This window comes from Anoxybacillus tepidamans PS2 (assembly GCF_000620165.1).
GTDB lineage: Bacteria > Bacillota > Bacilli > Bacillales > Anoxybacillaceae > Anoxybacteroides > Anoxybacteroides tepidamans_A.
Genome location: NZ_JHVN01000016.1, coordinates 1 through 57,671, shown reverse-complemented (window position 1 = coordinate 57,671; position 57,671 = coordinate 1). Strand labels below are relative to the sequence as shown.

Sequence of the window (57,671 nt, the reverse complement as noted above, 5' to 3'; positions counted from 1 at the left end):
GGGTAAGGGTAAAAAAACTAGGGGGATAAAGCCCTAGTCCATAACTCTACGCTATGTTGAATCATTTGATCTAATGAGACGTTCAGCACTGTCGTATCCGTCGCATCTATATAATTCATAAACGCGCCGAAATGCATAAGCATAAAAGAAACAGCTGTCTGTTCGTAGTCGGTATGAATCACCTTGCCCTGCTTTTCCATCTCCGTAAAGTAATCGGTCAATAGTTTCTTTAATTGCTGCGGATGCTGGTGAATTCTTTCCCGAAAGCCCGGCAAATTATGGCCTTCCATAATGGAAATCTTAACCATTTTTCGGTTTCGAAACATAATCTCGTGATAGGTGCGGCTAATAAGAAGCAAATCTTCGTATAAGTCCCAACTCAGGTTGTTTTGAAACAAATCATGCATTTCAGCTGCGTAATGATAATAGTCAAATGCGGATTCTAACAAGTTTTGCTTGCTTCCAAAATGACGAAACAAAGTCTTTTCACTCAAACCAGCAGCCGCCGCAATCTCTTGTGTAGTCACCCCATAGTACCCTCTTTCAGCGATCAAATCGATTGCCGCCTGCATTAATTTTTCCTTGTTATTCACCACATCGCGATTCTCCATCCATTCTCACCTTCTAGATGACTGTCAGTACTTACTGTCATTAAAGTAATTTCATTTTACTCCTTCGCTTTGTTTTTCGTCAAGGGATTAGAGTCGAGAGACAACGCTCTCTTCTCACCGCAATAAACAGCCGTCTTCTTCAGCTATGCTTCTTGATAGGCTTTCATCTATCAATAGGACTTTACTCGTATCTCTAAGCGGACTCTGTTTTAACTCAGCACCGCTAATGATAAAAACAACCTTATTGAGTGACCGGGTTCATTAAAGGGACAAATCTCAATTCCTAGTCATACTTTAGAGAGGTATTATTAGCCTCTTTCAAACCGATTAAGGCGATGACGTTGCCATCCATTCGGCTTTGTTTGCTTATATGTTTATATTTAAAACGGTCATAAAGTCTTTAATAACTGTTTCAACTTCCTGTTTTATTTCGAAAGGCGATAAGTTGATTATATATCCCTTTTTCTTTGAAAATAACGATTTACTGACATGCCAAATATGAATGTTCTCTATTAAATAACCGTCATCTTCATTACCAACTAATTTTCCACTTGAATCTTTAACGGCTAAGGAAATAAAGGAATAATAATAGGGTTCAAAGCATTGATCTTTTCGCATCCTGTGTTCTTTGCTACCTTTCAAGGCGGCCGCTTCATTAATTCTCTCTAATTCCATATCTAAAATATAGCCGTTTTGCATAAAAAACTTTTGATAATGGTCAAGCATATCGGCAATGATTGTTTCAATTCGTTCTTCCAGTTCGAAAATTTGTTTTTTTGATAACTCATTCAGCTTGATGAATTTGAATTTTCGTGTCTTCATCAGTTATTAATTCTCTTTCATTGTTCAAGTGGGAATAAGCCTCTCAATTTTTATCAAGTGTTTAGTTTGTCGATTGCGTAGTACGTCCTTTAGAGACTATTTTCCCTCTCTTTTCACCGTCTCCAAATATTTTTCTAAATGCTTTTTTCCTAAGTTACTTTTGGGTATGATACCAAGATACTTATATTTCCAAATAGTCTTTCTTTCATGTGGGTCTGCATCTGAGAGATCATCATAATTAAAATCAATTTTAAATTTTCCTGTACTTTCTAAAGTTAAAGTGAAATTTGTCCAAGCTTCTTGGTCGTTATCTTTAAACTCTGTCCAGAGCTTCATAATAAGATCGACCAATTGATGCCATTTCTCTGAGTATTTACACTCACTTATTGTAAAAAGCTTAGGAACATCATGACTGTAAATTGGTCTATCACCACCTTCAGGGTAGTAATAAAAATAAGTAGTCTGCGATCCTTCAATAATCTCACCATATAGATAAACCTTAGACCATTCCTCGGGAATAGTATCTACAATAACTTCTGCTATCTCATGGTATAGGATTCCTAATTTTTCTTCATTCATCTAACTCCCCCCTAGTACATTATCAAATCTCCTAATTTCCCAATCATCATCGCCAATTTTGTACTTAATATCAAAACTTATTGGACGGTGAGAATCTCCCTTATAATTTGGCTTTATCTTTACTTTCACTTCATCACCTTGTTTAATTGCATCTGCCCAAGTATTCTTAAGCTTCTTCCATTCCCCCTTGAATATTTCCATTAATCGGTACAAAGTTATCGACATCACTCAAATCTTTAAAAATACTTGCGATTAAATGGCCGCCTTGATCATCCGGTAATCTGTCTTCTCGACCTACAACTTTTTGAGCATAATTATTTTATCATGTTGGGGGACGCATCTTTCACCTCACTCATCCACATCCGAGACGCCGGCCCCATTCCCGCATACGCCGGCTGCCATGAAACGGAGGCGACGCTTTTGACTAATTCGTCTCATTGCTTCTTGAACAGGCGGGCGGTTTCCGCGAATGGCGCTTTGATGTGATTTGCCCGTGACCAGCATCTCTTATCTAGAAATTCCAGCCATGTTCCTTGTTCCATGTACAAACACAGTGGCAAATTACCATAAAAAAACGAAAACAACAAAACAGGTCACTATAGCCATATTCTGACCATAATTGACCTGTTCAACATAACGCTACTTCGCGTTAAATATTAAATAGATATACTTTTTTCAGCCATTCTGTACGTACATCACATCAAAATCCAAAAAACTCCTAAAATGTAGAACATAAATAATATTGGTAATAACGAAGTAGTTAATTCGGCACTAGATAACTCTGCTCAAAATCTTCTATTTATTCTTTATATCTACAAGTTATTGATTCCTTCTTGAAATATATCTAGCATATAATCATCAAATGTATCATAGCGAACGGAGAGTTCTTTCCCCCCTAATCCAACTATACACTCTTTCGTCATTAACATCCGCCGAATACATACATCGAACAAATTCTCCTGAATCTTCGATAACAATTAGTTTCTTATCTAGCCCTAACTTTCTCCATCTTTCAGTTGCCTTTACTACAGAGGCTCCAAGATTTCCTTCAATGCCTAAGATTTCAACCCCACATATACCGCCTGAGCCATACTCTTTTAGAAAAGCGCGATAGCTTTGAGGGAACTTTAAACCAAGTATTTCTTCAGCATTTCGGATATCCTCCTCTGATGCCCCTCCGAAAAAATCCCTTTCCTCGCCATACTCTTCGATCATTTTTATTATTTTCTCATTCATCGCATTTCTGCTCCTCTAGGCTCTTTTCAAATCAAATGGTGACGAACTTTCAAAAAATCCTGAAGCATTTATACTAGCCTTCAGGGTTCTAAATAAGTTATTTTATACTAGATAAAAACTCTAGTGCCGAGGCTTCAAATCGGCCAGGGTTTTTCTCCTTGATCTCATTTATAATTTGAACAACAAGATTCTTAACGTTAACATCAACTTTCGAAACGACTTTAGCATATGCTTTGCGTGAAGGAGCATCGTTGAGTATTCTTTTATGCAAGATTTTTACCCATCCCTTTGCATGAGGCAACATAGAAGGCAGCGATTCCGCAAAGTTTTTCAAGGATTCTTCTGCACCAAACACCTTATCATATGATTCAATCGCATGTATTAATCCAAACATAACCTCATCGCACTCTGTTGAGTCGTCAAACCCTAAACACAAATGTTTGATATGTTCAGCCTTTTTCATGCCCACAATATTAACAATTGCTTGTTCAAATTGCTGTATTTCTTGCTCTGTTCTGAGTAGACGACTATCTATTAGTTTTTGTGTTTCATGAGCAAGATCCATTGTTTCGCTCCTCCTTTATTTATTAAATAAATCTGGATACATATCCTTATTCATTCGAATAACATCTTTTAAACTTTGTCTAATTTCTCGGGTATATAATCCATCGTTCTTGTATATTCTCCTTGCATCCCAAATGTCATGCGCTAGGGCAGCCCTTGGAGATAGGTTTAAATATTCCTGAAGCCTCTGACCAATCATTCCGTAAGTAGCCGTTTTTCGATGTCTTCCACCGACTCCAGGATGTGGATGCTCCATATTCATACTTACACCATCATTTTTATGAATACCTGCTTTAGTTTTGATATATTTTGCGGATGGCATATGATGAGGTGTAATATTATCCCCACGACGTCCGGCATCTATTAACTCTTCATAAGTGCCGACCTTCCCTTCTTCTGGAAGAAGAGTTTTCCCCTCTCTCTTTCCAACTATCTCCTTCTCAACTTTCTTGATCATGTTGAGGGACGCATCTTTCGCCTCACTCATCCACACCCGAGGCGCCGGCCCCACTCCCGCATATGCCGGCTGCCATGAAACGGAGGCGACGCTTTTGACTAATTCGTCCCATTGCTTTTTGAACAGGCGGGCCGTTTCGGCAAGAGGGGAGCGGACGGTTTGGCGAAAGGCGATGTCGCCGATCGCTTTCATTTTATCATAGCGCACGACATGTTTCACTTTCGCAAGGGCGGAGGCGGCATCGATCGCCTTGGCCCCCTTGATCGCCGCTTTTCCGGCGACGCCGGCACTTTTAGCCGGAGGAACAATCGATAACAGCAACATCCCGCCCGCCAGCAGCCGGTCCCCGATCGACAGGCGCTCGCCGGTGATCGGGTCGTACTCGCCGAACACGCGCTGCACGTCATACCATCCGAGAAGCTCTAAACCGAATTCCCTCATGTTGTCGGCGAGCGTCTGGTCCGCTTGGCGCATCGCGGCGGCGGTGCGATACAGAAGTTCTTCAGCTTCGTTCAGTTTGTCTTCATAACGCTTCAGCCAATGAACGAGTTCGTCCCGCAGCGCTTCGATTGCGGGCGTGCTGACGCCGGGGAGGTCCATCGCAAGGGAAGAGGGCTCCCATGACAGCGTCGTCCGCGCCCGCTCGCAAGCGTCTTCGGCATCGGGAATGTGCTTCGCGACCGTTTCCAACTCATCAGGTTTCAACCGAATCATTTGATCACAACTCCTCTATCATTCGACGAAGACGGGCGATTTCCCTGCTGATTTCATCGACCAATTCATCCGCCGTCGCCTCAATCCGCGTCTCGATTTGTCTTAAATCGGCATAGACCCACTCATACGCTTCCCGCGCCTCCCCTTGCCAGTACGGAATATATTCATCGTTGGCGCGATAAAAGCCGCGAATGCCACCTTGAAATTCTTCCATCGCTTCATGCACTTGCCCTTGGTAAGATTGCAAAATGGCAATCGCTGCTTCGTAAGCCCTCCGCTTCATTTCCTTTTCAATCGAATCTACCATCGATGACACTTGTATTCCCTCCCCCGTTAAAATGGCGAAATAATGGCCAATATCAAGCTATTCCCGCTGTTTCAAATAAAAACTTTACATCGTCCCTCCATTGAATACTTAAGAGTTAGCGGACAAATTGTTTTATCCGTGGAACGATAATCACAAAAATCGCCGTAATCAGCCCGAAAACGAGAACTCCAAACAGCCAAAGCAAGCTGGATGAATCAGTCTCTTCCTCCTCATCCAATGGCAGGCGAGACGAAGCGGCCATCTCCTTCGCTGACGAAAACAGCTTTAGCTTTTCTGCTTTCGTCGCGATCGTATTCGTTTCCCGTTCCGGCGATAAAAACAACTGCGCTTTTGTCCGCTCCAAAGCGGAAGACGCCGGTCGCTGAAATGTCAATGGCAGCTGTTCTTTTGGCAGCTCTTTTTTCTCGTTTAAAAGCGACTGCTCGCGAATATAGTCCGTACGCAATTCGGTTTGTTGCTTCTCATATCGGTTCGGTTCCACCGCCGGCCATTCCTCTGCTTGTGCATCGTTTGCCGCTGCCGTCAAAAACAATAGGGCAAGAAGGAAAGGGAACCAAAAACGCCCCTTACCCTTCATACGTCCCCGCCTCCTCTTGCTGGATAGTGAGGCGATGTTTCAAAAACGGAACGACTGCCATAAGCAATGAGACGATTCCTATCGGTATCACGGTCGAATAAAAACTTTGCTGGTCGCCGTATTGAATCGACACATAGGCTTTCGAAATCGGATGTTCCAAATTAAAGTTTGGCAGCACTAAATCTAGCAGTGGAGTGATGAAGAAAAGCACAAGCCCGCTTCCGAGAATCCAACCGGTAAACGGTCCGATAAAAAACGCCAATCGAACCATCGAAGAGCATAAGAATAACAAAACGATCGTAAACACACTCCATTTGATGGCGCGCACGTCTTGCATCGGATAAATTTTCAAACCATATATATCGATAATTAAACCGACAATTAAATTCAGCATTATGAGTAATGCAAGCTGCATCATGAACGGAACATTTGAATAATAGTGAAGGAAAAAGCCAATGAGCATGCCGCATAGTAAAATGATGATAAACATCACAACCGGCGGCGTATATGTCGTTTTTTCCTCCGGCATGTCACCGCTCATTTGCACAGGATTTGTTAAATAATCGTAGACGTAGCCATTCGCCTGCTGATCCACCATCGTGTTGTTTAAAAGACGATATGCATCGTTTCTCATTTGCTTCGACGCATTAACATTCGCGGCCCATTTTCCGTTTAATTCGTCCGCCTTCGCTTGAACCGCCCCCACTTTTTCTTGCAATTCATTTGTATAGTCAGTAATGCGGTCTTGGCCTTCAGAAATCGAGGTCACAAGATCCGAGATTTGCTTTACATCCTGCATCGTGTTTTGCTGCATCGCAACGACAAATTCTCCATCGTTGTCTCCTAATATGGATTCAGCCTGCTCTCCTTCGTTCACTGCCTCTTGCAGCTGCATTGTCACCGCGTTGGCCGCATCGTTTAGCGCCTGCAGCTGGTTTGTAATCCCCTCCTGCACTTTTTGCACATTTTCATCGTATTCTTGTATATACCCAAGCGTCGCTTCAACAAACGATTGGGCATTCGCTTCTGCCGCTTCCGCATCTTTTAGCGAAGACGTTAAGTTTTTTTGCAACTGATAAAAATAAGGGGCTTCGCTATGCACATCCGATAACATGCGGAAGATCGCATCTTTTTCACTCCAATTCGCAAGAAGCTGGTCCACCACTCCTTCATCGAAGCTGCCCGCCTGCTGTACCGCGTCTTCAAAAACCGACAGCCAAGCAAAATAAGCAAGCAGATCCGTTGCATTTCGATTTTGAATCGTTCCTTGAAAATTGGACGATAAGGTTTGTTTTCGGCTTTCCGGTAATGACGGCAGGGCAAGAATCGCTTGTTCTTTCGCATTGATTTGCTGCACGATGGCCTCTATCGCTTTTCCAGCTTCTTCGTTTGGCTGCTCATTCAGCTGCTTTGTTAACTCTGTGTATTTTTGCTTCCATTGTTGTTGGAGCGCCAACTGCTGCTGCCACTCTTCTTTTGCCTTTTGCATTTCCGCTTCAAGCTGGCTGATTGAACCTTCAACATTGTTCCAATTTTCTTGCGGACTTTGCGGTTTGACTGTTTGCAGCTCTGTTTTTAAGTTGGCCACTTGCTTTTCGAGGGCGTCCAATAGTTTCGTATCCGCCGGCGGCGGCGCTTCGATCGATGCTGTGTTCGCGCTTGCTTGCTCTGAAGACGGCGATTGCAGCTTTTGCCGCAGCGGAATGAGCTGCTGCTGCAATTGATCGAGCGTTTTCGTGTCGATTTCCTTTTTATATTGATAAACTAAGTCTTTCTGCATGGCCAACAGCTGTTGAAATTGTTCATAAGCTGTCGATTTTTCCAGTTGTTCATTGAAGCTCGCTAGCGATGTGCGGCTCTGCGCTACTGTGCTGCGCAATGTCGAGACGGATTCGAGCAGATTTTGCCCTTGAAGCTGAAACTCCGGCTTCACATTCCACGGTTGTTCGAGCATGGAGCTCATTCCCTCGCCTAGCGCAGCCTCGTATTGATAAATTCCTTCTTGAACGACCTCATTTTGCCGCTGTTGATATTCTTTATATTGTCGAATGCTTTCAATAAAAGAATCGATTTCCTTTTCTGCCTGCTCTAATCCTTGCAATGTGCCTGTAGATGAATCTTCGGCATTTTTTGAAGCCGCCAGCAGCTGCTTCAGCATGTTTTTCTGGTTTTCAATCTCTTTTGTTAGTTTCGAAGAGCTAGGAGTATAGAAAGAATACATCGCATTTTGAAAGGCAATTTCCTTTTCCACGATATTGTTAAACTTCTTGCGAATCGCTTCTACCTCTTGCGCCACGTAGCTCCAATACAGAGTGGACATTTTTTGGTTGATCGTATTTTTAGATGCTTCTAGCTCTTTTTGCACCCGTTCTCTATTTTTCGCATCCAAATTCGGCTGGATTTTATATTGCACCATCGCTTTCAGCGGCTTTTTTTCATTAAATGATAAGATGTTCCTCGAAAAATCTGATGGCAAATAAATCACCGCATCGTACTCGTTGTTTTTTAGTCCATTTTCCGCCTGGCCGCGATTCACCACGAACCAATGATAATCGGAGTGGTCATCAAGCGCTGGGACGATCTCTTTGCCAAATAAATATGTTTTTTTGTTGTATTCCGCTCCCGTATCTTCGTTAACGACTGCGATATTGTTAGTGGCTTTTTCTGTGGCTTTCATCGGATTATGCCCGATGAAAGCAAAGAACAGCACGGGAAGGATAACAATAAATACGATTAATCCGATTAATTTTGCGATTTTCCACTTTCCGCTCATGTCCATTCACCTGATCCCTTTATTCGACTTTTGGAATTTGGATTTTGCATTCTTTTCCACTTACGACAAAATAGCCAAATCCCGGTTCAATTTCTTGTTCGTTTCTTGTAAAAGGCAGCACAAATAAGCTTTGCTCTGATTTTTTTGTTACTAAAATCGCTTGGCGAATTTGTTTCAGTTCGGCCGTTAATGCGTCAAAACCTTTCACAAATTCGTTTGCATTTCCTGCGATGATGACATGGAATCCAAGATGGCTATATCGTTTCATCATTTTGGCGATTCGATCTTGGATGAGGCTGTCGGTCGCCTGCTGAAGACGAGAGAGACTGTCGGCCATAAATACAATCGGCGGCCACGTTTGCTCTGCAATCTTTCCTTCGTTCACCGCTTTTAAATACACAGCCTCCCGGTTTTGCAACAGACCATCTGCTTCATTAAGCCATTGCAGCATTCCCTCTTTCGCTTCTATATAAGTGATGCCATCTCGACTAGCGTATGAAACAAGTCCGCGATCAATCCCATCAAACAGTCCAATGCTTTCAGGTTTTTGCACAAGCAACGCTTCTAAAATGACTTTTAACACATTCGTTTTCCCTTTTCTCGATTGTCCGACGATCAAGCAATGCGGGTCAGTCCGCATATTGACGGCAACCGGACGAACGGATTGTTCATCGAGCCCGATATGGATGAATCCAGATGCCCGATTTTTAACATACATGTTCGCAAAGACCGCAAACGGAAGGCGCGATGGAAGCATCGGAATCGGTTCTGGTTTCGGCACGTCTGTATATTTTTCTCTCAACCTTTCAATTTCTTTTTTTACATTTTCAAGCACCGCCATATCATCTTCTCCTTCGGCCGGAAGATACATTTGCGTTAATACTGCTTGATCCTTTTTCACAAGCGCCCTCCCTGGAATCGGCTCGACATCATACGGCGTTCGCCCGATTAACGAAAATTTTTCCGAACTGTCAATGAAGTAATGAACAATTTTTGTTTTTAAATTGTTCATAAGCGGCGGGCGAATTCCGTTAACCCTCGTCGCTGTCAGCATTAAAAAGATTCCAAGTGACTGTCCGTCTCGGGCATATTGAATCAACTGCGTTTCAAAGTCAGGCATTTCCTCTTTCACAAGGTCAAAATTGTCTAGCGCCACAATAATAATAGGAAGCTTTTCCTCAGACAGCGCATTATACAACTTAATCGTACTTACTTCCTTTTCCATAAACCGTTGCTTTCGCCGCTCCATTTCTTCTTTCATAAATTTAATAAACTTTTCGATTTTCTTTTCATCATCAAATCGGAAATAATCGGCCGTATGCGGCAATTGGCGCAGCGGCAATAAAGCATTGTTTCCGAAGTCGAAAATGTAATAATGAAGCTGCGTTGGGCTGTATGCGGCCGCAAAACTTAACAGCAACGTCATCATCGTCGTCGATTTTCCGTATCCTGCCGAACCGAAAATGCCGATATTTCCGTCTTCCATCCATTGATAGAAATAATCGGATTGGCTTTGCAGTTCCGGCTCGTCTTTTAAGCCGATCGGAAAATTCACCGTATCGGCTGCAAGCGAGGTTACGCGCGGCAATCGCGAGGCAAGCGGCGGCAGCCATGGACTTGGCAATTTTTCGATGTTTAATTGCTTTTGTGTTTCAATAATTTGCTCTACAACCATTTCAATTTCCGTTTTTGGCTTTTTGCGGCTCTGTTTCCTATCCGCGGTGACATTGGAGACAGGAACGAGCCCTAAATCAGTCACGATATAAATATCGTCTTCTGCCTCCACTCCCTCTTCCATATACGGCGCACCGCTCCATGCTGATTGAAACAGTTCGTATACTTCGTTATTCCCCACTTGAAGGTAGGCGCGCCCCGTCACTGTAATCGCCGCAGCATCGCCATTTTTTAATATTTCTTTACTATCGCTTGCATCTTGCACTTTTAAACTAATGCGGAAGCGGGCATTGCTCCAAATTTGCTCGTCGATTACGCCCCGCGGCTTTTGTGTTGCCAAAATAAGATGGACGCCCAAACTCCGGCCAATGCGGGCGGCGCTCACTAATTCGCGGATAAAATCTGGTTCTTCGCTCTTCAGCTCGGCAAACTCATCCGCAATTAAAAATAAATGCGGCAAAGGCTGTTCTGCCTTTCCTTGCTTGTATAATTCCATATAGTCATTAATGTGGTTGACTTCATAACGGTCAAACAGGCGCTGCCGTTTTTTCAATTCGCTGTTGATAGACGCGAGTGCCCGGGCGCTAAAGTTTTTGCTGCCGTGGATATTCGTAATCGTACCGAGCAAATGCGGCACATTTTTAAACGGTTGCGCCATTCCGCCTCCTTTGTAGTCGATAATTAAAAAGGCGACTTCGTGCGGGTGGAAGTGCACAGCCAGCGACAAAATGTACGTTTGCAGCAGCTCACTTTTCCCCGATCCCGTCGTTCCGGCGATCAAACCGTGCGGACCGTGCGCTTTTTCATGCAAGTTCAACTCGACGACATCTTTTCTTCCTTTTAATCCGATCGGCACGGCAAGAGATCGGGACGTTTGCTGTGCAAACCAATTTTTCTCGATATTCAATTCTTTGACATTGCTCGTTTGCAGCATTTCTAAAAATGTTACTTTTTCCGGTATCGAGTTGTTCATGCCTTTTTGATGGTCCAACGAACGGAGCATTCGCGCAAATGGCTCGTTTCCTTCAAATGAGTGCTCATCAAGCATAAATGGGATATGTGCCGCTTTTCGGTGCTGAATTAAAATCTCTCCCTCGCGCTCGTTGATATATCGAACAAGCGTATGGATATTTTCCGTTAAACTTTCCTTCGTCTCCGAAGCAAAAATAACGGAGATGCCGACTTGCTCATTCTTTTCCTCTAAATACTCCAAAATGACATGTTCCGCGATTAACGAACGGTCGGCCACGATAAATACAAAATGCGGAGAAAACCGCTTTTTCTCTTTTTCCTCGTCCAAATCGCGCTCCCGAAGCATTTCATAAATAGATGACAACAGCTGATCGCGTGTTTGTTCATTGTATATAAACCCTTTGGCGAACGAGTTAGGCAATTGGAAGTGCGGAAGCCATTTCATCCATTCCCACTGCTTATAATCTTTCTCTGCAAAAATTGCCACAAACCGCACATCATGATAACTATGGAAAAAGGCTATTTGCCCTACAAGCTGCTGAATTTCGTGATTGACAATCGAAGTTTTCCCCACCATTCCGATGGCCCCGCTTGATAAATCAATCGGAAGCGGTACATTTTTTACCGTCCGATAAACACGGGCCATTTGTTGCGCTTGCTCTAATAAATCATCGATTTCTCGGTTGGCCAAATCTCCCATACTTACCGATACTTCGTATGTAGACGGTACATCCGCGGCTCCAATTCGCAGATGAAGAAAGTCTGCGCTCTCTATCGTTCGCTCCCAAATGCGGTCGCTAATTTGTGCGACAAGTGATTTCATGCTTTCAAAGGATGGAAAGTGATAATATAGTACGTTTTTTTGTTGTTCGGACAAAGCTTGAAGCTCTTCGCGTTTTTGCTCCAAGTAGGTCGTATAAATGCGCCGCCTCTTCTCTTTCCTTGTTCTGCGCATTCTTTTTTCCCGAATATATTGCGCGGTCGATGTCACAATCGTCGTTACGAACATCACAAGCGAAATGAGAATAAAGATGCCTCGCGGCTGGATTAAAGCGATGACTCCCATGACAAGCAGCATCATAAATGGAGGTAAAATCATTAGCCATAAGCCGCGTTGGTCGCTATCTCCTTCTTGGCTTGGGAATGAAATGTTCACTTTATCAGTCGGCAGTTCGTAAATCATGCGCGGTGTGCGATGATACACCGGATATTTTTTTTTCATTTCAGAAATGGGCGGCAATGTTTCGGTCAATGAGGTGATCATTTCTTGACTGCTTGTAATCTCCAGTAAGTCATTTTCTAAAAAAACAAATTGTACATATGGACATAAGAGAAGATCACCGTTTTGTAACGGAGCAGCATCCGATATTTTCGTTCCATTAAGAAACAATGACGATCCATTTTTCGGGATGGCAAACCACTGTCCCTGCTGCCTCACAAACGACACGGTTGCTGTTGCCGTCTGGATATCAGCTTGCGGATCGTCTGAAACAAGCAGTTCCGTTTTATGTCCAACATAATAAATGTGCTTCTTCGCTTCTTCATGAACCCACACAATGGTCATCTTTTGTCCATGATCGTCTACGGTAACGGGATGCTCTGGCTCCAACTTTCCGATTGGTTGCCCCCCTTGAAACACGGCCATAACGGAAGCATCTGTTTGTTTTTGTATGCTGATATATCCATTACGAAATAAAAAAGATGGAATGGTAATATGATGTTCAAGCTGATTTCCAATAGAAATATAGTCTTCTTGTCCTGTCAGCGGAAACAATTGGCAATTACTCTCATAAAAAATCCACAATTGACTCATATAATCCTCTCCTATGATGCTTGCGGCTACGTTTTTCTACTATTTTTTCGTTTCCTTGTTGTTTGATTGCTTGCTATTAGAAGCAGGTGATGTACCATTAGACGCTGGTTGATTAGATTGTTGTTGTGGCGTTGTCAAATCCGGAGATGAAGTTGTCGGCTGCTCGGCTGGAGACGGCTGCTCGCCCGTTTTTCCTTGTCCTTCTTCCCCTAGCTGCTGTTCTTTCTCTTTCATTTCTCTTTCATATTCCTCGATTTCTTTGTCAATGGCGTCTATTTTTTGCTGTTTTTCGTCTCCTGATAATTCTTCGTCCCCCTTAATTTGCTCGCGATATTTTAATAGACCGTATACAACTAAATCCCTATCTTCCATAGTTCTCGCCAACTGAAGTGCATCTTCGCTTCTTCCTCGCCCTATATAAATCCAATACAACAAATACTGCGGATCTGTTTTTAGTGTAATGTTGTTTAATACCATTTTCCTCTGTTCTTCAGTCAGCGACTCCGTCATCACATAGGAAGAGGCCAGCTCATACTGTACAACATACGGCATTTTTTCTGGAGGATAATCTTCTAATACAGTAATGACATCGCTGTACTTGTTCCCCAAAAAGAGTTCTGCGCTCTCGATATAGGCTTCTTGCTTAGGCTGCAAAAAAAAGAATGAATAAAACGTATAAATAATAGCAGGAACTAATACACCAACTGTCGAAAAGAAAATATACCTTTGCATCTTCCATTTTCGTTTTGGAATATGCATTGATGCTCGTTCTTTTGCTTCTTCTTCGTCCATCTGGCGCTCTAAAATCGATAAAAGCGCATCTAGGTGTTCCGCCTGTAATATTTCCTTAGCGGCACTAGAACATTTTAATGTTTCGTGAAATTTCATATATTCTTCAAAACGATACTGTCCATCCACAAGCGTTAACACGGTTGCTTTTACTTCTTTGAGAATCCGCATTTCATCGGGTTCATACGGCGGCAGACTCTCCTTTATTCCAACATGCAGAAAGAAAGGTTCCAATGCATGATTAAATACAAGGTTCTCCGGACATATAATCAAGATAAAGCGGCGAAGAGAGTGATTTTTCACTTTCGTAACAAGCTGATAGGCCGCTCTTAGCCGGGAAAGCAGCGATTTTTTCCGTACAGCTGAGAACGGAGAGAACGATTCGGGCGGATTAATAGTAATCTTTACTTCGTCCTCCGACACATCAATATCACGCAGTAAATAAGAATCTGCCTCTCTTATAATCTGTAATTCTAGCGGATGCTGCATTTTTAATTTCGCACGCTGAAAGACAATCGTGTAATGCTGATCTTTCGTCATTACAGCGTCAATTTGTGCTTCCAAATAAGTCTTTTTCTCTTCCATAACAAAATAATGCTCCTTTTCCCTTTCTCGATGGCTACAAAATTACAATGCGGTCTCCATCTGTAATCCCACTGTCTTTAAGCGTAAAATAGCCTGGACGGACCATTTTTTTATTTTCGATCCGCACCCAGTATCCCTCTCGCGGCGGCGTTGATATGTTTTTTAACTGCCAAACAATATCAATCATTTTTTTGATCGAATAAAAATTGGATAAGCGAAGGTCAAATGCATCTTCTGTATAATGCCTGAGATCGATAGTAACCTGAATGTACATAACATATGCCTCCCATATAGAAAAAAGCGCCATAATCTTTCGTAAGATTTGTAGCGCTTTTTTCTCAGTGTGCCGCTTTTCATCCACGGATTTGGCTGGCGATTTGTTGATCTGTTTCTTCCAAAATAGTCGCAGAGTTGTGTAATTGCTGTGCGACATCGTTTAATAGTACAGCCATTTTTTCAAATGATGGGCGTAATTCTTGATATTGTTGAATAAATGCTTCACTAGAAGCACCTTCCCAAATTCCTTGCAGCATATGGCTCATTTGGTCTAATCTTGAAATCAATTCTGTGACATTAGAACTCTCTGCATTATATTGTCTTGCGACACCGCGCAATTCTTCCGGTGTTAAACGAATAACGCCTGACATGAGTTTCCCCCCTTTAACCATATTTTCCCTCAATATTTTAACTAAGGTAATAATTGTAAGTCAACGATATATAGGAATTTATGAAAAAATAAGTATATAATACCATTTATTTATAAATATTATTATTTAATTACCCCTTCTTTCTCATTACCACCAGTAAAGGCTAAAAAGGTAATAGGTAAAAAGAATTATGACTATCTATCCTCTTTTACAGCAGTGGCAGCATATCGTAACGGCCAGGTCACTACTTGAACATTTCATGCCAAAATACTTTTTTATGAATAATTTCAATTTATTGGTTATTGAACATCAAAAAATTACTTCCCCTGCCCTCTCAGTAAGAACTTGTTGTTAAATTAGTCAACATAAACATCTTTAGTCTTTATTCTTGTTACGAACAATTACATCGTAATATAAAGTGATATACTGTCCCCTCATATCATTAATCATATTCGTATAACGCAACGCTGCCGTATTCATAAAATTTTTATGCAATTCATGATGGGACTGATTCATTTTTTGATACTGCTCGATCGCTTCATTCGTTCGATCGACAATTTGCCCTCTGCCGTATTGCATTTCGTGATGAACTAACTGAACTAATTCTCCGTCCCATTCGCTCATTCGATTTAACAATTGAACAAACCCTGTCGCTTTGTACATCAAATCCTGCTCTATGTCAAAATGGTAAAACATATTCAGTTGTCCCATGCTTAACATCCCTCTTTACTCATATCGCAAGTCAAAGATTTTGGCTAACTGCTCATCTTTCTCAAAAAATTGCTCAAACGACTGTTTCACACTGGCGATGAGTTCCTTCCCTTTCGCAATCTCCCATTCGTAGTACGCAAACATCCCTTCAAACAGATCAGGAATGAGCGGATCCATCGGTGGAATCGACTCGTGCACCTCGATGCAGCGCAGCACGTACACTTGTTGCGCATCATATGTAAAAGAGCCCAACAAATGCTGGTAGGCGCCCGGATTTTGTTCCATGTTCTCGATGTTCCTCATAAGGTTGCGCTTTCGCATCTCAAAATCTTCAACATACTCCTGCACATAGCGCTGTTTCATATCGCGCAGCACGGCTTCCTTTTCTTCCAACATACGCAAGCCCTTCTGATAGATACGCACCGCCGAGGACAGATTCAGGCGAATTTCTTCTGTCCCAACCCGTTTGATCAGAATCATATTCCCGTACTCATCATACGCTCTCCCTTTCGAACGGGCGAGGGCGTTGATGACCTCATACAGCATATGGGCATGGACGCTTGTGACCGCCGCTTGCTGCGCCGAGGCAGCGTGCCGGTCGATCGCTTGAAGCCGCGCGATGATATCCATAATATAGCGTTGGATGTTTTTGAATGTCGTTAATAGTTTCGTCCAAACGAACGGATCGCTCCATGCTAAAGGACCCCTGAGCACCAACCAAACACCGTCGTCCCGCAGGTCGTGCAGAAGCTGCTCGAGCGCATCGACATCTTGCTGAATGTGTTTCACTTCCTGCAAAATCGCCTCTTTTTGCTCCATCGTCATAAAGCCGGAATCGACGAATGCTTGAAGAATCGCATTTAAATTCCGATACAAAATCGTTACATGCTTCAAAAGCTCGGGAATTTTCACTTTCATCTCATCCAACATATGGTCTGCTTTCTCCACCATATCCGCCGCGTTCCATACATAATCGCCCACACCATATTGTTCAAGTGACTCCAGCCACTCGAGATCGACCCCGGTCATCGCCTGCACGACCCCGTCGAATCCCTTTTCGTTGTACACATCGGTGTATTGCGACAAATACAATTGAATCGCCTGCACATCTCCGTCCGGTATTTTCCCTACTAAACTTTTGATGCTCGTAAACTGGCTGTTCGTATCAATGATTTCACGGCTGCCAATATTGATAAACCCCCGAACCCCGCTCACCGCATACAGCATATCCTCCTGAGCGGTCAAATGGTGGATCGAATGTTCATCCACACGTTTTTTATAATATTCCTCCGCAAACGCCTTCAACTCCGCAGGGGGGATGGAGTAGATGTCTTGATCATTATTAAGATCTATATTAAACCTTAACGATAATTCCTCAGAAAAATTTTTATCAATAGTGATTAGCTGGTAAATATTAGATGGAGCATCATTAATAACATATACCTTTTCATACCTTTTATCAGTGATTTGTATCGTAGCATTTAAGTTTCCACCTAGTGAATGACCAAGCCCAATTTTCTTTAGCGGAATTTTATTATTCCATTTTTTTAGATTCGCATTGATCTTTTTGGTAACTAATCTATCAAATCTAGATGCATCTCTGTATTGGCTAACATTTTTCCCTGTGAAAATTCCAAACACATTATAGAGCCAATCAAACGGTTTCCACGTATCTTTTTCTCGAGCCTCGCTTCCCCGCGTAATTGTATACTGTTGATTGATCCCTTGTTTTGCGTCATAAAAATGAATAATTGTTCCATCAAACCCAGAATCTAATTGCCCTGAATCTTTAAAATCATCAGAGGAATAAATAGCAATATGAGCAGGTGGTTCTTTTCCAGTCTCTTCAATATAAATTCGTTTAATTTCATGAATGCTAACATTTTGATATTCTAAACTCATAATTCTTGCACGTAATATATTTGTATTTAATACTTCTTCATTATTTAACACAAATTTCCCCCTCTCTAATTTCTTAATTTAAAAATCGAACCGATTGCATTAACATTTTGGCCTTTTTCTCCTCTTTTTCTAAATCGATTCTACATACCTCTTTCTTATCTAGACATGATACTGCATAATAAAACTCGACAGCTTGATGGCTATGATTGGATTTTAGGTAACCAATAAAACGATGAACTTTACTTTTTTTATCAGAGAGTAAATACTCTTGTTTTGCAAAATAAACTGTCATATCCTTACCATATAACTTCTTAAATTCCCCTTTATAATTAGTAGATTCAGATAGTAACTCGAGGTTCACACCAATAGAATCTGTTATCTTCTTGTTTTCATATACTATTTGGGTGGAATAAGCTATATTATTTACTTTATCACTCTCTCCAAAACGTAATGACTCAAAGTATTTCTCATGCTTTTCGTAAAACAGCTTTGACATGGTAGCATTCTTCGGAAACCACATCGTATAGCCGCCTGTTTTCGATTTGAACAAATAGTACCCGTCCTTTACTTCCTTCGTCGATGCCATAAACTTACGAGTATACTCGTCTTGAAACGCCGCCGTATTTGGCCATTTCTTTGGCTGTTCTTTATTTGCATCCATGCTGCATCCTCCCATCAGTACCATTGCCGATAATAATAACGCTTGCCAACGCCTTCTCAACTGCACCAATTCCTTTCCATTCTTCTCCATCCTTCCCTATACGTATCATATGACGGTGCATGATTCAACAAAAAGTGTAATTATATCCATTTTTAGTTAAAAAGAACTACGAATTCGGTCTTATTTTCGAGGAGATAAGGGGGATTCTGGTCCTTATTGACAAATAAAAAGCGGGAATGAGTGATGTGGAAAAAAAGGGAGTTAGATTTTAGTGCGCTTTCAACAAAACGGACACGTTAAACAGAAAAAATAGCTAAACTCAGGCTACTTTTCTCCGTTTAACGTGTCCGTGTTCTTGACGTAATACCAAGTGGTAATATTGTCGGATCGAGGGCAACTGAAGCTTTTAGATTTTCTAGCGAGTAAAGAAAAAGAATGAACAAATATAAAAAATGGTCGGATTCCTCACTTACTTGTTTACTTTAATATTCTCCTTTAATTACAAAAAACGAACCCCGAATGGTTCCAGCTATTTTAGATTTCTGCCTAGCAAATTTAAACTTTCCTTCTAACTCTTTTGGTACCTCCATTCCCTCAGAAAGCTTGAAGCCAACGGCCCGCTTCTTAGGGTCGTCAACCGTATACATGACATTGACCACAAGACCATCTTCATAAAAGACGTAGGCAATTTTGATATTTTCCACTTGAAAACGCGACGTTTCTAAAGGTTTGGCCGCAAACTCAATATCACGTTCTTCTTTCAAAATTCGGTTCACATAATCGAGAGTCTCTTGGCTTTCGCTAGCCGGTACAACCGTAAATTCATGCTTGTATTTGTTCATAAAGTAACGGGCTTCATTAGCGCGTAAACCAGCAAGCGCTTCCGCTACAGGTGAAGAATCTAAACCAATCGTAGACACATTTTTAAAATCAACGATATAGGACATTTCCATCCCTCCATTTATCTCTTTATTTCCCTACAACAGAAATCCGCATTTCACCAAAAACTAAGCTGTTTCGCTGTCTCATATCAACCCAATATAGGCAAAATTCTTTGCTTCTGCTAAAACTTCGCTAAAGGCAAGGCCAGCAAGCTTCCTAGTCAATTCATAAGCCGTCTTCTCGTCAACAAATTAAGCTCGGTCTTATACGGTGCTGTTTACTCTTACCAGCTCGTTTGCTCAATGTGCTAAACTAAAATTTGGTCTTACATTTCCGCTAACACTTTTTTAAGTTCCTCTCCCATTTTCGCCCAACCATATTTCGCACCATTGAACGCTTGATCTTCTTTTTCGAATCCCGTTTGTTCAAGGTGTAAATAGGTTATTCCATTCTCTTCCTTCAACGTCCATGTAACTATAGTCTTTATCGGACCGCCTACCCACGTGTAAGATAACTTATAAGGCTCGTCTACTACTAATACTTCACAATCTACAACTAAGTTCCACTGCTCATTTCGGAATTGACATTTATGCCCTACGATTGGTTTAAAGTTATTTTCCATTATCCATTTTGCAAGGATATTCGAATCTGTTAATGCGTTCCACACCTTATCGATTGAACTTGTAAACTGAAAATCTAATGATACATCTGCCATTATTTATTCCTCCGATAATAAATTTTTTAAAACGGCCACTTTTTCATTCCAAAATTTCTCGTAAAAGGATACCCAATCTTTAATTTCCTGTAGGGGAGCTGCATTTAGTCGATACCTTGTTTCCCTACCAACTTTACGATCAGCAACTAGACCAGCCTCTTTAAGGATAGCCAAATGTTTAGAAACCGCAGTACGACCCATTTGAAATTGAGCGGTTAATTCATAAAGAGGTAACTCTTCCGCATCTGCCAACAAACGTAGCAATTTACGTCTTGTTGGATCAGCAATGGCTACATAAACATCTCGCACTTGATTTTTCTCTTTCAAAATCCCCCCTCCTTATAAATAGGACACCAATTGGTGTCTTTATTATATGACACCAATTGGTGTCCTGTCAATTTTATTTTTGACATATTGCATTGTCTTATTCGGTAAAGAATTGATCCTCATATACCATTTTTTAATCACATTATTGTATTCTCGAATGATCGTATTTCGTGGATGCTGTACTAGCTAAATTCAAGAATCTGCTTTTTACATTGGGATACACCAGCAAATATGGTTTGTCGGAAGAAACTCTATTTGTGTAAACAACTGTACTTAACTAAAGGATTGATGTAGAGGAAATATAACAAAATGGTGAGTGGGAATTTGACAAAATATACATTGACTAATTGGTGTCTTTTAGAACCTGACATTAATGTTATTGAAAATCACATTTTCCTTATAACAATGTTAACTTATTTAACGCGAAGGCTCCCACCTCTCAACGGAGTGTAGGTAGGAAGGCTCATTGCTTATACGGGTCATATTGCCCTTTCTATCGAAAAAATTAGTTTCATTTTACATTTTTTAACATTCTTCAGTCAAGAAGTCTCCCACTTCTAAATCTTGCGAAGCTTGATGAAAGTGGGAGATGAATCCACTTCGGACAAGGACAGGCTTTTGCCTGTTCAATTGTTCGACCCTGTGGTAAAATAAACCTATGCCGTTCTTTCATAACTGGATATAGGAGGTTGCATGGAGAAAATAAAATGCGAAAACCAAGCTGATCCTTCCAGGCGTAAAATATCCAAGGTACAAAAGAACTCCGAATTGTCGGACATCTAGGGTTGGAACGACCCGAAGTCACGCTCAGGGAGACGAAAGGCGGCTTTCGTCGTGGAACTGAGAAGCTCCCACTTCAAGCTTTAGCTAAGTGGTGAGTAGTTCACAACCAACCATAAAACCTTTTATTTGAAGGTAAGAGAGAAGTTTTACAGACCTAATTTAGCAAATAATTTCTCCTTTTATTCCCCACATAAAATTTTCTAAAAAAATAAAGCATAAAGTTTCCAAACGGAAATTTTATGCTTTACGTCATCATTTATGCTTTTTACCGTCTTACTTATGTATGGTGGAGACGGTGGGAGTCGAACCCACGTCCAAAGATATCGCCACTTAAGCGTCTACGAGCGTAGTCGGTATATTTGAGCTTCGCTGCATCTTCCGCCTACCGACAGGCCTCCAAGCAGCTAGTCTGATTGGTCTCTTCCCGCGTCCTCAGACGGCGGACTTGGGCGTATCCCACTCGTTATGAACCCCTGACCCGACCACATGGGCGATGGCGGGAGGAGCTAGCCGCAATTATTAAGCAGCTAAAGCGTAGTTTTCTTTGCCAGTTATATTTAGGTGACGTTTTTACGAGGACGATCCCCTCGGCTCGCAGCTTAAGCTCGATCTATCCCTGTCGAATCCGTAACGTCCCCGTATGAAAACAAGAACGATGTACGAAAGAGCTTAAGCATGATGAACTGGCAATGACACTTATTATTATAGCATACGTAATTGCGTTTTCAATTGTAAATTTTTGTGTTGTTACATCTTTTGACGTTCGCGGAAAGCGCGCTCGATTTCCCGCTTTGCTTCTTTCTTTTTCATATCTTCGCGCTTGTCATATTTCTTCTTTCCTTTGCCGACGCCAAGCAACAGCTTCGCAAATCCGTCTTTAATGTACAATTTCAAAGGAACAAGCGTGTAGCCTTCTTCTTTAATATAGCCAATCAGCTTGTTAATTTCACGGCGGTGAAGAAGAAGCTTTCTTGTGCGCAATGGATCGTGGTTGTAGCGGTTTCCTTGCTCGTACGGGCTAATATGCATGTTATGGATGAACACTTCGCCCTTTTCCACTTTCGCAAACGAGTCTTTTAAATTTACCTTTCCGGCGCGAATCGACTTGATTTCCGTTCCTTGCAGAACGAGGCCGGCTTCATACGTTTCTTCAATAAAATAATCGTGATGCGCTTTTTTATTTTGAGCAATGAGTTTTCCTTCACCTTTTGGCATTGCGCTCTTCCTCCCCTTTTAAAGACAAATATGATTGTATCAAAAAAAAGAAGGAAGGAAAAGCCTCTCATTTTGAAAAGAGGCTTTCCTTTCGTTAACGTTTTTTCTTTTTCTTCTTTTTCGCCTTTGGCGCGTCCTCATAAAACTTTTTCTTTTTCGGCTTTTTCGTCGACCACTCGTCTTCTCGTTTTCTTTTTCGGTCCTCTTTTTTCCCCTTAATAACAACCGGGGCGGCTTTCGCTTCCGTGCGGCGGCGCCCTTTCATGCCGACGATTTCAAAATCGACGATGCGCTCTTCTTTGTTGACGTTAATCACGCGCACCGTGATTTCATCGCCAATGCGATACACTTTCCCCGTTCGTTCGCCGATCATTGCATAGTGGTGTTCGTCATAACGGTAATAGTCATCCGTTAAATAGCTGACGTGCACCAATCCTTCGATCGTGTTTGGCAGTTCCACGAACAAGCCGAAGTTCGTGACGGAGCTGATGATGCCATCGAACTCCATGCCGATTTTGTCTTCCATAAACTCGGTTTTCTTTAAGTCATCTGTTTCGCGTTCGGCTTCAACCGCACGCCGCTCCATGTTGGAAGCATGCTCGGCGATGTCCGGCAGTTGTTCCGCCCATTTTTGCTGGGTTTGATTATCTATCTTTCCATTAATTAAATACGTGCGAATCAGGCGGTGAACAATTAAATCCGGATAGCGGCGAATCGGCGATGTGAAATGCGTATAAAATTCGGTGGACAGCCCATAGTGGCCTAAGCTTTCCGCATCGTAGCGGGCTTGCTTCATCGAGCGAAGCATCACCGTCGATACGACCATCTCTTCCGGTTCGCCGCGCACCGCTTCTAAAATTTCTTGCAGCGCACGCGGATGAATTTGGTTGCCGGTCCCTTTGACGACATAGCCGAAATTCGTAATAAATTCAAGAAAGCGCTGTAATTTTTCCGGCTTCGGGTCTTCATGGACGCGGTACATAAACGGCACGTTCATCCAATGGAAATGCTCAGCCACCGTTTCGTTAGCAGCAAGCATAAACTCTTCAATCAAGCGTTCCGCAACGGACCGCTCGCGCAAAATGACATCGTACGGCTTTCCGTCATCGTCAACAAGCACTTTCGCTTCTTTAAAATCAAAATCGATCGCGCCGCGCTGCATTCGCTTATTGCGTAAAATGTCAGCCAACTCCGCCATGAGCTCGAACATCGGCACAAGCGGCTCGTATTTTTGGCGCAGCTCTTCATCCTTGTCGACGAGAATTTTATTTACGTCTGAATATGTCATACGTTCCGTTGTGCGAATGACGCTTTGGAAAATTTCGTGGCTGACGATGTTGCCGCGCTCGTCAATTTCCATTTCACACGATAGCGTCAGACGGTCGACTTTCGGATTGAGCGAGCAAATGCCGTTGGACAGGCGGTGCGGAATCATTGGAATGACGCGGTCGACCAGATAGACGCTCGTACCGCGCTCGTATGCTTCACGGTCAATCGGCGAGCCTTCTGTCACGTAATGGCTGACATCGGCGATATGTACGCCCAATTTGTAATGGCCGTTGGCGAGTTTCGTCACCGTGACCGCATCGTCCAAGTCTTTCGCGTCGGCTCCGTCGATCGTCACAATCATTTCATTGCGCAAGTCGCGTCGGCCTTTCAAATCTTCTTCCGAAATCGTATCGGGAACGCTGTTCGCATGGGCGATCACATCTTCCGGAAACTGCAGCGGCAGGCGATGCTTATGAATAATCGATAAAATATCGACGCCTGGATCGTTTTTATGCCCTAAAATTTTAATGACTTCACCCTCGGCGCTGATTCTTCCTTCAGGGTATGTCGTCAGACGAACGACGACCTTATGGCCTTCTACCGCGCCGTTGGCCGCATGCTTCGGAATAAAAATATCATTGACAATTTTTTTGTCATCCGGAATGACAAAGCCAAAATTTTTGCTTTCTGTATACGTTCCGACGATTTCGGTGACGCCGCGTTCGATAATCCGGACAATCGTTCCTTCCTTCCGCGCTCCCGATGCTTGCGAGCTCACGCGAACAAGCACCGTGTCCCCATGCATGGCGTTTTTCAGTTCGGAAGGCGGAATAAAAATATCATCAAGCGTCGGATCTTCCGGGACGACAAACGCAAAGCCTTTGGAATGCCCAGTGACTTTGCCGCGAATTAAATTCATTTTTTCCGGCACACCATACCGGTTGCTTCTTGTGCGTACAACAAGACCGTCTTCTTCCAATGCGACAAGCGCTTTCACAAGCTCTTTAAAATCGGCAGCGTCCGTAATTTCAAACGCCGCTTCCAGCTCCTGAACGGTCAGCGGTTTATACGCCTCATCGCGCATAAACACAAGCAGCCGTTCTCTTAATTGTTCCATCATCCTTCCTCCTTTCGAGGATTACCAATCCAATGATTCTAAAAACTCATAAATGTCCTCATGCAGCTGATCCTTTTCTTTGTCGAGCGTGATCACATGGCCGGATTCTTCATACCATTTGATTTTTTTGACCGGAGATTCGACGCCGTTATAAATAATATTTGCACTATCGGTATTAATCATGTCATCATGTCGCGCTTGAACGACAAATGTTGGCGCATAAATTAGATCAATATGGTCGCGCACATCGGCAATTAATTGCTGCAATGCTTTCAACGTTTTCATTGGCGTTTTCCGAAACTCTTCCATTTCTTTTTCGATTTGCTCCTGCGTTTTTCCTTCCCGCTTTTTATATTCCCGCGCATAGTCTAATACGCCTTCGTACATCGTCTCTTCGCTTTTAATATACATCGGCGCGCACATTGGAACGATGCCGACTACAGGTACAGTGTAACCTAATTTTAAGGAAAATACGCCTCCAAGCGACAACCCGACAACCGCAATTTTTTCATAGCCCTTTTGTTTTAAAAATTCGTAAGCGTTCATTACATCCTGCCACCAGTCTTCTGGCCCGGTATGAACAAGCTCTTCCGGTGGCACGCCGTGTCCTTTATAAATGGGTGCATGGCACGTGTATCCTTTTGATTCAAGAAAACGGCCTAACATTCTGACATCTGAGGAGTTCCCAGTAAATCCGTGAAGCAATAACACAGCCCGCTCCCCTGCTTCAAATGTGAACGGTTTTGGTGAAACAATTTTCATCATATATATCCCCTTTCTTTTTTTCCCAACAGAAAAGGCAGTCCCCTTTCAATGGACCGCCCCCTTTTTCCAAGTTTACAGTTGAAAATACGTTACGGCAATGGCTAAAACAAAAAATAAAACAGCTAAAACGACCGTAATGCGGTGCAATACCGCGTCTAGTCCACGAGCTTTTTGCTTGCCGAATAACTGCTCGGCGCCGCCTGTAATTGCGCCCGATAAGCCGGCGCTTCGGCCCGATTGCAATAACACCACGACAATCATGCCGATCGAAACAATGACTAACAATGTCACAAGAAACGCATGCACGTCTGACACCTCCAACAACGCACGTCACAATGCTTTTATTTTAGCATATATAAGCAAATTTGTACAATGCCAACAGTTAAGAAAACGCATGACTGCCCGCCTCAGCATGTCTCTAGCCCGAATACCGATGCAGAAAAAAGGTATTTGTCGCATTGAAACAAATGGTTGCATCACAGCAGACTAATTTCTACGAAGATAAGAAAGTAAAGGCAAAGAGGCTGCAACTTTTGTTCCCACAAAACCGTGCGTCTTCACAACGATAAAGAAGAGAAATGGATCGACATATAAAAATTGCCCGGAAGTGTTGGATTGTATATGGATTATAGAAATACACACAATCTTATCAATGTCGTGTTGTTAAGAACATTTTTACATACAAAATAAGGAAACAACCCTCAAACAACTTTGGGTCGCCTCCCTACATATTACCTTCCACGATGTCTCGCTTTTGCTTTTAAGCGCTTTAATTCCCATTTGCGCTGCATAAGAGCTTCGCGCTGTTCTTTACGCAACACCTTTCTTTCCTTTTTACGATGTTCTAATTCCAGTTGGATTGCTGTTTGCGCATAAGTTGAAAGCGGTCGTTGTTTCATTTCCTTTGCCGCCTCGCGCTGCAATCGCTTCGGGTTTTTCGTCTTTTGCTCCGCATGCGGCACCAACGTTGTTGCTCGGGATTTTTCTAGCAATGATAGCATTGGACCGTTGACAAACGTTAGAACTTCCTCAAGCTTCGGTTCAGAGCCAAATACGTAACGCACCGCTCTCAATTCTTCTTTTTCCCTCTGCTCTACAACTCCAATCCAGAATTGCCCATCGTAAAAAACGGTCAGTTTCATGAAAGGTCCCTCCTTTAAAAATTGCTGACAGCGATGGACATCCCAAGGAGGGGAAGGTTACTGACACCTGTGCCGGTGCGCCCGGACTACCAACCGGGACTGTGTTTTCACGCTGCCTATTCTCATTATATGCCGGCAATCAGTATTAGGAAAGACTCCCTTATCTTCAATAAAAAGACCTAACCGACTTGATCGGTTAGGTCTTTTTGACGATCATCATTATTTCTTTAAGTTGTAGAAAGACTTGATTCCTTCATATACAGCTGTATCGCCCAATTGGTCTTCAATGCGAAGCAGCTGGTTGTATTTCGCTACGCGGTCTGTGCGTGATGGAGCACCAGTTTTAATTTGGCCCGCGTTTGTTGCCACCGCGATATCAGCAATTGTGCTGTCCTCTGTTTCGCCAGAACGGTGGGAGATCACCGCTGTATAGCCCGCGCGTTTTGCCATTTCAATCGCTTCGAACGTTTCTGTTAATGTACCGATTTGGTTCACTTTAATTAAAATCGCGTTACCGACACCTTGTTCGATGCCTTGCGCTAATTTTTTCGTGTTCGTTACGAATAAGTCGTCACCGACAAGCTGTACTTTTTTGCCAAGGCGCTCCGTTAATAATTTATGGCCGGCCCAGTCGTTTTCATCTAAACCGTCTTCGATCGAAATGATTGGATATTTCGCCACAAGCTCTTCATACCAAACGACCATTTCTTCTGACGTTTTCACAACGCCTTCGCCTGCTAAATGGTATTTGCCGTCTTCTTTGTTGTAAAGCTCAGAGGATGCCACGTCCATGGCAAGCATCACTTCTTCGCCTGGTTTGTATCCTGCTTTTTCGATCGCTTCAATGATCGTTTGCAGCGCTTCTTCGTTCGATTTCAAGTTCGGCGCAAATCCACCCTCGTCGCCAACCGCTGTATTGTAGCCTTTCGCTTTTAATACTGCCTTTAGGCTATGGAAAATTTCCGTGCCCATGCGAAGCGCTTCACGGAACGTTGGCGCGCCTACAGGCATAATCATAAACTCTTGGATGTCAACGTTGTTGTCCGCATGAGCGCCGCCATTTAAAATGTTCATCATTGGCACTGGCAATGTTTTTGCGTTAAACCCGCCAAGGTATTGATATAAAGGAATTTCTAAATAGTCAGCTGCCGCGCGTGCTACTGCCATAGAAACGCCTAAAATCGCGTTTGCGCCCAATTTCCCTTTATTTTCCGTGCCGTCCAACTCAATTAACGTTTTGTCGATGCCGACTTGGTCTGTTACATCGAAGCCGATAATCGCTGGAGCAATCACTTCATTCACATTTTCTACCGCTTTTAATACACCTTTGCCAAGATAACGGTTTTTGTCGCCATCGCGCAGTTCTACTGCTTCATACTCACCAGTTGAAGCGCCGCTTGGCACTAATGCACGACCGAACGCACCGGATTCTGTATACACTTCTACTTCTACTGTCGGGTTCCCGCGCGAGTCTAATACTTCGCGAGCATATACATCAACAATAATTGGCATCATCAATCTCTCCTTCTTGTTATTTTACAATTAATGTTTTTCCTGTCATTTCTTTAGGTTGTTCTAATCCTAATAAATCTAACATTGTTGGCGCTAAATCGCCTAAAATGCCGCCTTCGCGCAGCTCAATTCCTTTTTTCGTCACAATGACCGGAACTGGGTTCGTCGTATGCGCTGTATTCGGGCTGCCATCTGGATTCAGCACTTCATCGGAATTGCCATGGTCCGCTGTAATAATCGCCACGCCGCCTTTAGCAATGATCGCATCGACGACTTTTCCTAAGCATTCGTCTACCGCTTCCACAGCTCGAATCGTCGGTTCTAGTTTCCCAGAATGACCGACCATATCTGGATTTGCATAGTTTAAAATGATCGCATCGTATTTGTCCGCAGCAATTTCTTTCAGCAGCGCATCCGTTACCTCATAAGCGCTCATTTCCGGTTTTAAGTCATATGTCGCCACCTTCGGCGAATCAATTAAAATTCGGTCTTCGCCAGGGAATTTTTCTTCCCGTCCGCCGCTCATAAAGAACGTGACGTGCGGATATTTTTCCGTTTCCGCGATACGAAGCTGCTTCAAGCCGTTTTGCGACAACACTTCACCGAGCGTATTGTCCAAGTTCGTTGTCTTAAACGCCACATACCCTTTAACCGTCTCGCTGAAATGAGTTAAGCATACGAAAAACAAATTTTTCGGATGTTTCGGCCCGCGATCAAAGGCGCGGAAATCGTCATTTGTAAATGTGTTCGAAATTTGAATCGCCCGGTCAGGACGGAAATTATAGAAAATAACCGCATCGTCGTCTTTAATAGTCGCCACCGGCGTTCCATCTTCACGCACGATCACGGACGGCAACACGAACTCGTCGTAAATGCCGTGCGCATACGAATCATCAACGCACGATAAGGCATCCCGATACGTCGGCCCTTCACCGTATACCATCGCGCGGTATGCTTTTTCGACGCGCTCCCACCGCTTGTCGCGGTCCATTGAATAATAGCGGCCGGAAATCGTCGCAATTTCGCCAACACCGATTTGCTTGATTTGTTCGTTTAGCTGTTGGATATACGTTTTCGCCGTTTGTGGTCCGACGTCACGCCCATCTAAAAAGCCGTGAATATAGACGTTTTTCACGCCTTCTTTTGCCGCTAATTTTAATAGCGCGTATAAGTGGTTGATGTGGCTGTGCACACCGCCGTCGGAAAGAAGGCCGAAAATATGCAAATTCGTACCTTTTTCTTTGACATGGTTCATCGCCGCTAAAAACGTTTCATTGCGTTCAAATTCGCCTTCGCGAATCGCGATGTTGACACGAGTTAAACTTTGGTATACAATCCGGCCTGCCCCAATATTCAAATGGCCGACTTCCGAGTTCCCCATTTGTCCTTCCGGAAGACCGACCGCTTCGCCGCATGCCGTTAACGTAGCATGAGGATATTCATTCCAATAGCGGTCGAAATTCGGTTTTTTTGCCTGCGCAACCGCATTGCCGAACGTTTCCTCACGAAGCGCAAACCCATCTAAAATAATTAACGCAACAGGTTGTTTACTCATTGTTTCCGGCCTCCACTAGTTGTAAAAACGATTGTGGCTCTAAGCTAGCGCCGCCGACTAATGCCCCGTCAATATGCTCCTGCGCTAAAAATTGCTGAATATTATCCGGCTTCACACTGCCACCGTATTGAATGCGCACCGCTTCGGCCGCCTCCTGAGAGAATTTCTGAGCAATTACCGCGCGAATATGACCGCACACTTCGTTCGCATCTTCCGCTGTCGACGATTTGCCTGTGCCGATCGCCCAAATCGGTTCATAAGCGATCACCACTTGCTTCACCTGTTCGTCAGCGAGGCCCTGAAGCGCCTTTTCCACTTGGGTTCCGACGATTTCATTTGTTTGGCCTGCTTCGCGCTCCTCAAGCGTTTCCCCGCAGCAAACGATCGGAATGAGCCCGTGTTTAAAAGCTGCGAGCACTTTTTTGTTGACCGTCTCATCTGTTTCCGCAAACATTTCGCGGCGTTCTGAATGGCCGATAATCACATACTCCACACCAAGATCTTTAAGCGCCACTGGGCTGATTTCTCCCGTAAACGCTCCGCTTTCCGCAAAATGCATATTTTGAGCACCAATTTTTAAATTCGTGCCTTTGGCCGCCTCCACAAGCCGCTCTAAAAATAACGCCGGGGCACATACAACGGAATCGACCCGCTCAGAAGCAGGAACCATTCCTTTTACCTCTTCCGCGAAGCTGATCGCTTCCGAAAGTGTTTTATGCATTTTCCAGTTTCCCGCAATAATCGGCTTACGCATCGCTTTACCCCTTCCTACTTATTTATCATTCAAAGCAACAACGCCTGGAAGCTGTTTGCCTTCCATAAATTCAAGCGACGCTCCACCGCCCGTTGAGATATGGTCCATGTGTTCTGCTAACCCAAATTTCTCAACAGCCGCTGCCGAATCACCGCCACCGATGACTGTATATGTATCTTTCGCATCAGCTAGCGCTTGAGCCACCGCTTTTGTTCCTTCCGCAAACGCATCCATCTCAAATACACCCATCGGTCCGTTCCAAATGACAAGCTTTGATTTTAAAATCACATCGCGGTACAATTCGCGCGTTTTTGGACCGATATCAAGACCTTGCCAATCGCTTGGAATTTCGTCAATATTGACAATTTTTGTGTTGGCATCGCTGGAAAAAGCGTCCGCTACTACCGCATCAACCGGCATATAGAAGTTCACGCCTTTTTCTTTCGCTTTTTCCATAAACGATTTGGCTAGCTCAATCTTGTCTTCTTCAAGCAACGATTGGCCGATTTCGTGACCTAACGCTTTCACAAACGTGTAAGCAAGGCCGCCGCCGATAATAAGGTTGTCCACCTTCTCAAGCAAGTTGTCAATCACGCCAATTTTGTCCTTCACTTTCGCTCCGCCAATAATCGCCGTGAATGGACGGTCTGGGTTGGAAAGAGCTTTTCCTAACACCTCAATTTCTTTTTCCATTAAAAAGCCCGCCACTGCTGGCAAGTAGTGTGCGATTCCTTCCGTTGATGCATGAGCGCGGTGAGCTGCTCCAAATGCATCGTTGACATATATGTCTGCCAACTCGGCAAACGCCTTCGCTAACTCAGGATCATTTTTTTCTTCTCCTGGATAGAAGCGCACATTTTCAAGCAGCAATACATCGCCTTCATTCATTTCATTAATTGCCGCTTTTACCGCATCACCATATGCTTCGTCTGTTTTGATGACTTTTTTACCTAGAAGTTCGCTTAAACGCTCTGCTACGGCATTTAAACGCATTTCTTCGACGACTTTTCCCTTTGGACGGCCAAGATGGCTCGCTAAAATCACTTTCGCTCCTTGCTCCGACAAATATTGAATCGTCGGCAAAGCAGCGCGAATACGCGTGTCGTCTGTCACTTTGCCATCTTGCATCGGCACGTTAAAATCGACGCGGCAAAAGACCCGTTTTCCTTTCACATCGATGTCACGGACGGTTTTTTTGTTCATGGCAAAACGGCCTCCTTTAATCGTGTTTTGGCATGCGAAAGGGAGTGGGGATTTCCCCCGCTCCCCTCTCCATTTCACTATTATAGACTTGATTGAGCGTGAAAGACAAATGAATTATAAACCTTTTGATGCAATATATTGAGCAAGGTCGACTACACGGTTTGAGTAGCCTGTTTCATTATCATACCAGGAGACCACTTTAACCATTTTTCCTTCCATGACCATGGTAGAAAGAGCGTCAATCGTTGATGATGCTGGATTTCCATTGTAATCACGAGACACAAGCGGTTCTTCATTGTAAGCGAGGATGCCTTTTAGTTCCCCCTCAGCCGCCGCTTTAAGCGCCGCGTTCACTTCTTCTACTGTTACTTCTTTCTCAAGCTCTGCGACAAGGTCTACGACCGACACGTTAGATACTGGAACGCGCATAGCCATGCCGTTCAATTTTCCTTTTAATTCTGGCAACACAAGAGCAACTGCTTTTGCCGCACCTGTGCTTGTTGGAATAATCGATTCCGCTGCCGCGCGAGCACGACGCAAATCTTTATGCGGTAAATCAAGGATTTGTTGATCGTTTGTGTACGCGTGAACCGTTGTCATCATGCCGCGAACAATCCCAAATTTTTCATGCAATACTTTTGCAAACGGCGCCAAACAGTTTGTCGTACAAGAAGCGTTGGAAATAACGTGATGGCTTGCTGGATCGTATTTATCTTGATTGACTCCCATGACGATTGTAATGTCTTCATTTGTTGCTGGTGCGGAAATAATGACTTTTTTCGCACCTGCTTCTAAATGCTTCGCTGCATCTTCGCGTTTTGTGAATCGTCCTGTTGATTCTACCACGATATCCACGCCTAGTTCGCCCCATGCTAATTGTGCTGGGTCGCGCTCTGCTTTTACCACAATTTCTTTTCCGTTCACTACAAGATTGTTGCCGTTGACAGACACTTCCGCGTCTAATGTGCCATGAACAGAATCATATTTTAAAAGGTGTGCTAATGTTTTAGCATCTGTTAAGTCGTTAACAGCAACCACCTCGATGTTAGGGTTTTTTAATGCTGCGCGAAATACGTTACGACCGATGCGACCGAAACCGTTAATACCAATTTTTACAGCCATTTGTAGCTCCTCCTTTAATAAATGTTTATGTTAGGGGATGTGACTCCCTTACTAACGCTTTTGCTGCTCCTTCGTCCGTGATTAAAATCGAACGAGGGGCCTGTTTCATATACGCCCTAATTGCCTTCGCTTTTGAGGCACCGCCAGCGACCGCAATCACATGTTGAGCATGTTGAATATCTTCTAATTGAATGCCAATCGTCTGCACTTTATGGACAACTTGGCCCTCTTCATTAAAGTAATAACCAAACGCTTCAGCGACCGCATGACCTTCTCTGATTTTCTCCATGTCTTCTTCGCACGTTTTGCGGCGCTTTGCCATTGTAATAGCCTCTCCAATTCCATGTACGACCATATGCGATGATTTAATAAGCTGAAGCACTTCTTTCACGGTCGGTTCCTCAATAAGCGACTGGTATGTCTCGTTGCTTAAATGATCTGGTACATGAAGAAGGCGATAATTTCCCATCGTTTTTTCCGCCATCTTAGCGCAAATCGTGTTCGCTTGGTTTTCGACATGTTCACCTAAACCACCGCGGGCAGGGACAAATAATAGCTCGTGCGCCTTCAAATCTGGAGTCATCATATCTGCAACTGCCGCAAGCGTTGTTCCACCTGTGACCGCGACAATGTTTTGACTCGCCAATCTTTCTTTCATGCACGCTACACAAGCTCTTCCCATTTCTTTTTTAACCCAAGGAGAAAGATCACTATCACCGGCGACAACAATACAATCTTCAACAGGAAGTATGCTCTTTATTTTCTTTTCTAAATCCTTTAAACCTAACACTTCCTTCATTACGTCTTCGAGAATCCGCAGCAGTTCATCTCCTTCCGGCGTGATGTACATACCGGCTGAACTGATCGTAAGTAAGTTTTGTTCTTTTAAAAATTGCACTTCCGCTCGAAGAACGCGTTCGCTGATGCCAACGCTGCTAGAGAGCGCCCTTCTTCCAATCGGCTGCATTAACCGAACGTACTGCAAAATTTGATAACGTTTTTGCATTAATTCAAGAAGATCAGGCAATAATTTTTTTTGTGCATCAATCAATAGTTGCAATTTCGTTCCCTTCCCCTTGTTCATAGTATATGGACATTTTACGTCCCGCTATGACATATTTTGTCCCGCTCGCGTAAAAAAAATTACTCCTGCCCTCATCTTTATTGTAACAGGAGTAGCATGGATGTTCAACGGTACATTCGTTCAAGTAAACGCTTTCTTACAAAATCTTTTTGAATAAGCCCGTAGGCGAGTTCCTCCCCCTCAACGGAAACGACAGGAATCATAAGCTGATATTTCTCCAGCAGCGCGTCATCTTGATAAATATCAATCTCTTCAATCTCAAATGCTAACTCACTTTGTAGTTCTGATAGAATGAATTTTGCTTTTTCGCATAAAGGACAGTCGATTTTGGAATAAAGCTGTACAATCATCACGTTCACATCCTAATACCGTTTTCTTTTCGCCGACGATGGAATATGAAGTTGTTCCCGATATTTCGTTACAGTTCTCCGTGAAATGGCGATCCCGTGCTCTTTGCCTAGCAAATCGGCAATCGCCTGATCTGACAGAGGAGCGCGTTTATCTTCGCCATCGATCAACTGTTTAATAAGCGCTTTCGTTTTTGCTGCTGACGCTTCTTCTTCATTATTTGATGAAGAAAGAGAGTTCGTAAAAAAATGGCGAAGTTCAACTGTGCCAAATGGCGTTTGAACGTATTTGTTTTTTACCGCACGGCTGACCGTCGATTCATGGATATTCAAAGCCTCTGCAATGTCACGCATCGTCAAGGGCTTTAGGGCAGCCAATCCTTCTTGCAGGCATTGCTTTTGTCGCTCCATCATTTCTTTTACGACATGGACTAACGTCTGTTTTCGTTGTTCTAAGCTTTTGGCCAGCCATATAAACTGGCGGTACTTTTCTTTAATAAATGATTCTGTTTGATCATCATGTTCGTTTGTGACTTTTTTCTCGTAAGCATGATTCCAAACGACCTCAGGAAGAACATCATCGTTCAACAGCACGTAAATTTTGCCTTCGCGCTGCGTGACAACTACATCTGGCACAATGAAATGCGGTTCTTCCCCTGCATAGTGGCTGCCTGGCCGCGGCTCGAGCGTGCGAATGAAATCCCAAACATTCTGTAAATCGGACACTTTAACCCGCAGTTGCTTCGCCAACGCCTTCCAAGCTTTTTCAGCAAACGCTGCAAAATGATGGGCGACGATCTGCTCAGCGAGTTCATACCGCACAGGCAACCGCTCAAGCTGCAGCAATAAGCATTCCTGCAGGCTGCGTGCCCCCACTCCCGCTGGTTCAAGCGACTGCAAAAGCTGCACGCACTCTTCCAACTCTTCTTCTGATAGCGCTAACAATATAGCGGTTTCTTTCATATCAATCCGCAAATAGCCATCGTCGTCAAGGGAGGCAATTAAATAATGAAGAACGTGCCGTTTTTTCGGGGACAAAGAAATCGTATGAAGCTGTGCTTTTAAATGGGTTGCTAACGTTTCTGACGATTTTCCGATATTCTCAATCCAGTTTTTCTTTTCTCCGTTCCACGGTTGTTTATGAGTGCCAATTGGTTTATGATCCCTAATTTCAATAAAAGGATTCTCTAATGACTGCTCATATAAAAAAGAACGCAGTTCCAGCGTAGAATATTGCAATAACTCAATCGCTTGAGTGAGTTCTTTTGTCAACGAGAGGTGCAAGCGTTGCTCTTGAAACAGCTCCGCTCTCATGATCTCACGCCCCCTTCTTCATTATTGTACATCAAGACATTGAAAACGTATATGGAAATAAATTTTTTCGCACTTCTCTGCAAACGATTGATTGTTTTGATATATATTCAGCCAATCGGCAAAAAAAGACCTGTCACCAAATGATGACAGGTCTTTTTTTACGCCCTCGGCAGGATTCGAACCCACGCTAAGAGAACCGGAATCTCTCGTGCTATCCACTACACTACGAGGGCAAAATTTTCAGTTGCACATTCAATTATAGTGAATAGGGGTTGTTTTTGCAAGAGAAAAATAATTTTCATACATTCCTATAATTTTCCTGGTTTATTAACATTGCATTGGAATGGGCGCCCAAAGTATTCACTCATTGGCTATAACACGCCTCCCAGTTACAAACGCTGTAAACAAAACCCATCCTCTGTGAAAATACAGATAAAGTGAAGCAGCTGCAGCCCCTTATGGCCACAGCTGCTCCATAAAATACTTTGACTCTTCTGGCATATATCTCTTAGCTTTTTTATTCTGAATATAACTTTTTAACCATCTCTAACAACCGTTTTGATGGGGTTTCATATTTAATATGTGAAGGTATTTTTGTAATATAATACCCGCCGCCTACACCATACTGACCTCCATAGCGATGATCATACGTATATACACGATATCGTTCGCCTGGCTTTAACACTCTTACAAAGTGTAATTGATTTGTTTTGTCCCTTTTCCATAAATTAATCGGCTTGACAATAGTAATTCTCCCGATTTGCCCTCTTTTTAATTCCTCTGTTCCCCACATTACGGATACTTTTTTCTTGATCGAAATTAATTCTACATATTCCGGGTCGCCATAAACGAGCGAAGGGTTTTCCGATTTGATCAAGCCTAAATTCTTTGCGTAATATCGATGCCTTCCATCGCTTTCTTTGACCTCAACGACATTTTGAAATGTGCCCGCCTTGGTTTTCACCGTTTTATTTAACGCGACAACTGTACAAGTAATTTTCTTTCCGTTGCCATTGACATAAGACCAAGTTTTTCCTAGTTGAAGCGGATAAACAAGTTTCAAAACAGAATAGCCGTCGTCATATACAAGACCGTGTTGATCTTCTCGATACGTTTCAGTAGACGTATGATCTGTCTCGCCATAAGAGTAGATCTCTTTCCATATATATTGCTGATTTTGAACATGGCTAAACTCTTTAATGCTAGTTCCTTCATAGTAGGCATAGCGTAAAATCTTTGTTGGATCCGGCATATAACTATTATAACTGGCTGCCAATGCTTTTTGGGTAAAAGGAACAGCTGAAAACCATAACATCAAAACAACGAGTAAAGATAAAAGGCGGAAAGTCATAACTTTTTTCAATTCTTCTCCCCTCCACAAAAAATATGACTTTCAGAGCAACGCTAAAACCTCCAAAAAATATTACTCACCATTCTGAATTTTAATTACCATTTTTTACATAAAATCATTTTCGAGTAATATTTTTTAAGTTTTACCCCCATGACATCCCTTTAAAGTTAGGATATAAACCGATATAGCAAGTCGGATCAGAGAAGAATGTCGCTTTTTTGCTGTTCCTGTGAACCTCCCCCACCTACACTCCGTTCAGAGGTGGGAGACTTCTCGGTGGATTATGTTAAAAAAGGCTTATCCAATGCGATTTAGCCATATTTACAATGAGTAACATTTGCTTACTAATAGAAATTCGCCTTCACACCATAAAATTCCTTCTGTAATAATGAACCTTTCCCACCTACACTCTCGTTTAGAGGTAGGAGATGAATCCGTGGATATGTTAAAAGCTGTTTTTATAATCGGGAAGAGAAGTGTTTAAAAAGTAGAAAAGCGGATATGCTGAAAAAAAGGGATGAGCGAAGGAAAAGACGAATAATAATGTACAAGAAGGATCAACGCTTTTTGTTTGACCTTCATTGACCAATTATGTATCATAAGAATACATAGGATTTTAACCGATTGGTAAAGGAGGAAACTTCATGAATTTAATTCCTACGGTCATTGAGCAGACGAGTCGCGGAGAACGCGCATACGACATTTACTCCCGCTTACTTAAAGACCGCATTATTATTTTAGGAAGCGCGATTGACGACCATGTAGCCAATTCGATTGTTTCTCAGCTTTTATTTTTAGCCGCTGAAGACCCGGAAAAAGATATTTCACTTTACATTAACAGCCCAGGTGGTTCGATTACAGCTGGAATGGCGATTTATGATACGATGCAGTTTATTAAGCCGGATGTATCCACTATTTGCATCGGCATGGCTGCATCGATGGGGGCATTCCTGCTTGCAGCAGGTGCTAAAGGAAAACGGTTTGCATTGCCAAACAGTGAAATTATGATTCACCAACCTCTTGGCGGCGTACAAGGTCAAGCGACAGAAATTGAAATCGCTGCAAAACGCATCTTATTCTTACGCGATAAATTAAACCGCATTCTTTCTGAAAATACGGGCCAGCCAATTGAAGTGATCGAGCGCGATACAGACCGCGATAACTTTATGACGGCGGAAAAAGCAAAAGAATACGGATTGATCGACCGCGTTTTAACGCGCGTTGACGAGAAGTAATCAAAAAGGCTGTTCTCTTTTCGAGAACAGCCTTTTTAATCAAGCCTCATTTTGTATATATTTCGCTAACGCTTCGAGTGCCTCTTTCTCGTCCGGGCCGTCAGCGATCAAAGTAATATCCGAACCAGAGCTGACCGCCAAACTCATCAAACCCATAATACTTTTAGCATTCACTTTTTTGCCGTCTTTTTCAAGGTAAATATCCGAAGAAAAGCGGTTCGCTTCCTGAACAAACAATGCGGCAGGACGCGCTTGCAAACCGGTTTTCAACAATACTTTCACTTGCTTCTCCACCATGTTTCTTCTCCCCTTCTCCTAAAGTGATTTATGAAAGTCTACGGGTTGGCCCGCCCGTAGCTTTTCAGCAATTTCATCGATTTTCCGCAACCGATGATTAATGCCCGATTTACTAATTTTCCCTCCGGATACCATTTCCCCTAGTTCTTTTAATGTGACATCTTGGTAGGTGACGCGCAACTCAGCAATTTCCCGCAACTTGTCAGGAAGTGCGCCGAGCCCGATCGTCTCATCAATGTAGCGAATGTTTTCCACCTGACGAATGGCGGCTCCAATCGTTTTATTGAGATTGGCCGTTTCGCAATTGACAAGACGGTTCACCGAATTTCTCATATCGCGAACGATGCGAACGTCCTCGAAACGGAGCAGCGCTTGATGGGCGCCAATAATATTGAGAAACTCCGAAATTTTTTCCGCTTCTTTTAAATACGTAATAAATCCTTTTTTTCGTTCCAGCGTTTTCGCATGCAGCAGAAAATGGCTGTTCATTAATTCACATAACGAATCGTTATGTTCTTTATAAAGCGAAAAAATTTCTAAATGGTACGAGGACGTTTCCGGGTTATTGACCGACCCGCCGGCGAGGAATGCGCCGCGCAGGTAGGAACGCTTGCAGCATTTTTTCTTGACAAGCTCCGGCAAAATGACTCGAATGAATGAAAAAGATCCTTCCAAAATTTTTAAATCCTCTAGCAATTCGCGGGCACCTTCTACTACCCGGACAATGTATACGTTATTTTTCTTTAAGCGCATTTTTTTGCGCACAAGCAGCTCAACGCCAACTGTATATCCTTTCTTCATCAGCGTATAAATGCGCCTGGCAATTGCAGCATTTTCCGTTTGCACATCCACCGTGAGCTTGCGGTTTGAAAAGGAAAGGGAGCCATTCATGCGCAACAAGGCAGACAGTTCTGCTTTTAAGCAGCAAGGCTTGACTTCTAAATTCGTTAATTCTTTTTTTGTTTCCGATGCAAACGACAACATTCTCACCTCCATGATTCAGCGTTTTAGAAAAATATAAGGAGGTGCGGTCCTAACGCGTTTTTAAAAGTGAAACGAGCAATGCCGCTACTTTTTTTGTGTCATGACGAATAACGCGGTCTTCATAACTTACAATATGCTCGCGAATCACCGTCAATCCCAATTCTTCTAATTTTTCAACATCTTCTTTGACTGGCTCTGACAGCTCTTCCGCATAACGCTGCTGAATATCCTTAGGAATGTGCCCACTATTGACGAGAATCATGTCCAAAAACGCACATTCCATATGGTCATACAGCGCTTTCACATGATCGCTCGCTGTGTAATGTAATGTTTCTCCTGCCTGGGTCATGACATTGCATATATAAATTTTTTTCGCTTTGGCCCCACACACTTCCTGACCGATTTTCGGGACTAATAGGTTAGGTAAAATGCTTGTATACAAACTCCCTGGTCCGATGACAATTAAATCAGCGCAACGAATTTCATGCAGTGCTTCTTCAAGCGGCTCGATTTGCTCTGGAGTTAAAAATACCTTTTTAATTTTTTTTCCCGAATAAGGAATTTTTGATTCTCCAGAAACAATCGTCCCATCTTCCATTTCTGCATGAAGGACAACGCTTTTATTGGCTGCTGGAAGCACTTTGCCGCGCACGTTCAGCACTTTACTCATTTCACGAATCGCCTTCACGAAATCCCCTGTAATCGATGTCATCGCCGCTAAAATTAAATTGCCTACCGAATGTCCCGATAAACCGTTTCCATTTTCAAATCGGTGCTGAAACAGTTCAACAATCAGCGGTTCGACATCCGACAAGGCCGCCAATACGTTGCGAATGTCACCGGGCGGAGGAATATCGAGCTCATCGCGAAGCCTTCCTGAGCTGCCTCCATCATCCGCAACAGTCACAATCGCCGTAATGTCAACAGCATATTGCTTTAGCCCTCTGAGCAATACGGGCAGTCCCGTTCCGCCGCCAATGATCACGATCTTCGGATATAGTTTCGCACTCATGAATGCTTTTCCTTTCTTTTTCCCATATCGCGATGGGAAACGTGCGTTTTATAGTCGGCGGAAAAATGGTTAGCAATATATTCGGCAAGCGCCACAGAACGGTGCTGTCCGCCCGTGCAACCGATCGCGATCACCAGTTGGCTTTTTCCTTCACGTTTATAATGCGGCAGCATAAAAGTCAATAAATCGATCACTTTTTCAAGAAATTTTTGCGTTTCGTTCCACTTGAGAACGTAGGAAGATACTTCTTCATCAAGTCCCGTCTTCGGGCGCATATGTTCGATATAATGCGGATTTGGCAAAAATCTTACATCAAATACTAAATCCGCGTCAATAGGCAGCCCGTACTTAAAGCCAAACGAAACAACATTTACAGTAAATGTTTGATGCGCATGAGAAGAAAATTGCTGCAAAATCTTTTCACGTAATTCCCTTGGCTTTAAGTCGGATGTATCGTAAATGATTTGCGCTCTTCCTTTTAGTTCCTCCAACAACTCTCTCTCTAATCGAATGCCCTCAAGCGGCAATCCGTTCGGAGCGAGCGGATGAGTGCGCCGCGTTTCCTTATAGCGCGCCACCAAAGTGGAATCTTTCGCGTCAAGAAATAAAATTTGCGGCGTTACCCATGAACGTTCGGCTAAATCATCTAGCGCAGCAAACAAACTATCAAAAAAGTCGCGGCTCCTTAAATCCATCACAAGTGCTACTTTATTCATCTTATTCCCGGATTCTTTCATTAACTCCAAAAATTTTGGAAGCAACGTTGGCGGAAGATTGTCAACACAAAAAAATCCTAAATCTTCAAAACTTTGAATCGCTACCGTTTTGCCCGCTCCTGACATACCGGTAATGATGACCATTTGAATGTCGCTTATTGAGCCTGTGCTCATTCTCATTCTCTCCCCTCAACTTGGGTCTAATCGATAAGAAAGCAGCTGAAAATCTTCTGTATATACAAACGTACCGTACATTAAACCGGAACCTTTCAGCACATAGTCCAAAATATGATAATCCCCCGGCGCCATCGGAAGTTCGCGAATCGTTTCCACAGGGTGCCACTGGAGCGTCCCCTCTTCAGAATGCGAAACATGCTCCCCATCGAACTCAGTAGCAAGAAATGTAAACATCATCCACTCAGAAACGATTTGTTCCCCATCTTTAATTAGAATTGTAAACACGCCTTTGAGGTCAGGATTTTTCAAATAAATTCCTGTTTCCTCACGGTATTCGCGAACGCATGCTTCTCTAATTGTTTCTCCTTGTTCCATTTTGCCGCCGGGAGCGACCCACCAACCGCGTCGCGGCTTTTGTAATAACAATACATTTCCATCTTTTAATAAGACACAATTTGTTACGCGTTGCAACACGCTCACCTCAACATCACTTGAGTACAATTTACTTTATTATACTATTTCTGCGAATATGGTGCTAGTTGGATATCGTCAACAGGCTCTTGCTTGAAAAAGTGAAAAATGCCAAAAAAGAAGCACGGGGAAGATACCCGTGCGCTTAAAATGGATTTATATAAAAGGGGGTCAATTACTTACCTTTATCATAAAGGAAAATTATTTCAGCCGTGTTACAATCGAGTTAAACATCGGTTACGTTTATGTTAAATGATTATTTCACTTTTAATGCTTCTTTTAACTCTTCGACATAATGCTGGGCGCTTTGCGCAGCAATGCTGCCGTCGCCTGTTGCCGTCACGATCTGGCGGAGCGACTTTTCGCGAACATCTCCGGCGGCAAAAATGCCTGGCACTTTCGTCTCCATGCGCTCATTTGTCTCAATATAGCCGCTTTCATTTGTAATGCCGAGGTTGGCAAATGGCTTCGAAAGAGGCAGCATCCCAATATAAATAAAGACACCATCGCAAGCAAATTCCTGTTCTTCCCCTGTTTGTGTGTTCACCAGCGTAACGCCACCGACTTTTCCATCTTTTTCATTGATTTGCTTCACTGTATGATTCCAAATAAAATCAATTTTCTCATTGGCGAATGCGCGGTCTTGCAAAATTTTTTGCGCCCGCAACTTATCGCGGCGATGAACAATCGTTACCTTATTAGCAAAACGAGTTAAATACACTCCTTCTTCGACTGCTGAATCTCCGCCGCCGACCACCACAAGATCTTTTCCTTTGAAAAAGGCCCCGTCGCAAACAGCGCAATATGAAACACCGCGACCGCTTAATTCTGCTTCGCCTGGGACTCCGAGTTTTTTGTATTCCGCCCCTGTTGCAATAATAATCGCGCGCGCCTTATATTGCTTATTGCCGACAACAATCGTTTTGTACTCTTCTCCATCTATTATTTCTTTCACATCGCCGTAAGCGTACTCGGCTCCGAACTTTTTCGCATGTTCAAACATTTTCGTCGCCAATTCTGGCCCTAAAATATGCTCATATCCTGGATAATTTTCAACATCCTCTGTATTGGCCATTTGACCGCCCGGAACTCCGCGTTCAATCATGAGTGTCGACATATTGGCACGGGATGTATAGACAGCTGCCGTCATCCCGGCAGGACCAGCCCCGATAATGATCACATCATAAATTTTTTCTTCTGACACTACACCCACTCCTTTAAGTTCTGCTGACTTGTTTATTATTTCCTTACTTTTATCCTATATAACCCGTTCGGAAACGTCTATTAATTTGCTCACGGCAGCCACTTTCGCACTCTTTTCGCATATTTTTGCACTGTAGATAGAGAAATGCCGTATTTTTCAGCCATTGCCCTTTGCGTAGTTCGTTCGCCCTTCTTCTGCCTCCATACATATTCCGTAGCCGCCGCCCATGCTTTATAATTTGAAAATTCGTTGGTCGTTTCAAATGCGTTTGCAAATACTTGAAACCACGCGATATACATCGTCTCATCCGTCGACCAATTTTTCGCCCATAATTCATCCATTACAGAATATCCATCCGCTATATACGGTGGCACCGCTGTGTGTGCGGGCAAAAAAACATAATCGGAAAACTGCCGAACAAGTAGATGATCCATCAAGCGCTCTTTTATATTGCTGTAAGCTTTTAACTCATCAAGGTTAAGAGATTTGCTCATCATATAGAGCCCGTACAGCACCTCAGCAATATTTGCGCTAGTCATCCAACGCTCTATTTTTTCATCAATAGCGTCTCTCCAAGGTTCCTGTCCCCGCTTATCGGGATTCAACTCTACTACTTTCTCCCATGCCGTTTTTGCAAGCTGCTCATGTCCCGTATAATAAGCCGAGTAAGACAACCAATAATAAAACAAGAAATCTCCGTCAAAACGAATTTTATATAAATGACGCAGCCATTTGAAGGCGAGGTCAAATCGTCCGACAAGCGCAAAGGTAGCTCCTAATTTGTAGCGGTGCTCAAGAAGAATAGGATGAACGCATGCCAGTTCATCTGACAAACGGTGGACATTTTCTTCGTCATGCAAATAGTGCGAAAATACAAGCCGATTGCAGAGCGCGTGTAAATTTCCAGGGTTCTTTTCGAGCACCTCATCGATGATGCTTTTAGCTTTTTCAGCGTTGCCTAAATAAAAATAGGCTAAAGCTAAATTATTGTAAGCCGACCAAAATTCAGGGTAATCGGCGATGATCGTTTGAAGCACGCCCACAGCGGCCAAAAACTCCCCTTTTTCTAGCAATGAACGCGCTCTTTCTTGCTTTATAATTAAATCATCTTGATTCCCAAGCTCGTCATCATCGTGTTCAATACTTAACAAGTCGATTAAATCTTCAACATCTTCCGCAAAGCTTCCGTCCGGTTCACGCTCTAAATATGTTTGCGCGTAATTCATCGCCTCGCGAAACAAGCCGAGATGCGCGTAGTTGTTTGCTAAAAAATAAAAGCATTCATTCATGTCAGGATCTAGTTCATGAATAATCTTCAAAAATAAATTGTTCGAAGCCTGATATTCTCCTAACTCCGCCAATACGACAGCAAGCTGGCAGGCGAACATCGTTTCGCGCGAATTTAGATGCACCGCCCGCTCCAAATATTTTTTCGCTTTATATAAATCACGGCGACGATAGGCGCCCAATCCTTTTTTAAAATAATAATCTCCATTCTGTATAAACGGAATAATTTTCGCTGCTGACCGTTTGGATTTTAATCGTTTCCCCATCTAATCCTCCATATTGTGTTGAATTCGTCGAAAAGAAGTATAACACATTCTTTCGTAAAACAGGAATGCTTCTCGGAAAAATAAAAAAGCTGGCTCGCGATCTAGCACGATCATGAGCCAAGCTTTTTGTTACTTTTTCTCTGTATGACGTTTCGTTAATACATTAAGCACCGCATCGAGCGGCAGTTTTTGTTCACGCAATAGAACAAGCAAATGATAGACCAAATCCGCCACTTCCCATTTTAGTTCTTCCGCATTGCGATTTTTAGCGGCAATAATGACTTCGGCTGCTTCTTCTCCCACTTTCTTCAAAATTTTGTCGACCCCTTTTTCGAACAAATACGTCGTATACGCTCCTTCTGGACGCTCTGCTTCTCTCTCAGCGATAATCTGTTCAAGCAGATTAATAATCGCAAAACGGTCGCTTGACAGGCTAACTGCTTCGCCATTGATTCTTTTAGAAAAACAAGAGTAGCTTCCGGTATGGCAAGCGGGACCTTGGGGCTCTACAAGCACAAGAAGAGCATCTTGATCACAATCATAGCGCATTTCGACAATGCGCTGCACATGTCCGGATGTTTCCCCTTTATGCCATAATTTTTGACGGGAGCGGCTATAAAACCATGTTTCGCCTGTTTCTAGCGATTTTTTTAACGATTCTTCGTTCATATAAGCGAGCGTCAATACTTCTTTGCTTTGTACATCTTGAACGATGGCGGGAACAAGCCCTTTTTCATCAAATTTAATGCTCGGGAGGTTCATCTTACGTGGACTCCTCTCTCTTTCAAATATGCCTTTACTTCTTTTACAGACGTCTCTTTATAATGGAAGATGGAAGCGGCTAGAGCGGCATCCGCTTTTCCATCAAAGAACGCCTCCGCAAAATGCTCCGCCTTTCCTGCTCCTCCAGAGGCAATGACAGGGACGGACACCGCTTCGCTGACCTTTCTTGTGAGCTCGATGTTAAAGCCATTTTTCCCGCCATCACAATCCATGCTTGTTAATAAAATTTCTCCCGCTCCGCGCTTCACCGCTTCTTGTGCCCATTCAACGACTTCTAAATCGGTTGCTTGGCGTCCGCCATGTGTATAGACGCGCCATGAATGAATGGCCTCGTCATATTTCGCATCGATCGCAACGACAATACATTGCGAACCGAAAAAAGCAGCCCCTTCATTAATAAGTTCAGGATTGTTGACCGCTGCTGTATTTAAAGACACTTTGTCTGCGCCGGCACGCAGAATTCTTTTCATATCTTCTAATGAATTGATGCCGCCGCCAACCGTAAACGGAATCGCAAGCTGCGATGCGACCTTCTCAACGACTTCAACCATCGTTTTGCGTCCCTCATGAGAAGCCGAAATATCTAAAAACACGAGCTCATCCGCTCCTTGTTCGTCGTAAAACTTGGCTAGCTCCACCGGATCGCCCGCATCCCGCAGCTGCACGAATTGCACTCCTTTCACCACGCGGCCGTCTTTCACATCAAGACAAGGAATAATGCGCTTTGTAATCATTCGTCTTGCACCGCCTTTAACGCTTCAACAACAGTAAATTGTTTTGTATATAGCGCTTTTCCGACAATCGCCCCAGCGACTCCGTCGGCAGCGAACTGTTTTAGCGCCTGTAAATCACTAAGAGAACTAACTCCCCCCGAGGCGATTACCCGCTGTCTAGTTGCCCGCGCCATATCTACTACCGCCTGAACATTTGGCCCCGACAGCATTCCATCCGTCGCAATATCGGTAAAAATGAACGTTTTCGCCCCTGCGTCCGCCAGCTCCTTGCCAAGTTCCGTTGCCTTGACGTTCGATGTATTCAGCCACCCTTCCGTCGCCACAAAACCGTTTTTCGCATCAATCCCGATGGCAATGCGCTCGCCGTAGGTCGCCAGCATCTTTTTGACAAACGATGGATTGGAAATGGCAGCGCTGCCTAAAATGACGCGAGCTACCCCGTTCTCTAGATAGTAAGCTACGTCTTCTTCTGTTCGAATGCCCCCGCCAATTTGTACATTCACGTTTAAATGTCGGACGACTTCAAGCACAAAACGGTCATTGACACGGCGTCCTTCCTTCGCCCCATCGAGGTCGACCATATGGATCCACTCGGCTCCTTGTTCGAAAAAGAGCCGCGCCATTTCTAATGGTGAGTCGCCATATACCGTTTCCTTATTATAATCGCCTTGTAACAGGCGAACGCATTTGCCGCCGCGCATGTCAATCGCCGGATAAATCGTAAACGCCGTCATCAATCGTTCCCCTTTCCCTCTACGATGTCCGCATAATTTTGCAATATTTTCATACCGATCTCACTGCTTTTTTCCGGATGAAATTGCGTGCCAAACACATTGCCTTTGCCAACAACAGCCGGAACTTCTACATCGTACATGCTGCTTGCCAACACAACCGTTTCATCCTTCGTATCGACATAGTATGAATGAACAAAATACACATATCCTTCTTCAATATGCTCTAAAAGCGGGGACGGATAGCGAAACTGCAGGCGATTCCAACCCATATGCGGCACCTTGTACGTTTCACCGCTTGCGGTCGTTCCCGGAAAACGGACGACGCGGCCTTTTAATAATTTTAGCCCTTCCGTCCAGCCGTTTTCCGCGCTTTTCTCAAACAAAAGCTGCATCCCAAGGCAAATTCCGAGCAGTGGCGTTCCTTCGTTCACCGCTGCGCGAATAAAATCGGATAGTCCGGTTTCATTCAAGATGTGCATTGCATCTTTAAAAGAACCGACTCCCGGCAAAATAAGGCCTTTCGCTTCTTTGAGCTGCTGCGGGTCGCCCGAAATGACATATTCATAGTTTAATCGTTCTAATGCCTTGCTGACGCTGTACAAGTTGCCCATGCCGTAATCAATAATCCCGATCATTTACAACATTCCTTTCGTTGATGGAACTCCTTTGACGCGCGGATCGATCATCGTCGCCTCATCTAACGCTCGTCCTAACGCTTTAAACACGGCTTCAATCATATGATGCGTATTGCGGCCGTAATGAACGATGACATGTAAGTTCATGCGCGCCTCCAATGCCAACTTCCATAAAAACTCATGCACCAACTCCACATCAAACGTTCCGACTTTTTGGCTTGGAAATTCGCCGCGGAACTCAAAGTGCGGCCGGTTGCTTAGATCAATGACAACTTGCGCCAGCGCTTCATCCATCGGCACGAACGCATTGCCATAGCGCTTAATCCCCCTTTTATCGCCAAGCGCTTCGCGGAGCGCTTGCCCTAAACAAATCCCGATATCCTCTGTCGTATGATGGTCATCGATTTCAGTATCGCCTTTGGCGTTAACTTGTAAATCAAATTGGCCGTGCTTCGCAAAGAGATCGAGCATATGCGTTAAAAACGGCACCCCCGTTTCTAGCTCTGCCTTTCCCTCGCCGTCAATCACTAGTTCCAATTGAATGTCCGTTTCGTTAGTTGTTCGCAAAATGCGCGCCTTTCTCATGCAGCCTTCCTCCTTAATTATTTAAACCGTTCTTCGATCGCGCGCGCATGGGCTTCTAGACCTTCGAGTCTTGCTAGCGCCGCGATTTTCTTGCCGTGCTCTTGTAACGCTTGATCACTGTAGAAAATAATACTTGATTTTTTCACAAACTCCTCGACATTCAAGCCGCTGGAAAAACGAGCAGTGCCATTTGTCGGAAGCACGTGGTTCGGGCCGGCAAAATAATCACCGACAGGCTCTGAGCTGAAACGACCTAAGAAAATGGCTCCGGCATGGCGAATTTGCCCAAGAAGATTCATCGGTTTGCTTGTCATGATTTCTAAGTGCTCCGGCGCGAGTTCATTGACTACCTCCACTGCTTCAGCCAACGTCTCGGTTACATAAATCGCTCCATGCCGTTCAATCGCGATAGCAGCAATCTCTTTGCGCGGCAGCTGTTCAAGCTGTTTCTTTACCTCGCTTGCTACTTCCAACGCCAGTTTCATCGAAGGAGTTACAAGGATGCTTGAGGCTCGTTCATCATGTTCGGCTTGCGACAACAAATCGGCGGCGACCTCGTTCGCTTTGGCACTTTCATCCGCGAGCACCACAATTTCGCTCGGTCCGGCGATCATATCAATCGCGACCTGGCCGAACACTTCCCGTTTTGCTAGCGCGACGTAAATGTTTCCCGGGCCAAAAATTTTATCGACAGGTTGAATCGTTTCCGTCCCGTAAGCAAGCGCCGCGATCGCTTGGGCGCCGCCCACTTTGTATATTTCACGCACCCCTAATTCAGAAGCCGCGACTAATACACCCGCCGGCAGCGTCCCCTGCTTGTTGGGAGGAGACACGATTACAATGCGTTTGACGCCCGCAACTTGGGCAGGAATCACGTTCATGAGCACGGAAGACGGGTAAGCGGCGGTACCTCCCGGAACGTATAAACCGACCGCATCAAGCGGGGTGATTTTTTGTCCGAGAATGGTTCCATCTTCCTTTGTCATGATCCATGATTCGCGCTTTTGCCGTTCATGATACTCACGGATATTAGCTGCCGCTTCGCGGAGGATCGAAAGCATCTCCTCGCCGATCTCCTGATAAGCCGCTTCTACTTCCTCTGGCGATACAAGCAACGTATCCAATGTAACTTGATCAAATTGTTCTGTATACATTTTTAATGCCTCATCGCCTTGCGTGCGGACGTGTTGGATAATATCTTGAACGATCCGTCTTTGTTCTTCGGTTCCTGTCTCAATCGTTCGCCGCAATGAGAGCTTCCCTGTTACCCGTTCAATTTTCATGTTCATCCCCCTCATTCCGTAATGACCGCAGATAACCGCTCGACCATTTCATCGATGTCCCGGTCTTTCATACGGTAGCTCACTGGATTGACAATTAAACGCGATGTGACATCGGCAATTTTTTCAAACTCGATTAAACCATTTTCTTTCAGCGTGCGCCCGGTAGATACAATATCGACAATGCGGTCGGCCAAACCGATGAGCGGAGCGAGCTCAATCGATCCATTTAACGTAATGATTTCTACCTGCTCTCCTTGCTCGCGAAAATAGCTCGAAGCAATGTTCGGGTATTTTGTCGCCACCCGCGGAGCGATATCATGAAAACGACTATTTGGAAGACCAGCAACAGCCAAGTGGCACTTGCTAATGTGCAAATCTAATAGTTCATATACATCCCTTTCTTCCTCCAGCAGCACATCCTTTCCGGCAATCCCTAGATCGGCGACACCGTGCTCCACATACGTGACAACATCCATCGGTTTGGCGAGAATGAAGCGCATTCGTTCCTCCGGCACATCAATCATCAGTTTGCGCGACTCGGCAAACTCCGGCGGAAGCGCGTATCCGGCCTTGCGCATGAGCTCCAGCGCTTCCTCGAAAATACGTCCCTTCGGCATCGCAATCGTTAACATCACTCTCACTCCTTTCCGTTTCGGCCAAGTAAATACGTCACACTTTTATACTTTTTGCTGTAAGCATCAATATCTTGAATTCCCACAATATGTTGCAGCACCACTTTCCGTCCTTCACGCCGCTTTTCATTCGCTAGTTCGATCGCTTCTGCAAATCGCTCTTGGCTAAAAATAATGCATTCAATATCTTCTTCTATTCTTGTATCTTTCAGCGCCTCAATTAAACGATCGAGACGGATGCCAAAACCTGTCGCGGGCGCTTTACATGAAAATTTCTCGAGCAACTCATCATAGCGGCCGCCGTTTCCAAGCGGAAACCCGACGCCGTCGGCATATACTTCGAACAAAATCCCTGTATAGTAGTTCATATGGCTAATGAGCGTCATATCTAATTTCACTGAATCGGCAAGACCGAATAAGCGAAGAGCCGCCCACAGTTCTCCGAGTTCCTCTATTGCATGCGCTCCTCGTTCGCTATGCACAAGCTCGCGGGCGCTTCCAAGCACCGTTTCGTCCCCGCGCAAATCAAGAAGGGCAAGAAGGCGCTGCTGATCAATCGATGAAAGCGGCAGCGATCGCACATGATTGCGGTAACCGACATAATTTTTTTCATACAAAAAGCGGCGCAGCACATTCGCGCGCTCTTCATTCCCTAAAATCTCTAAAAACAAAGCGTTCACATAGCCGATGTGGCCGACTGCCACTGTAAACCGCTGCAATCCAGTCTGTTCAAGCGCCGTAATCATCAGACGAATCACTTCGGCATCAGCCGTTACCGTCCGATCCCCGATGCACTCAACACCAATTTGCTCAAACTCTGCCGGGCGGCCCCCTTCACGCTGTTGGGCGCGAAACACATTAGCGTGATATGCAAGGCGCAGCGGATTGCCATTTTGATAGAGCCTCGACGCTGCTAATCGGGCAATCGGCGCGGTCATGTCAGGCCTTAAAACTAGCGTATGCCCTTGTTGATCGAGCAGCTTAAACAATTGATGATCAGCAATGGCTGAAGCCGATCCGACCGTTTCGTAATATTCCAATGTCGGTGTTTCAATAAACTCATAGCCCCACTGTTCAATTTCGTTTGTCATCGCTTCTCGAACACGTTTTTTAACTTTATATAAAAACGGCAATGTATCGCGCATGCCGAGCGGTTTTTCAAACATGAACAACTTTGACATGTCACCACGTCCTTCGCAAAATACTTTAGTTTGCTAATATGGTAGAGAAGTGAAGTTATTTGTAGTTTACTCCTGATTTTTGCAGCCGTCAACTATAAAAAAATAGCACAAGTGTTGATGATCCATTATTTTACTAAAAATACGGAATGATATAGCTAGACACAAGCTTTTCTGCCTCTTCCCTCGAACAAGAACGCTAGCGGGCAAATGCATTTGTCCGCTAGCGTTCGTTGTTCGAGGAGGGCATGCCATATGCATGCCCAGTCGGCAAGCCATTCGCTTGCCGACTACGGCAGAAAAGCTAAGAATCAAGCCATGTCAATTGGTTTTTATTGGATCATCAACACACCTAAAAAAATAGCATTCTAACTGCTACCTGTTAGAATGCTTGTTACGTCTCTCCATTTCTTCTTTTGTATAAACAATTCGCATCGGGTTGCCTGCAACGAACGCTCCTGCGGGGACATCTTTGTGCACCATTGTGCCGGCAGCTACAATCGCCCGGTCGCCGATCTCCACTCCCGGCAAAATCGTCGAGTTCGCCCCGATCATCACTTCATTGCCGATCCTCACATCGCCAAGCCGATACTCATCGATTAAATATTCGTGCGCTAAAATGGTTGTATTATAGCCAATAATCGAATTGCGGCCAATCTTAATTTTTTCCGGGAACATAATATCAGGCATCACCATGAACGCCAGCGCCGTTTTTTCTCCGATTTCCATGCGTAAAAATGTGCGGTACAACCAATTTTTGAGCGGCATAAACGGCGTATAGCGTCCGATTTGAATAAAAATGACATTTTTTAATACTTTCCAAAATGAGACTGTTTTATAGATTTGCCAAAGAGAGTTCGCCCCTGTTACCGGGTATTTTGTCGTCCGTCTCACGCTTTACTCCACTGCTACTAAAAATATAGACAAAGCTATATTTTTAGAGTGTTCCTGCTTCTGCGAGCCCGATTTCGCTAAAAAGCTACTCTCGTTTGGTATAGCTCTCCACAGGCGTAAATTCCCGACTAGCCATCGGTACACCCACGTCATTCCCTTTAAGTGAGAACGACATAGTCTTTCGCATGTAAAAGGTTGATCGCCGCATTGAAATCCCTATCCATCGTATGCCCACAACCGTCGCATCGGTAGATTCGTTCCGATAATTTAAGGTCTTTTTTCACCTGTCCACAACAGGAGCAAATCTTCGAAGATGGATAATACCGATCGACGATCCTGACCTCAATGTCGTATTTTTTGCATTGATAAATTAACCACTTCTTGAATGTATAAAAACATTGTCGGGCAATGGCTTTGGATAGGTGGCGGTTTTTCATCATCCCTTTTACATTTAAATCCTCAATCGCCACATAACGCGGCTTGGTTTTCACCACGTCGTTGACAATGGATTTGACGTATTCAAGACGAATATTCGCCAACCGAGCATGCAGCTTTTGCACTCTAAAAATATTCTTATCTATATTCGCTTCTTTAGTAGCAGGGTTTTCACCTCTCTTTCGTAAATGTTCGTACTTGCGAGAGAGGGAGCGTTGCTCTCGCCTTAATCTTTTTTCCAAACGTCTGACCTTTTGAGTCTTGTTGATATTTTTGTATACCCGACCATCGCTACATACAGAAAACTCCTTGATTCCTAGGTCGATACCTAACCCTGTGTTATGGAGTTGGATCGCTGGTTTTTCCTCTTCCACTTCACAAAGAACAGAAACAAAGTACCTTCCTGCTCGCTTGGATACCGTGCCACTTTTCACCACCGCATTCTTCGGGATGTACCCGTATTCTTTGAGCCTTATCCAACCAAGGGTCGGAATTTTGATACGATGGCGCTCAATGGTCCAGTCCGTCTTATTGTTTTTCGGAAAATAGCATTTGACATCTTCATTCTTTTTCTTTTTGTATTGAGGAAAGCCAGACTTCCCTTTGAAAAAGTTCTTAAATGCCTTTTCCGCATTCATGATGGATTTCTTAACGGCTTTACTCGATACTTCCTTAATCCATTGATCCTGCTGTTTCGTGTGTACGTTGTTAAGCCATTTACTGAACTCATACCCACTCATGAATCGGTTTTCATTTTCGTACACTTCTTTGTTCTTCGAGAGATACAAATTGTATACATATCGACAGACACCCATCGTTTTGTGAATTTTCACGATTTGTTCAGTTTTAGGCTTCATTTCAACAAAATAAACCTTCTTCATAATTCCTCTTTCCTTATCTTATTTTCGTATTTTCTCAAACCATAAACCCTACAACTGAACACATGAATAATCGAAATGAGGTCTTGAATCAACTCCTCTTGTGGCGACAGTTTCTCATTATGAACGACCATGATTTTTACATTCAGTTTATGAAGAAACCGTTCAAACCACTCATATCCAAAACGAACAAACCGATCCTTGTGAGCAATCACAATGGTAGAAATATGGCCGTTGATACATTCTTCAATCAATCGATTCCACTGTTTCCTGTTATAATTTAACCCACTGCCCACGTCTGTCATCATTTCACCAACAATAAAGCCATTGGTATTTGCATAGGTCTTAAGAAATTCAATTTAATTGTCTAAATCATCGTTTTGATTTCAATTCGATACTCTAGCGTATATAACGGTCTTCCCTACTTTATTTTTCTTGGGAATCCCCATGTATTCACGGTATTGCTCCTCTGTATAATAGCCCCTCCCTTTGGGGTTTCGGTAAGCCTTCATTGTCTCATCTTTGCAATGTTTTTACAGACACATTTAGTCATTGTGCAAATTCTTTTGGCTTATACTGTTTCATGTCTATGTTTTACCGCATTTAAGGATATTTGATCACTACTTTATTTACAGTTATCACTCTCCTAAAATGGTCAACAAGTCGCTCATTTTTTCTAACATAAAATCTGGTTCATATTTCTCTAAATATTCCCGTCCTTTAATCGCCCATGCGACCCCGGCGGTTTTTGTTCCCGCCTGTTTTCCTGCTAAAATATCGTGATAATTATCTCCGACCATCAACGTTTCTTCCGGCTTCGAATTTAACAGTTCAAGCGCCTTAAAAATCGGTTCTGGATGCGGCTTCGCATTTTTCACATCATCAAGGCCAACAACGCAGCGGAAAAACGGATCCAGTTTTGTCCGCTTCAATCCCATAATCGCTGTCGCATTGATTTTCGTCGTAACAACGCCTAATTGAAACCCATTTTTATATAACGCCTCAATCGTTTCGTATACCGTTTCGTACTCTTTGACAAGCTCATCGTGCTTTGCATAGTTGAAGGCGCGATACGTGGCAATCATTTCTTCCGTCCGCGTTTCATCTAATGCTGCAAATGTGTCATAAAGAGGCGGACCGATAAACGGCAAGACGTCTTCCCGCTTATATTTTCCGGGATAATACGTTTCTAACGTATGTAAAAAGGATTGAATAATCAGTTCATTTGTATCGATTAATGTGCCGTCTAAATCAAATAAAATCGTGCGAATTTTCATCATGCAGCTTCCTTTCTTCTTGTTTGCACAGCATATCTCCAAATCAACCCAATAACAATCGTCAATACGATAGCAGTCACAAGGCGAATCATTAGAAGCGGCCATACCGGGATGCCGAGCGGCACGAACAGCAACGTATCTTCCACCACAGCATGGCAGGCTGACAAAAATAGAAACGCTAACGTGACATCCCGTTTCGACACACCGTCTTCTTTGACTGCTTGAATCATGACGCCCGCGCCATATGCCAGCCCAAACAAAAGCCCTGCCGCTAGCGTCATTGATGTATTTTCTTTCATCCCGAGCAGCTTAGTCACTGGAGCCATCCAGCGGGAAAACGTATCAAGCCATTTTAAATCTTTTAAAACTTGAATCCCTATCATTAAAGGAATAACGATCATCGCTAATTGGGCAATACCGACAAGCGCTTTTTGAATGCCGGCAATCATAACCGCCCCCCACCCTGTAATCTGTTCAGGGGAATTAGAAATCATGCCATATTGGGCCATTTCATTCCCGCCCTGCCACATGAGATGAATCAAAATGGCAGCAATGATTGCTAAAGCGACCCGAACAGCGACAGCTAATACGACGTTAACCCCGACCCGTCCTGCGACGGTCACTTCCACAAGCAAATTGTGCGAAAATGAAAGCATCACCGCTAAAATTAACACTTCCTTCACTGTTAGATGAAGCGTTAAAATCGCTCCGATGCCGGCATATAAATTTAAGAAATTTCCAAGCACAAGCGGAATCGCCGCATCGCCTGGAAGCCCGATCCATTTCATCAACGGAGTAACAAAATGAATGAGCCATTGCAAAATAGGGGTATGCTGCAACATAGAAACAATTAAAGTGACAGGAAAAATAATTTTCCCGAGCGTCCACGTCGTTTTAACTCCGACCACCAATCCCTTTTTGATCGTTTCTCCCAATCTTCTCTCCCCTTTTCTAATCTAAATAACGCTCCTCGGCCATTCCTCTAAATCTCCTTGTCACCCATAAAACAACCGCAAGCAAAATCAACGTGATCGACACTACTTGCGCCATGCGAAGATGCGCGGTCAACATTAAGCTATCCGTTCGCATGCCTTCGATAAAAAAGCGGCCGATTGAATACCAAATTAAATAGCTTAAAAATAGCTCACCGCGGCGCAAATTGACGCGACGAAGCGCCAAAAGCAGCAAAAATCCAATAAAATCCCAAATCGATTCATATAAAAACGTCGGATGGTAATATTGACCATCAATATACATTTGATTGATAATAAAATCTGGCAGATGCAAGTTTTCAAGGAATTGCCGCGTTACTGGTCCCCCGTGCGCCTCTTGGTTCATAAAATTTCCCCATCGGCCGATCGCCTGCCCTAAAATAATGCTTGGCGCCGCAATATCTGCTAATTTCCAAAACGACAACCCCCGCCGCTTCGCAAAAATGATGCCTGTAATAATCGCGCCGATCAGCCCGCCGTGAATGGCTAGACCTCCTTCCCAAATCCGTGGGATTTCGGAAACATGTTGTGAATAATAATCCCATTCAAAAATGACATAATATGTACGCGCACAAACAATGGCAATCGGCACAGCCAGCAACACAAGGTCGACAAACGTTTCCTTCGCTAGCCCGCGCCTGACGGCTTCACGCGTCGCCACCCATAATCCAAGCAACACTCCTGTTCCGATAATCACCCCATACCAATAAATCGTAATGGGACCTAGATGCAAAAATACTCTATCTAATGGCTGAATCGCTGCATTCAACAATCTCTTTGTCCCCCTTTCTTATTCGTAATCATGCTCTCCATCTTCAATTGCATCAGTTAATCGGGCAGAGAACTCCTCGGCTGCGTTCACTCCCATTCGCTTCAACCGGAAGTTCATCGCCGCCACTTCAATAATGACTGCCAAGTTTCGGCCCGGACGCACTGGAATGGTCAGCCTTGTCACTTCTGTATCAATGATTTTTACTTTTTCTTCTTCAAGACCGAGGCGATCATATTGCTTATTCGGATCCCATAATTCCAAATCAACCACTAGTGAGATGCGTTTATGCGTTCGAACCGCACCGGCACCAAATAACGTCATCATATTAATAATCCCTAGACCGCGAATTTCCAATAGATGTTCAATCAACTCCGGAGCGCTGCCGACGAGAACCCCTTCATCTTCTTGGCGAATTTCCACACAGTCATCTGCCACGAGCCGATGCCCTCGCTTCACCAACTCAAGGGCCGTTTCGCTTTTTCCAACGCCGCTTTTACCGGTGATTAACACCCCGACTCCGTATACATCGACCAGTACGCCATGTACAGCCGTCGTCGGTGCCAATTTACTTTCTAAAAAGTTGGTAAGCCGGCTTGAAAGTCGCGTTGTTTTCATTGTCGAGCGCATCACAGGAACTGAATGACGTTCGGATGCCTCAATTAATTCTTGCGGCACATCCAACCCGCGCGAAACGATAATGCCGGGAGTAATATCCGTGCAAAGCTTCTCCATTCGAATTTTCTTTTCCCTTGGATTTAATTTTTCGAAAAAAGACAGCTCTGTTTTTCCTAACAATTGAATTCGCTCCGCCGGATAATAAGCAAAATAGCCGGCCATCTCAATGCCGGGCCGCGACAAATCGCTCGTTGTAATCGGGCGATGCACCCCTTCCGCCCCGCTAATCAACTCTAATTGAAATTTCTCGATTAAATCTTGAGTCCGCACTTTCGGCATGGAACACCCTCCTTTACTTTTTCCATTTTAACACATTCACCAAGAAATCTCCCACCTCTAAACGAAGTGTAGGTGGAAGATGAATCGGGCGTTTTTGCTTTTCTAAACAGAATTTATGTTCTATAATTACCTTAGACAAGTTGTAACGAAAGGAGGAATCCCGATGCTTCGCGGTCAAAAAGTCGCCTTTCGTGCCTCCAAGAAGGATCTCGAACGGCTGTGGACCTGCAACCGAGAGTCAGCCCGCGTTTGGAATGAGTGTCTTCGGCTATCGAAAGAATACTTCCTTCAACACGGCCGCCGCATTTCAAAAAGCGAACTGCAAAAGCACACGAAAGGCCGCTTCCATCTTCACAGCCAGTCGATCCAAGCCGTTTGCCACAA

53 protein-coding genes, 1 tRNA gene, 1 other RNA gene and 5 pseudogenes are annotated in these 57,671 nt (G+C 43.7%); 2 read left to right on the top strand and 58 right to left on the bottom strand.

The genetic code is table 11. From position 1 onward, the window contains the following. Positions 1 to 17: 17 nt before the first annotated feature. From N667_RS0112900 to N667_RS20220, 36 genes and pseudogenes are all read right to left on the bottom strand, one after another. Positions 18 to 611, bottom strand: a complete 594-nt coding sequence (locus tag N667_RS0112900) for a TetR/AcrR family transcriptional regulator (RefSeq protein ID WP_027409960.1) — start codon at positions 609 to 611, stop codon at positions 18 to 20. Between the two features lie 366 nt (positions 612 to 977). Further along, on the bottom strand, positions 978 to 1,433 hold the full coding sequence (locus N667_RS0112895; protein WP_027409959.1) for a hypothetical protein: 456 nt from the start codon (positions 1,431 to 1,433) through the stop codon (positions 978 to 980). A 96-nt stretch (positions 1,434 to 1,529) separates the two neighbouring features. Then, on the bottom strand, positions 1,530 to 2,012 hold the full coding sequence (locus tag N667_RS0112890; RefSeq protein WP_027409958.1) for an antitoxin YezG family protein: 483 nt from the start codon (positions 2,010 to 2,012) through the stop codon (positions 1,530 to 1,532). Beyond that, positions 2,013 to 2,313 (bottom strand): annotated as a pseudogene (locus N667_RS18735) (DNA/RNA non-specific endonuclease); the annotation flags it as partial. Positions 2,314 to 2,824: 511 nt separating this feature from the next. Beyond that, positions 2,825 to 3,248, bottom strand: a pseudogene (locus tag N667_RS18730) (SMI1/KNR4 family protein). Positions 3,249 to 3,345: 97 nt separating this feature from the next. Beyond that, the gene (locus tag N667_RS0112870) at positions 3,346 to 3,813 is read right to left on the bottom strand and encodes an Imm30 family immunity protein (protein ID WP_027409957.1); all 468 of its coding nucleotides are present in this window, start codon (positions 3,811 to 3,813) and stop codon (positions 3,346 to 3,348) included. 15 nt (positions 3,814 to 3,828) lie between these two features. Beyond that, on the bottom strand, positions 3,829 to 4,983 hold the full coding sequence (locus tag N667_RS0112865; protein WP_027409956.1) for a pre-toxin TG domain-containing protein: 1,155 nt from the start codon (positions 4,981 to 4,983) through the stop codon (positions 3,829 to 3,831). 4 nt (positions 4,984 to 4,987) lie between these two features. Further along, positions 4,988 to 5,290: a hypothetical protein gene (locus tag N667_RS0112860; RefSeq protein ID WP_051530053.1), complete on the bottom strand. Its 303-nt coding sequence runs from the start codon at positions 5,288 to 5,290 to the stop codon at positions 4,988 to 4,990. A 115-nt stretch (positions 5,291 to 5,405) separates the two neighbouring features. Next, positions 5,406 to 5,888, bottom strand: a complete 483-nt coding sequence (essA, locus tag N667_RS0112855; protein ID WP_027409954.1) for a type VII secretion protein EssA — start codon at positions 5,886 to 5,888, stop codon at positions 5,406 to 5,408. Continuing rightward, a complete protein-coding gene (esaA, locus tag N667_RS0112850; RefSeq protein ID WP_027409953.1) occupies positions 5,878 to 8,661 on the bottom strand; it encodes a type VII secretion protein EsaA in 2,784 nt (927 codons plus the stop codon). The genes essA and esaA overlap by 11 nt, the downstream gene beginning before the upstream one ends. 19 nt (positions 8,662 to 8,680) lie before the next feature. Then, positions 8,681 to 13,120, bottom strand: a complete 4,440-nt coding sequence (essC, locus tag N667_RS0112845) for a type VII secretion protein EssC (protein ID WP_027409952.1) — start codon at positions 13,118 to 13,120, stop codon at positions 8,681 to 8,683. 39 nt (positions 13,121 to 13,159) lie between these two features. Beyond that, positions 13,160 to 14,494, bottom strand: a complete 1,335-nt coding sequence (gene essB, locus N667_RS0112840; RefSeq protein ID WP_027409951.1) for a type VII secretion protein EssB — start codon at positions 14,492 to 14,494, stop codon at positions 13,160 to 13,162. Between the two features lie 34 nt (positions 14,495 to 14,528). Next, the gene (locus N667_RS0112835) at positions 14,529 to 14,768 is read right to left on the bottom strand and encodes an EsaB/YukD family protein (protein WP_027409950.1); all 240 of its coding nucleotides are present in this window, start codon (positions 14,766 to 14,768) and stop codon (positions 14,529 to 14,531) included. A gap of 79 nt (positions 14,769 to 14,847) precedes the next feature. Continuing rightward, positions 14,848 to 15,141 carry a WXG100 family type VII secretion target gene (locus N667_RS0112830; protein ID WP_027409949.1) on the bottom strand — a complete coding sequence of 98 codons (294 nt, stop codon included), beginning with the start codon at positions 15,139 to 15,141 and terminating at the stop codon, positions 14,848 to 14,850. Between the two features lie 375 nt (positions 15,142 to 15,516). Beyond that, positions 15,517 to 15,852, bottom strand: coding sequence for a hypothetical protein (locus tag N667_RS0112825; RefSeq protein WP_027409948.1), 336 nt, complete (start codon positions 15,850 to 15,852; stop codon positions 15,517 to 15,519). 15 nt (positions 15,853 to 15,867) lie between these two features. Then, entirely contained in the window at positions 15,868 to 17,805 is a 1,938-nt protein-coding gene (locus tag N667_RS0112820; protein WP_027409947.1) for a DUF6792 domain-containing protein, read from the bottom strand. Positions 17,806 to 17,827: 22 nt separating this feature from the next. Beyond that, positions 17,828 to 18,415, bottom strand: coding sequence for a hypothetical protein (locus tag N667_RS0112815; RefSeq protein WP_027409946.1), 588 nt, complete (start codon positions 18,413 to 18,415; stop codon positions 17,828 to 17,830). Between the two features lie 482 nt (positions 18,416 to 18,897). Then, positions 18,898 to 19,362: a hypothetical protein gene (locus N667_RS0112810; protein WP_027409945.1), complete on the bottom strand. Its 465-nt coding sequence runs from the start codon at positions 19,360 to 19,362 to the stop codon at positions 18,898 to 18,900. Between the two features lie 260 nt (positions 19,363 to 19,622). Then, positions 19,623 to 20,012: an SRPBCC family protein gene (locus N667_RS0112805; protein WP_027409944.1), complete on the bottom strand. Its 390-nt coding sequence runs from the start codon at positions 20,010 to 20,012 to the stop codon at positions 19,623 to 19,625. A 3-nt stretch (positions 20,013 to 20,015) separates the two neighbouring features. Then, positions 20,016 to 20,339 (bottom strand): ArsR/SmtB family transcription factor, encoded by a 324-nt coding sequence (locus tag N667_RS0112800; RefSeq protein ID WP_027409943.1) that lies wholly within the window; start codon positions 20,337 to 20,339, stop codon positions 20,016 to 20,018. A 1,067-nt stretch (positions 20,340 to 21,406) separates the two neighbouring features. Next, positions 21,407 to 21,760: a transfer-messenger RNA gene (ssrA, locus tag N667_RS19515) on the bottom strand. A 109-nt stretch (positions 21,761 to 21,869) separates the two neighbouring features. Further along, complete coding sequence (gene smpB, locus N667_RS0112790; protein WP_027409942.1) at positions 21,870 to 22,337, bottom strand: SsrA-binding protein SmpB; 468 nt, start codon at positions 22,335 to 22,337, stop codon at positions 21,870 to 21,872. Positions 22,338 to 22,431: 94 nt separating this feature from the next. After that, entirely contained in the window at positions 22,432 to 24,726 is a 2,295-nt protein-coding gene (gene rnr / locus N667_RS0112785; protein WP_027409941.1) for a ribonuclease R, read from the bottom strand. Between the two features lie 18 nt (positions 24,727 to 24,744). Beyond that, positions 24,745 to 25,488, bottom strand: a complete 744-nt coding sequence (locus tag N667_RS0112780) for an alpha/beta hydrolase (RefSeq protein WP_027409940.1) — start codon at positions 25,486 to 25,488, stop codon at positions 24,745 to 24,747. A gap of 72 nt (positions 25,489 to 25,560) precedes the next feature. Then, entirely contained in the window at positions 25,561 to 25,794 is a 234-nt protein-coding gene (secG, locus tag N667_RS0112775; RefSeq protein WP_027409939.1) for a preprotein translocase subunit SecG, read from the bottom strand. 425 nt (positions 25,795 to 26,219) lie between these two features. Continuing rightward, complete coding sequence (locus N667_RS0112770) at positions 26,220 to 26,630, bottom strand: YjdF family protein (protein WP_027409938.1); 411 nt, start codon at positions 26,628 to 26,630, stop codon at positions 26,220 to 26,222. A gap of 219 nt (positions 26,631 to 26,849) precedes the next feature. Beyond that, complete coding sequence (gene eno, locus N667_RS0112765; RefSeq protein WP_027409937.1) at positions 26,850 to 28,142, bottom strand: phosphopyruvate hydratase; 1,293 nt, start codon at positions 28,140 to 28,142, stop codon at positions 26,850 to 26,852. 19 nt (positions 28,143 to 28,161) lie between these two features. After that, positions 28,162 to 29,697, bottom strand: a complete 1,536-nt coding sequence (gene gpmI / locus N667_RS0112760; RefSeq protein ID WP_027409936.1) for a 2,3-bisphosphoglycerate-independent phosphoglycerate mutase — start codon at positions 29,695 to 29,697, stop codon at positions 28,162 to 28,164. Continuing rightward, the gene (tpiA, locus tag N667_RS0112755) at positions 29,690 to 30,451 is read right to left on the bottom strand and encodes a triose-phosphate isomerase (RefSeq protein ID WP_027409935.1); all 762 of its coding nucleotides are present in this window, start codon (positions 30,449 to 30,451) and stop codon (positions 29,690 to 29,692) included. Before tpiA ends, gpmI begins: the two co-directional genes overlap by 8 nt. 18 nt (positions 30,452 to 30,469) lie before the next feature. Then, positions 30,470 to 31,654: a phosphoglycerate kinase gene (locus tag N667_RS0112750; protein ID WP_027409934.1), complete on the bottom strand. Its 1,185-nt coding sequence runs from the start codon at positions 31,652 to 31,654 to the stop codon at positions 30,470 to 30,472. Positions 31,655 to 31,768: 114 nt separating this feature from the next. After that, positions 31,769 to 32,776, bottom strand: coding sequence for a type I glyceraldehyde-3-phosphate dehydrogenase (gene gap, locus N667_RS0112745; protein WP_027409933.1), 1,008 nt, complete (start codon positions 32,774 to 32,776; stop codon positions 31,769 to 31,771). A gap of 25 nt (positions 32,777 to 32,801) precedes the next feature. Next, the gene (locus tag N667_RS0112740) at positions 32,802 to 33,836 is read right to left on the bottom strand and encodes a sugar-binding transcriptional regulator (protein WP_027409932.1); all 1,035 of its coding nucleotides are present in this window, start codon (positions 33,834 to 33,836) and stop codon (positions 32,802 to 32,804) included. 128 nt (positions 33,837 to 33,964) lie between these two features. Beyond that, positions 33,965 to 34,210, bottom strand: coding sequence for a glutaredoxin family protein (locus N667_RS0112735; protein ID WP_027409931.1), 246 nt, complete (start codon positions 34,208 to 34,210; stop codon positions 33,965 to 33,967). Between the two features lie 12 nt (positions 34,211 to 34,222). Then, positions 34,223 to 35,521 carry an RNA polymerase factor sigma-54 gene (gene rpoN, locus N667_RS0112730; protein ID WP_027409930.1) on the bottom strand — a complete coding sequence of 433 codons (1,299 nt, stop codon included), beginning with the start codon at positions 35,519 to 35,521 and terminating at the stop codon, positions 34,223 to 34,225. 161 nt (positions 35,522 to 35,682) lie between these two features. Further along, positions 35,683 to 35,754: transfer RNA gene (locus N667_RS0112725), tRNA-Arg, on the bottom strand. Between the two features lie 284 nt (positions 35,755 to 36,038). Beyond that, positions 36,039 to 36,317, bottom strand: a pseudogene (locus N667_RS20220) (alpha-amylase); the annotation flags it as partial. A 1,199-nt stretch (positions 36,318 to 37,516) separates the two neighbouring features. Here N667_RS20220 and clpP point away from each other — a divergent pair. After that, entirely contained in the window at positions 37,517 to 38,107 is a 591-nt protein-coding gene (gene clpP, locus N667_RS0112715) for an ATP-dependent Clp endopeptidase proteolytic subunit ClpP (protein ID WP_003397299.1), read from the top strand. A 39-nt stretch (positions 38,108 to 38,146) separates the two neighbouring features. Here the strand turns inward: clpP and N667_RS0112710 are convergent, their stop codons facing one another. The 22 genes and pseudogenes from N667_RS0112710 to hprK form a co-directional block, all read right to left on the bottom strand. Continuing rightward, positions 38,147 to 38,404, bottom strand: coding sequence for an HPr family phosphocarrier protein (locus N667_RS0112710; protein WP_027409928.1), 258 nt, complete (start codon positions 38,402 to 38,404; stop codon positions 38,147 to 38,149). Between the two features lie 18 nt (positions 38,405 to 38,422). Next, positions 38,423 to 39,385 (bottom strand): DNA-binding protein WhiA, encoded by a 963-nt coding sequence (gene whiA / locus N667_RS0112705; protein WP_027409927.1) that lies wholly within the window; start codon positions 39,383 to 39,385, stop codon positions 38,423 to 38,425. Positions 39,386 to 39,437: 52 nt separating this feature from the next. Next, complete coding sequence (gene yvcK / locus N667_RS0112700; RefSeq protein ID WP_027409926.1) at positions 39,438 to 40,400, bottom strand: uridine diphosphate-N-acetylglucosamine-binding protein YvcK; 963 nt, start codon at positions 40,398 to 40,400, stop codon at positions 39,438 to 39,440. Next, on the bottom strand, positions 40,397 to 41,290 hold the full coding sequence (gene rapZ, locus N667_RS0112695) for an RNase adapter RapZ (protein ID WP_027409925.1): 894 nt from the start codon (positions 41,288 to 41,290) through the stop codon (positions 40,397 to 40,399). The genes yvcK and rapZ overlap by 4 nt, the downstream gene beginning before the upstream one ends. Positions 41,291 to 41,305: 15 nt before the next feature. Then, positions 41,306 to 41,764, bottom strand: a complete 459-nt coding sequence (locus N667_RS0112690) for an NUDIX hydrolase (RefSeq protein ID WP_027409924.1) — start codon at positions 41,762 to 41,764, stop codon at positions 41,306 to 41,308. Positions 41,765 to 42,020: 256 nt separating this feature from the next. Then, the gene (gene trxB / locus N667_RS0112685) at positions 42,021 to 42,968 is read right to left on the bottom strand and encodes a thioredoxin-disulfide reductase (RefSeq protein WP_027409923.1); all 948 of its coding nucleotides are present in this window, start codon (positions 42,966 to 42,968) and stop codon (positions 42,021 to 42,023) included. A gap of 89 nt (positions 42,969 to 43,057) precedes the next feature. Then, the gene (locus tag N667_RS0112680) at positions 43,058 to 44,521 is read right to left on the bottom strand and encodes a tetratricopeptide repeat protein (protein ID WP_027409922.1); all 1,464 of its coding nucleotides are present in this window, start codon (positions 44,519 to 44,521) and stop codon (positions 43,058 to 43,060) included. Positions 44,522 to 44,650: 129 nt separating this feature from the next. After that, positions 44,651 to 45,283 carry a bifunctional phosphoribosyl-AMP cyclohydrolase/phosphoribosyl-ATP diphosphatase HisIE gene (gene hisIE / locus N667_RS0112675; protein WP_027409921.1) on the bottom strand — a complete coding sequence of 211 codons (633 nt, stop codon included), beginning with the start codon at positions 45,281 to 45,283 and terminating at the stop codon, positions 44,651 to 44,653. Continuing rightward, positions 45,280 to 46,038 carry an imidazole glycerol phosphate synthase subunit HisF gene (gene hisF / locus N667_RS0112670; protein WP_027409920.1) on the bottom strand — a complete coding sequence of 253 codons (759 nt, stop codon included), beginning with the start codon at positions 46,036 to 46,038 and terminating at the stop codon, positions 45,280 to 45,282. Before hisF ends, hisIE begins: the two co-directional genes overlap by 4 nt. Further along, positions 46,035 to 46,772: a 1-(5-phosphoribosyl)-5-[(5-phosphoribosylamino)methylideneamino]imidazole-4-carboxamide isomerase gene (gene hisA, locus N667_RS0112665; RefSeq protein ID WP_027409919.1), complete on the bottom strand. Its 738-nt coding sequence runs from the start codon at positions 46,770 to 46,772 to the stop codon at positions 46,035 to 46,037. Before hisA ends, hisF begins: the two co-directional genes overlap by 4 nt. Beyond that, complete coding sequence (hisH, locus tag N667_RS0112660) at positions 46,772 to 47,407, bottom strand: imidazole glycerol phosphate synthase subunit HisH (RefSeq protein ID WP_027409918.1); 636 nt, start codon at positions 47,405 to 47,407, stop codon at positions 46,772 to 46,774. The genes hisA and hisH overlap by 1 nt, the downstream gene beginning before the upstream one ends. Further along, positions 47,408 to 47,992: an imidazoleglycerol-phosphate dehydratase HisB gene (gene hisB / locus N667_RS0112655; protein WP_027409917.1), complete on the bottom strand. Its 585-nt coding sequence runs from the start codon at positions 47,990 to 47,992 to the stop codon at positions 47,408 to 47,410. A 17-nt stretch (positions 47,993 to 48,009) separates the two neighbouring features. Continuing rightward, positions 48,010 to 49,275 (bottom strand): histidinol dehydrogenase, encoded by a 1,266-nt coding sequence (gene hisD / locus N667_RS0112650; RefSeq protein WP_027409916.1) that lies wholly within the window; start codon positions 49,273 to 49,275, stop codon positions 48,010 to 48,012. Positions 49,276 to 49,286: 11 nt separating this feature from the next. Then, positions 49,287 to 49,907, bottom strand: a complete 621-nt coding sequence (hisG, locus tag N667_RS0112645) for an ATP phosphoribosyltransferase (RefSeq protein WP_027409915.1) — start codon at positions 49,905 to 49,907, stop codon at positions 49,287 to 49,289. A gap of 5 nt (positions 49,908 to 49,912) precedes the next feature. After that, positions 49,913 to 51,088 carry an ATP phosphoribosyltransferase regulatory subunit gene (locus N667_RS0112640; protein ID WP_027409914.1) on the bottom strand — a complete coding sequence of 392 codons (1,176 nt, stop codon included), beginning with the start codon at positions 51,086 to 51,088 and terminating at the stop codon, positions 49,913 to 49,915. A gap of 372 nt (positions 51,089 to 51,460) precedes the next feature. Continuing rightward, positions 51,461 to 51,979: an acyltransferase gene (locus tag N667_RS0112630; RefSeq protein WP_027409913.1), complete on the bottom strand. Its 519-nt coding sequence runs from the start codon at positions 51,977 to 51,979 to the stop codon at positions 51,461 to 51,463. Between the two features lie 158 nt (positions 51,980 to 52,137). Beyond that, positions 52,138 to 53,295: an RNA-guided endonuclease InsQ/TnpB family protein gene (locus N667_RS0112625; RefSeq protein WP_027409912.1), complete on the bottom strand. Its 1,158-nt coding sequence runs from the start codon at positions 53,293 to 53,295 to the stop codon at positions 52,138 to 52,140. 2 nt (positions 53,296 to 53,297) lie between these two features. Beyond that, a pseudogene (locus tag N667_RS19830) lies at positions 53,298 to 53,835 on the bottom strand (IS607 family transposase); the annotation flags it as partial. Between the two features lie 95 nt (positions 53,836 to 53,930). Then, positions 53,931 to 54,569, bottom strand: coding sequence for a pyrophosphatase PpaX (gene ppaX, locus N667_RS0112610; protein WP_027409910.1), 639 nt, complete (start codon positions 54,567 to 54,569; stop codon positions 53,931 to 53,933). Continuing rightward, positions 54,569 to 55,504 (bottom strand): nucleoside recognition domain-containing protein, encoded by a 936-nt coding sequence (locus tag N667_RS0112605; RefSeq protein WP_027409909.1) that lies wholly within the window; start codon positions 55,502 to 55,504, stop codon positions 54,569 to 54,571. Before N667_RS0112605 ends, ppaX begins: the two co-directional genes overlap by 1 nt. 16 nt (positions 55,505 to 55,520) lie before the next feature. Further along, entirely contained in the window at positions 55,521 to 56,330 is an 810-nt protein-coding gene (lgt, locus tag N667_RS0112600; RefSeq protein WP_027409908.1) for a prolipoprotein diacylglyceryl transferase, read from the bottom strand. A gap of 21 nt (positions 56,331 to 56,351) precedes the next feature. Continuing rightward, on the bottom strand, positions 56,352 to 57,287 hold the full coding sequence (gene hprK, locus N667_RS0112595; protein ID WP_027409907.1) for an HPr(Ser) kinase/phosphatase: 936 nt from the start codon (positions 57,285 to 57,287) through the stop codon (positions 56,352 to 56,354). Positions 57,288 to 57,450: 163 nt separating this feature from the next. Between hprK and N667_RS18720 the strand changes: the two are divergent. Then, a pseudogene (locus tag N667_RS18720) lies at positions 57,451 to 57,671 on the top strand (RNA-guided endonuclease TnpB family protein); the annotation flags it as partial.

Coding starts and splice junctions, on each gene's coding strand:
- ppaX (WP_027409910.1), bottom strand. CDS start 54,569: ATGAAAATTCGCACGATTTTATTTGATTTAGACGGCACATTAATCGAT.
- N667_RS0112680 (WP_027409922.1), bottom strand. CDS start 44,521: ATGGGGAAACGATTAAAATCCAAACGGTCAGCAGCGAAAATTATTCCG.
- N667_RS0112830 (WP_027409949.1), bottom strand. CDS start 15,141: ATGTCAGGCGTTATTCGTTTAACACCGGAAGAATTGCGCGGTGTCGCA.
- N667_RS0112710 (WP_027409928.1), bottom strand. CDS start 38,404: ATGGTGGAGAAGCAAGTGAAAGTATTGTTGAAAACCGGTTTGCAAGCG.
- gpmI (WP_027409936.1), bottom strand. CDS start 29,697: ATGAGTAAACAACCTGTTGCGTTAATTATTTTAGATGGGTTTGCGCTT.
- N667_RS0112890 (WP_027409958.1), bottom strand. CDS start 2,012: ATGAATGAAGAAAAATTAGGAATCCTATACCATGAGATAGCAGAAGTT.
- hisIE (WP_027409921.1), bottom strand. CDS start 45,283: ATGAACCTCCCGAGCATTAAATTTGATGAAAAAGGGCTTGTTCCCGCC.
- essC (WP_027409952.1), bottom strand. CDS start 13,120: ATGAGTCAATTGTGGATTTTTTATGAGAGTAATTGCCAATTGTTTCCG.
- rapZ (WP_027409925.1), bottom strand. CDS start 41,290: ATGAGCACAGGCTCAATAAGCGACATTCAAATGGTCATCATTACCGGT.
- N667_RS0112780 (WP_027409940.1), bottom strand. CDS start 25,488: ATGATGAAAATTGTTTCACCAAAACCGTTCACATTTGAAGCAGGGGAG.
- N667_RS0112770 (WP_027409938.1), bottom strand. CDS start 26,630: ATGAAACTGACCGTTTTTTACGATGGGCAATTCTGGATTGGAGTTGTA.
- clpP (WP_003397299.1), top strand. CDS start 37,517: ATGAATTTAATTCCTACGGTCATTGAGCAGACGAGTCGCGGAGAACGC.
- N667_RS0112640 (WP_027409914.1), bottom strand. CDS start 51,088: ATGTCAAAGTTGTTCATGTTTGAAAAACCGCTCGGCATGCGCGATACA.
- N667_RS0112870 (WP_027409957.1), bottom strand. CDS start 3,813: ATGGATCTTGCTCATGAAACACAAAAACTAATAGATAGTCGTCTACTC.
- N667_RS0112810 (WP_027409945.1), bottom strand. CDS start 19,362: ATGTCCTATATCGTTGATTTTAAAAATGTGTCTACGATTGGTTTAGAT.
- eno (WP_027409937.1), bottom strand. CDS start 28,142: ATGCCAATTATTGTTGATGTATATGCTCGCGAAGTATTAGACTCGCGC.
- N667_RS0112835 (WP_027409950.1), bottom strand. CDS start 14,768: ATGTACATTCAGGTTACTATCGATCTCAGGCATTATACAGAAGATGCA.
- N667_RS0112750 (WP_027409934.1), bottom strand. CDS start 31,654: ATGAACAAAAAAACCGTCCGTGACATCGATGTGAAAGGAAAACGGGTC.
- N667_RS0112865 (WP_027409956.1), bottom strand. CDS start 4,983: ATGATTCGGTTGAAACCTGATGAGTTGGAAACGGTCGCGAAGCACATT.
- N667_RS0112825 (WP_027409948.1), bottom strand. CDS start 15,852: ATGGGACAACTGAATATGTTTTACCATTTTGACATAGAGCAGGATTTG.
- N667_RS0112735 (WP_027409931.1), bottom strand. CDS start 34,210: ATGATTGTACAGCTTTATTCCAAAATCGACTGTCCTTTATGCGAAAAA.
- N667_RS0112815 (WP_027409946.1), bottom strand. CDS start 18,415: ATGGATGCAAATAAAGAACAGCCAAAGAAATGGCCAAATACGGCGGCG.
- N667_RS0112900 (WP_027409960.1), bottom strand. CDS start 611: ATGGAGAATCGCGATGTGGTGAATAACAAGGAAAAATTAATGCAGGCG.
- hisH (WP_027409918.1), bottom strand. CDS start 47,407: ATGATCGGGATTATTGATTACGGCATGGGCAACTTGTACAGCGTCAGC.
- gap (WP_027409933.1), bottom strand. CDS start 32,776: ATGGCTGTAAAAATTGGTATTAACGGTTTCGGTCGCATCGGTCGTAAC.
- esaA (WP_027409953.1), bottom strand. CDS start 8,661: ATGAGCGGAAAGTGGAAAATCGCAAAATTAATCGGATTAATCGTATTT.
- hisB (WP_027409917.1), bottom strand. CDS start 47,992: ATGAGAAAGGCGCGCATTTTGCGAACAACTAACGAAACGGACATTCAA.
- tpiA (WP_027409935.1), bottom strand. CDS start 30,451: ATGCGTAAGCCGATTATTGCGGGAAACTGGAAAATGCATAAAACACTT.
- essB (WP_027409951.1), bottom strand. CDS start 14,494: ATGGAAGAGAAAAAGACTTATTTGGAAGCACAAATTGACGCTGTAATG.
- hisA (WP_027409919.1), bottom strand. CDS start 46,772: ATGACGGCGTTTACGATTTATCCGGCGATTGACATGCGCGGCGGCAAA.
- N667_RS0112625 (WP_027409912.1), bottom strand. CDS start 53,295: ATGAAGAAGGTTTATTTTGTTGAAATGAAGCCTAAAACTGAACAAATC.
- essA (WP_027409954.1), bottom strand. CDS start 5,888: ATGAAGGGTAAGGGGCGTTTTTGGTTCCCTTTCCTTCTTGCCCTATTG.
- smpB (WP_027409942.1), bottom strand. CDS start 22,337: ATGCCAAAAGGTGAAGGAAAACTCATTGCTCAAAATAAAAAAGCGCAT.
- N667_RS0112860 (WP_051530053.1), bottom strand. CDS start 5,290: ATGGTAGATTCGATTGAAAAGGAAATGAAGCGGAGGGCTTACGAAGCA.
- hisD (WP_027409916.1), bottom strand. CDS start 49,275: ATGAAAATTGAACGGGTAACAGGGAAGCTCTCATTGCGGCGAACGATT.
- rpoN (WP_027409930.1), bottom strand. CDS start 35,521: ATGAGAGCGGAGCTGTTTCAAGAGCAACGCTTGCACCTCTCGTTGACA.
- N667_RS0112805 (WP_027409944.1), bottom strand. CDS start 20,012: ATGGCAGATGTATCATTAGATTTTCAGTTTACAAGTTCAATCGATAAG.
- hprK (WP_027409907.1), bottom strand. CDS start 57,287: ATGCCGAAAGTGCGGACTCAAGATTTAATCGAGAAATTTCAATTAGAG.
- N667_RS0112895 (WP_027409959.1), bottom strand. CDS start 1,433: ATGAAGACACGAAAATTCAAATTCATCAAGCTGAATGAGTTATCAAAA.
- hisG (WP_027409915.1), bottom strand. CDS start 49,907: ATGTTAACGATTGCGATGCCGAAGGGACGTATTTTCGAGGAAGCGCTG.
- yvcK (WP_027409926.1), bottom strand. CDS start 40,400: ATGAGTGCGAAACTATATCCGAAGATCGTGATCATTGGCGGCGGAACG.
- hisF (WP_027409920.1), bottom strand. CDS start 46,038: ATGATTACAAAGCGCATTATTCCTTGTCTTGATGTGAAAGACGGCCGC.
- rnr (WP_027409941.1), bottom strand. CDS start 24,726: ATGATGGAACAATTAAGAGAACGGCTGCTTGTGTTTATGCGCGATGAG.